Source organism: Nesterenkonia sp. NBAIMH1 (assembly GCF_007922635.1).
Lineage (GTDB): Bacteria > Actinomycetota > Actinomycetes > Actinomycetales > Micrococcaceae > Nesterenkonia > Nesterenkonia pannonica.
This window is the reverse complement of record NZ_CP042335.1, coordinates 1,702,929-1,758,442: the sequence shown is the minus strand read 5'-3', so window position 1 is coordinate 1,758,442 and position 55,514 is coordinate 1,702,929. Positions and strand designations below refer to the sequence as shown.

The 55,514-nt window shown below is 65.5% G+C and carries 62 protein-coding genes (2 of these 62 cut by a window edge); 11 read left to right on the top strand and 51 right to left on the bottom strand.

The genetic code is table 11. The features are described 5' to 3' along the window. Both coaA and FS388_RS08370 read left to right on the top strand, forming a co-directional pair. Positions 1-259, top strand: partial view of a type I pantothenate kinase gene (gene coaA / locus FS388_RS08375; RefSeq protein ID WP_246836356.1) — the end only. Its footprint begins 725 nt before the window's first position; 259 of the gene's 984 nt are visible here — the last part of the coding sequence; the start codon falls outside the window, past its left edge; it ends in the stop codon at positions 257-259. A 5-nt stretch (positions 260-264) separates the two neighbouring features. Continuing rightward, positions 265-1,125, top strand: a complete 861-nt coding sequence (locus FS388_RS08370) for a D-alanyl-D-alanine carboxypeptidase family protein (protein WP_146341008.1) — start codon at positions 265-267, stop codon at positions 1,123-1,125. A 19-nt stretch (positions 1,126-1,144) separates the two neighbouring features. Here the strand turns inward: FS388_RS08370 and FS388_RS08365 are convergent, their stop codons facing one another. After that, positions 1,145-2,440, bottom strand: coding sequence for a CapA family protein (locus tag FS388_RS08365; protein WP_146341007.1), 1,296 nt, complete (start codon positions 2,438-2,440; stop codon positions 1,145-1,147). Between the two features lie 48 nt (positions 2,441-2,488). On the opposite strand from FS388_RS08365, the gene mscL reads away from it, so the two are divergent. Next, the gene (gene mscL / locus FS388_RS08360) at positions 2,489-3,025 is read left to right on the top strand and encodes a large conductance mechanosensitive channel protein MscL (protein ID WP_146341006.1); all 537 of its coding nucleotides are present in this window, start codon (positions 2,489-2,491) and stop codon (positions 3,023-3,025) included. Between the two features lie 2 nt (positions 3,026-3,027). After that, positions 3,028-3,831 (top strand): aspartate dehydrogenase, encoded by an 804-nt coding sequence (locus tag FS388_RS08355; RefSeq protein ID WP_146341005.1) that lies wholly within the window; start codon positions 3,028-3,030, stop codon positions 3,829-3,831. Positions 3,832-3,871: 40 nt separating this feature from the next. On the opposite strand, the gene glmM is transcribed toward FS388_RS08355, so the two are convergent. From glmM to rplM, 3 genes are all read right to left on the bottom strand, one after another. Next, on the bottom strand, positions 3,872-5,224 hold the full coding sequence (glmM, locus tag FS388_RS08350) for a phosphoglucosamine mutase (protein WP_146341004.1): 1,353 nt from the start codon (positions 5,222-5,224) through the stop codon (positions 3,872-3,874). 81 nt (positions 5,225-5,305) lie between these two features. Then, the gene (gene rpsI / locus FS388_RS08345; RefSeq protein ID WP_146341003.1) at positions 5,306-5,806 is read right to left on the bottom strand and encodes a 30S ribosomal protein S9; all 501 of its coding nucleotides are present in this window, start codon (positions 5,804-5,806) and stop codon (positions 5,306-5,308) included. 36 nt (positions 5,807-5,842) lie between these two features. Next, positions 5,843-6,286, bottom strand: coding sequence for a 50S ribosomal protein L13 (rplM, locus tag FS388_RS08340; protein WP_146341935.1), 444 nt, complete (start codon positions 6,284-6,286; stop codon positions 5,843-5,845). Between the two features lie 429 nt (positions 6,287-6,715). Between rplM and FS388_RS08335 the strand changes: the two genes are divergently transcribed. Genes FS388_RS08335 through FS388_RS08325 form a run of 3 tightly spaced genes read left to right on the top strand, consistent with a single transcriptional unit; the run spans position 6,716 to position 10,555 of the window. Next, positions 6,716-7,522, top strand: a complete 807-nt coding sequence (locus FS388_RS08335; RefSeq protein ID WP_146341002.1) for a DeoR/GlpR family DNA-binding transcription regulator — start codon at positions 6,716-6,718, stop codon at positions 7,520-7,522. Continuing rightward, positions 7,519-8,514, top strand: coding sequence for a 1-phosphofructokinase family hexose kinase (locus FS388_RS08330; protein ID WP_146341001.1), 996 nt, complete (start codon positions 7,519-7,521; stop codon positions 8,512-8,514). The genes FS388_RS08335 and FS388_RS08330 overlap by 4 nt, the downstream gene beginning before the upstream one ends. Positions 8,515-8,524: 10 nt before the next feature. After that, positions 8,525-10,555, top strand: coding sequence for a fructose-specific PTS transporter subunit EIIC (locus tag FS388_RS08325; RefSeq protein WP_146341000.1), 2,031 nt, complete (start codon positions 8,525-8,527; stop codon positions 10,553-10,555). 73 nt (positions 10,556-10,628) lie between these two features. Here the strand turns inward: FS388_RS08325 and FS388_RS08320 are convergent, their stop codons facing one another. Genes FS388_RS08320 through FS388_RS08300 form a run of 5 tightly spaced genes read right to left on the bottom strand, consistent with a single transcriptional unit; the run spans position 10,629 to position 16,202 of the window. Beyond that, positions 10,629-11,777 carry a mannitol-1-phosphate 5-dehydrogenase gene (locus tag FS388_RS08320; protein ID WP_146340999.1) on the bottom strand — a complete coding sequence of 383 codons (1,149 nt, stop codon included), beginning with the start codon at positions 11,775-11,777 and terminating at the stop codon, positions 10,629-10,631. A gap of 31 nt (positions 11,778-11,808) precedes the next feature. Further along, positions 11,809-13,845 (bottom strand): PTS mannitol transporter subunit IICBA, encoded by a 2,037-nt coding sequence (locus tag FS388_RS08315; RefSeq protein WP_146340998.1) that lies wholly within the window; start codon positions 13,843-13,845, stop codon positions 11,809-11,811. A 34-nt stretch (positions 13,846-13,879) separates the two neighbouring features. Beyond that, entirely contained in the window at positions 13,880-15,568 is a 1,689-nt protein-coding gene (gene ptsP, locus FS388_RS08310) for a phosphoenolpyruvate--protein phosphotransferase (protein ID WP_146340997.1), read from the bottom strand. A gap of 2 nt (positions 15,569-15,570) precedes the next feature. Then, a complete protein-coding gene (locus FS388_RS08305) occupies positions 15,571-15,840 on the bottom strand; it encodes an HPr family phosphocarrier protein (RefSeq protein WP_146340996.1) in 270 nt (89 codons plus the stop codon). A gap of 29 nt (positions 15,841-15,869) precedes the next feature. Beyond that, a complete protein-coding gene (locus FS388_RS08300; protein ID WP_168198660.1) occupies positions 15,870-16,202 on the bottom strand; it encodes a PTS sugar transporter subunit IIB in 333 nt (110 codons plus the stop codon). A 154-nt stretch (positions 16,203-16,356) separates the two neighbouring features. Between FS388_RS08300 and FS388_RS13270 the strand changes: the two genes are divergently transcribed. Both FS388_RS13270 and FS388_RS08295 read left to right on the top strand, forming a co-directional pair. Next, on the top strand, positions 16,357-16,956 hold the full coding sequence (locus tag FS388_RS13270; protein ID WP_246836156.1) for an HTH domain-containing protein: 600 nt from the start codon (positions 16,357-16,359) through the stop codon (positions 16,954-16,956). A 29-nt stretch (positions 16,957-16,985) separates the two neighbouring features. Continuing rightward, positions 16,986-18,326: a transcription antiterminator gene (locus FS388_RS08295; protein WP_246836155.1), complete on the top strand. Its 1,341-nt coding sequence runs from the start codon at positions 16,986-16,988 to the stop codon at positions 18,324-18,326. On the opposite strand, the gene FS388_RS08290 is transcribed toward FS388_RS08295, so the two are convergent. The 39 genes from FS388_RS08290 to FS388_RS08100 all read right to left on the bottom strand — a co-directional run bounded on the left by FS388_RS08290 (position 18,311) and on the right by FS388_RS08100 (position 51,658). After that, positions 18,311-19,756 (bottom strand): sugar porter family MFS transporter, encoded by a 1,446-nt coding sequence (locus tag FS388_RS08290; protein WP_146340994.1) that lies wholly within the window; start codon positions 19,754-19,756, stop codon positions 18,311-18,313. The genes FS388_RS08295 and FS388_RS08290 overlap by 16 nt on opposite strands. A gap of 131 nt (positions 19,757-19,887) precedes the next feature. Next, on the bottom strand, positions 19,888-20,727 hold the full coding sequence (gene truA, locus FS388_RS08285) for a tRNA pseudouridine(38-40) synthase TruA (protein WP_146340993.1): 840 nt from the start codon (positions 20,725-20,727) through the stop codon (positions 19,888-19,890). Positions 20,728-20,795: 68 nt separating this feature from the next. Continuing rightward, positions 20,796-21,380, bottom strand: coding sequence for a 50S ribosomal protein L17 (gene rplQ / locus FS388_RS08280; protein WP_146340992.1), 585 nt, complete (start codon positions 21,378-21,380; stop codon positions 20,796-20,798). Positions 21,381-21,438: 58 nt separating this feature from the next. Then, complete coding sequence (locus FS388_RS08275) at positions 21,439-22,455, bottom strand: DNA-directed RNA polymerase subunit alpha (protein ID WP_146340991.1); 1,017 nt, start codon at positions 22,453-22,455, stop codon at positions 21,439-21,441. 119 nt (positions 22,456-22,574) lie between these two features. Then, positions 22,575-22,976 carry a 30S ribosomal protein S11 gene (gene rpsK / locus FS388_RS08270; RefSeq protein WP_146340990.1) on the bottom strand — a complete coding sequence of 134 codons (402 nt, stop codon included), beginning with the start codon at positions 22,974-22,976 and terminating at the stop codon, positions 22,575-22,577. A gap of 15 nt (positions 22,977-22,991) precedes the next feature. After that, positions 22,992-23,360, bottom strand: coding sequence for a 30S ribosomal protein S13 (rpsM, locus tag FS388_RS08265; RefSeq protein WP_146340989.1), 369 nt, complete (start codon positions 23,358-23,360; stop codon positions 22,992-22,994). A 183-nt stretch (positions 23,361-23,543) separates the two neighbouring features. After that, complete coding sequence (gene rpmJ / locus FS388_RS08260; RefSeq protein ID WP_146340988.1) at positions 23,544-23,657, bottom strand: 50S ribosomal protein L36; 114 nt, start codon at positions 23,655-23,657, stop codon at positions 23,544-23,546. Between the two features lie 20 nt (positions 23,658-23,677). Continuing rightward, the gene (gene infA, locus FS388_RS08255) at positions 23,678-23,899 is read right to left on the bottom strand and encodes a translation initiation factor IF-1 (RefSeq protein ID WP_146340987.1); all 222 of its coding nucleotides are present in this window, start codon (positions 23,897-23,899) and stop codon (positions 23,678-23,680) included. Between the two features lie 182 nt (positions 23,900-24,081). After that, positions 24,082-24,921, bottom strand: coding sequence for a type I methionyl aminopeptidase (gene map / locus FS388_RS08250; RefSeq protein WP_146340986.1), 840 nt, complete (start codon positions 24,919-24,921; stop codon positions 24,082-24,084). 2 nt (positions 24,922-24,923) lie between these two features. Further along, positions 24,924-25,487, bottom strand: a complete 564-nt coding sequence (locus tag FS388_RS08245) for an adenylate kinase (protein ID WP_146340985.1) — start codon at positions 25,485-25,487, stop codon at positions 24,924-24,926. Beyond that, positions 25,484-26,794, bottom strand: a complete 1,311-nt coding sequence (secY, locus tag FS388_RS08240; protein WP_146340984.1) for a preprotein translocase subunit SecY — start codon at positions 26,792-26,794, stop codon at positions 25,484-25,486. The genes FS388_RS08245 and secY overlap by 4 nt, the downstream gene beginning before the upstream one ends. Positions 26,795-26,904: 110 nt before the next feature. Then, positions 26,905-27,399, bottom strand: a complete 495-nt coding sequence (rplO, locus tag FS388_RS08235; RefSeq protein ID WP_146340983.1) for a 50S ribosomal protein L15 — start codon at positions 27,397-27,399, stop codon at positions 26,905-26,907. Next, positions 27,399-27,629: a 50S ribosomal protein L30 gene (rpmD, locus tag FS388_RS08230; protein ID WP_146340982.1), complete on the bottom strand. Its 231-nt coding sequence runs from the start codon at positions 27,627-27,629 to the stop codon at positions 27,399-27,401. The genes rplO and rpmD overlap by 1 nt, the downstream gene beginning before the upstream one ends. 2 nt (positions 27,630-27,631) lie before the next feature. Continuing rightward, a complete protein-coding gene (rpsE, locus tag FS388_RS08225; RefSeq protein WP_146340981.1) occupies positions 27,632-28,375 on the bottom strand; it encodes a 30S ribosomal protein S5 in 744 nt (247 codons plus the stop codon). Further along, positions 28,372-28,743, bottom strand: coding sequence for a 50S ribosomal protein L18 (gene rplR, locus FS388_RS08220; RefSeq protein WP_146340980.1), 372 nt, complete (start codon positions 28,741-28,743; stop codon positions 28,372-28,374). The genes rpsE and rplR overlap by 4 nt, the downstream gene beginning before the upstream one ends. A gap of 2 nt (positions 28,744-28,745) precedes the next feature. Then, positions 28,746-29,282 carry a 50S ribosomal protein L6 gene (gene rplF / locus FS388_RS08215; protein ID WP_146340979.1) on the bottom strand — a complete coding sequence of 179 codons (537 nt, stop codon included), beginning with the start codon at positions 29,280-29,282 and terminating at the stop codon, positions 28,746-28,748. Positions 29,283-29,302: 20 nt separating this feature from the next. After that, positions 29,303-29,701, bottom strand: a complete 399-nt coding sequence (rpsH, locus tag FS388_RS08210) for a 30S ribosomal protein S8 (protein ID WP_146340978.1) — start codon at positions 29,699-29,701, stop codon at positions 29,303-29,305. Positions 29,702-29,792: 91 nt separating this feature from the next. After that, positions 29,793-30,365 carry a 50S ribosomal protein L5 gene (rplE, locus tag FS388_RS08205; RefSeq protein ID WP_146340977.1) on the bottom strand — a complete coding sequence of 191 codons (573 nt, stop codon included), beginning with the start codon at positions 30,363-30,365 and terminating at the stop codon, positions 29,793-29,795. Further along, positions 30,362-30,691 (bottom strand): 50S ribosomal protein L24, encoded by a 330-nt coding sequence (gene rplX, locus FS388_RS08200; protein WP_146340976.1) that lies wholly within the window; start codon positions 30,689-30,691, stop codon positions 30,362-30,364. The genes rplE and rplX overlap by 4 nt, the downstream gene beginning before the upstream one ends. Before the next feature lie 3 nt (positions 30,692-30,694). Continuing rightward, entirely contained in the window at positions 30,695-31,066 is a 372-nt protein-coding gene (gene rplN, locus FS388_RS08195) for a 50S ribosomal protein L14 (protein ID WP_146340975.1), read from the bottom strand. Between the two features lie 297 nt (positions 31,067-31,363). Further along, complete coding sequence (rpsQ, locus tag FS388_RS08190; RefSeq protein ID WP_146340974.1) at positions 31,364-31,678, bottom strand: 30S ribosomal protein S17; 315 nt, start codon at positions 31,676-31,678, stop codon at positions 31,364-31,366. A gap of 2 nt (positions 31,679-31,680) precedes the next feature. Next, on the bottom strand, positions 31,681-31,935 hold the full coding sequence (rpmC, locus tag FS388_RS08185) for a 50S ribosomal protein L29 (protein WP_146340973.1): 255 nt from the start codon (positions 31,933-31,935) through the stop codon (positions 31,681-31,683). 1 nt (position 31,936) lies between these two features. Further along, positions 31,937-32,353 (bottom strand): 50S ribosomal protein L16, encoded by a 417-nt coding sequence (gene rplP, locus FS388_RS08180; RefSeq protein ID WP_146340972.1) that lies wholly within the window; start codon positions 32,351-32,353, stop codon positions 31,937-31,939. After that, positions 32,353-33,144 (bottom strand): 30S ribosomal protein S3, encoded by a 792-nt coding sequence (gene rpsC, locus FS388_RS08175; RefSeq protein WP_146340971.1) that lies wholly within the window; start codon positions 33,142-33,144, stop codon positions 32,353-32,355. Before rpsC ends, rplP begins: the two co-directional genes overlap by 1 nt. Further along, positions 33,144-33,509: a 50S ribosomal protein L22 gene (rplV, locus tag FS388_RS08170; RefSeq protein ID WP_146340970.1), complete on the bottom strand. Its 366-nt coding sequence runs from the start codon at positions 33,507-33,509 to the stop codon at positions 33,144-33,146. Before rplV ends, rpsC begins: the two co-directional genes overlap by 1 nt. Before the next feature lie 32 nt (positions 33,510-33,541). Further along, on the bottom strand, positions 33,542-33,823 hold the full coding sequence (gene rpsS / locus FS388_RS08165) for a 30S ribosomal protein S19 (protein ID WP_146340969.1): 282 nt from the start codon (positions 33,821-33,823) through the stop codon (positions 33,542-33,544). Positions 33,824-33,835: 12 nt separating this feature from the next. Continuing rightward, on the bottom strand, positions 33,836-34,672 hold the full coding sequence (gene rplB, locus FS388_RS08160; protein ID WP_146340968.1) for a 50S ribosomal protein L2: 837 nt from the start codon (positions 34,670-34,672) through the stop codon (positions 33,836-33,838). Positions 34,673-34,707: 35 nt separating this feature from the next. Then, positions 34,708-35,016 (bottom strand): 50S ribosomal protein L23, encoded by a 309-nt coding sequence (gene rplW / locus FS388_RS08155; protein WP_146340967.1) that lies wholly within the window; start codon positions 35,014-35,016, stop codon positions 34,708-34,710. Further along, on the bottom strand, positions 35,013-35,636 hold the full coding sequence (rplD, locus tag FS388_RS08150) for a 50S ribosomal protein L4 (RefSeq protein WP_146340966.1): 624 nt from the start codon (positions 35,634-35,636) through the stop codon (positions 35,013-35,015). Before rplD ends, rplW begins: the two co-directional genes overlap by 4 nt. A gap of 5 nt (positions 35,637-35,641) precedes the next feature. After that, positions 35,642-36,304 (bottom strand): 50S ribosomal protein L3, encoded by a 663-nt coding sequence (gene rplC, locus FS388_RS08145; protein ID WP_146340965.1) that lies wholly within the window; start codon positions 36,302-36,304, stop codon positions 35,642-35,644. 18 nt (positions 36,305-36,322) lie between these two features. After that, the gene (gene rpsJ / locus FS388_RS08140) at positions 36,323-36,631 is read right to left on the bottom strand and encodes a 30S ribosomal protein S10 (RefSeq protein ID WP_022871716.1); all 309 of its coding nucleotides are present in this window, start codon (positions 36,629-36,631) and stop codon (positions 36,323-36,325) included. A gap of 528 nt (positions 36,632-37,159) precedes the next feature. Continuing rightward, positions 37,160-38,350, bottom strand: a complete 1,191-nt coding sequence (tuf, locus tag FS388_RS08135; protein WP_146340964.1) for an elongation factor Tu — start codon at positions 38,348-38,350, stop codon at positions 37,160-37,162. Between the two features lie 132 nt (positions 38,351-38,482). Next, complete coding sequence (gene fusA, locus FS388_RS08130) at positions 38,483-40,600, bottom strand: elongation factor G (protein WP_146340963.1); 2,118 nt, start codon at positions 40,598-40,600, stop codon at positions 38,483-38,485. 39 nt (positions 40,601-40,639) lie between these two features. Beyond that, on the bottom strand, positions 40,640-41,110 hold the full coding sequence (gene rpsG, locus FS388_RS08125) for a 30S ribosomal protein S7 (protein ID WP_146340962.1): 471 nt from the start codon (positions 41,108-41,110) through the stop codon (positions 40,640-40,642). Then, on the bottom strand, positions 41,110-41,484 hold the full coding sequence (gene rpsL, locus FS388_RS08120; protein ID WP_146340961.1) for a 30S ribosomal protein S12: 375 nt from the start codon (positions 41,482-41,484) through the stop codon (positions 41,110-41,112). Before rpsL ends, rpsG begins: the two co-directional genes overlap by 1 nt. A 322-nt stretch (positions 41,485-41,806) precedes the next feature. Continuing rightward, the gene (gene rpoC, locus FS388_RS08115) at positions 41,807-45,784 is read right to left on the bottom strand and encodes a DNA-directed RNA polymerase subunit beta' (RefSeq protein ID WP_146340960.1); all 3,978 of its coding nucleotides are present in this window, start codon (positions 45,782-45,784) and stop codon (positions 41,807-41,809) included. A 64-nt stretch (positions 45,785-45,848) separates the two neighbouring features. After that, the gene (locus tag FS388_RS08110; RefSeq protein WP_146340959.1) at positions 45,849-49,373 is read right to left on the bottom strand and encodes a DNA-directed RNA polymerase subunit beta; all 3,525 of its coding nucleotides are present in this window, start codon (positions 49,371-49,373) and stop codon (positions 45,849-45,851) included. Positions 49,374-49,655: 282 nt separating this feature from the next. Then, positions 49,656-50,309: a response regulator transcription factor gene (locus FS388_RS08105; protein ID WP_146340958.1), complete on the bottom strand. Its 654-nt coding sequence runs from the start codon at positions 50,307-50,309 to the stop codon at positions 49,656-49,658. Continuing rightward, positions 50,306-51,658 carry an ATP-binding protein gene (locus FS388_RS08100; RefSeq protein ID WP_168198659.1) on the bottom strand — a complete coding sequence of 451 codons (1,353 nt, stop codon included), beginning with the start codon at positions 51,656-51,658 and terminating at the stop codon, positions 50,306-50,308. The genes FS388_RS08105 and FS388_RS08100 overlap by 4 nt, the downstream gene beginning before the upstream one ends. 137 nt (positions 51,659-51,795) lie before the next feature. On the opposite strand from FS388_RS08100, the gene FS388_RS08095 reads away from it, so the two are divergent. Together FS388_RS08095 and FS388_RS08090 are read left to right on the top strand one after the other, a co-directional pair. Then, entirely contained in the window at positions 51,796-53,160 is a 1,365-nt protein-coding gene (locus FS388_RS08095) for a PspC domain-containing protein (protein ID WP_146340956.1), read from the top strand. Between the two features lie 2 nt (positions 53,161-53,162). Further along, on the top strand, positions 53,163-53,570 hold the full coding sequence (locus tag FS388_RS08090) for a hypothetical protein (protein ID WP_146340955.1): 408 nt from the start codon (positions 53,163-53,165) through the stop codon (positions 53,568-53,570). A gap of 81 nt (positions 53,571-53,651) precedes the next feature. On the opposite strand, the gene rplL is transcribed toward FS388_RS08090, so the two are convergent. The 3 genes from rplL to rplA form a co-directional block, all read right to left on the bottom strand. After that, positions 53,652-54,038, bottom strand: a complete 387-nt coding sequence (rplL, locus tag FS388_RS08085) for a 50S ribosomal protein L7/L12 (RefSeq protein WP_146340954.1) — start codon at positions 54,036-54,038, stop codon at positions 53,652-53,654. Between the two features lie 67 nt (positions 54,039-54,105). Next, on the bottom strand, positions 54,106-54,627 hold the full coding sequence (gene rplJ / locus FS388_RS08080; protein ID WP_146340953.1) for a 50S ribosomal protein L10: 522 nt from the start codon (positions 54,625-54,627) through the stop codon (positions 54,106-54,108). Between the two features lie 359 nt (positions 54,628-54,986). After that, a protein-coding gene (gene rplA, locus FS388_RS08075) for a 50S ribosomal protein L1 (protein WP_146340952.1) crosses the window boundary here: on the bottom strand, positions 54,987-55,514 show its 3' portion. It continues 180 nt past the right edge of the window; only the last 528 of its 708 coding nucleotides appear in the window; the start codon falls outside the window, past its right edge; its stop codon occupies positions 54,987-54,989.

Below are 55,514 nucleotides of genomic sequence, written 5' to 3'. Positions count from 1 at the left end.
CGCCGACCACATCAAGAAGTGGTACGTGGACCGGTTCATGCGATGGCGCGACTCCGCGTTCGCCAAGCCCGGCGCCTACTTCCATCGCTACGCCTCGCTGAGCGACAGTGCGGCGACCGATTGGGCCACCGACATCTGGAACCGGATCAACGGTCCCAACCTGCGCGAGAACATTGCTCCGACCCGTTCCCGGGCCAAGCTGGTGATGGTCAAAGGTGAGGACCACGCCGTATCCCGGGTGCTGCTGCGGAAGATCTGAGCCTCGTGTGCACTGACCGTCCCACCCCGTTCATCACCCGTCGCGCGCTGCTTGCCCTCAGCGGGGCCGCAGCGCTCAGCGCCTGCGCGCCGAACGCAGACGAGTCAGCCAGCCCGAGCACGCCGACGGAGACCGTCCCTGTGCCCGAACCCACCAGGAGCGCACAGAGCTCACCGCCCTCACCGGAGCCCACGGAGGAGGACGACGAGGCGGCCGAGGAAGAGGAGGACCAGCGCACCTCTGACCCCAGCTGGGACCCTGACTCCACGTATGTGCTGGTGAACAAGCGCAATCCGCTCGAGCCCCCCGACCATGTTCCCGCAGACCTTCGCGAGGTCGACGTGCTTCAGCACTACCCCGGCCAGCGGATGCGCGACGAGGCCGCAGGTGCGCTGGAGGAGCTGTTCGCCGCGGCAGAGGAGGCCGGGCACAGGCTGGCCGTCACCACCGCCTACCGGGACTACGATCACCAGTTCGCCCTCTACGACAGCTGGTACAGGGAGCACGGGCAGGAATGGACCGATGCCGTGTCTGCTCGGCCGGGATACTCCGAGCACCAGACCGGCCTGGCCGTCGACATCCTGACGGAGGACTCGCATCCCGACGAGCTGCTCGAGTCGTTCGGCGGCATGCCGGAAGGCCGATGGGCGGCCGAGAACGCCCATGAGTTCGGCTTCCTCATCCGCTATCCCGAGGGGGCGGAGGACATCACCGGATACCGCTATGAGCCGTGGCACCTGCGCTACGTGGGCACCGAGACGGCCGCCTCGGTCTTCGAGGAGGACGTCACGCTCGAGGAATACTGGGATCAGCCTCCCGCACCCGACTACGAGTACGACTACGGCGAGGACCCGGCCGCGCCCTGACCCCCGGGGGCGCAGAGCGTCACCGTGCGGAGCGCCGGTGGACCTCGGGGCTTTCCCCGGCAGCCTCGGGTGCTTCGCTGATGAGCTGCTCCTCCCCCACGACCTCGAGGACCCGCTCCCAGCGCGACTCCAGAGCGTCCTGGGGAATGTCATGGCTGTGCTCACCGTCCATCAGCTCAGCCAGGGGATAGATGCCCCGAAAGACCTCGTCGTCGCGGCTGGCGCCCTCACGGTCGACGGTGACGGGGGACCAGCTCATCCCTGTGATGCGGGCACCCTCCTCATCCGCCTGCGCCTCCGCAAAAGCCATGACGCCCACTGCAGTCTCGGGGATGCAGCACTCCTCGTCCTGATTGGCGAAGAAGTTCCCCAGAGACCATGTCACCCACATGCCCTCGTCCTCAGGCCCTCCCTGGAGCTCCTCCATCGGCTGAGGGGTATGAGTGTGGTTGCCGAAGACCAGGTCGATCTGGCCGCCGTCAGCCAGCTGCGCCGCGTAGTCCCGCTGCTGATCGTTGGGCGAGTGCGCGTACTCCTCGCCCCAGTGCACGGATGCGATGACGAGGTCCGCGCCGTCTGAGCGGGCCTGCTCGGCCAGGGCGCTCAGCTCATCCGGGCTGCCGTCGGAGACCGCCCAGGGTGCGTCCTGAGGCGGATAGAACGGATCGTTGTGGATCTGAGTGTTCGCCACGTGAGCCACCACGATCTCCCGCCCGCCGCGCTCCAGGGTGTAGAGCTGGGGCTCGGCAGCCTCCTCCTCGGTGCGGGCAGTGCCGGCGTGGCCCAGCCCCGCCGAATCGAGGGTCACCAGAGTGTGCTCCAGCCCTTCCATTCCCATATCGAGGGAGTGGTTGGTAGCCGTGGCGCAGCCGTCGAAGCCGACCTCCGCCAGGGATTCGGCGAGGCCTTCGGGCGCACCGAAAACGGGGTATCCCACGGGCTCTGTGCCCGGAGGCGCGATCGGCACCTCGAGACCGCACAGTGCCAGATCAGCCCCTTCGATCCAGTGCTGGACCCCGCTGAGCTGCTCGACGAAGTCGTGTCCGCCGTCCTCCTGCGCTGCGGCGGCGATGACCGCGTCGTGCGGCAGCACATCTCCGGAGGAGAAGATGGTGAAGGTCTCGGGGTCGCCCTCGTTCGGCTGCTCATCGGCGCCCGGCGCTTCGTCGGGCTCGTCCGTCGCCCCCTCGAGCGATTCGGAGGGGCCGCCCGGTTCGCTCCCCTCGTCCGGACCCTGGGAATCCTGCGCCTGGCATGCCGTCGCCGCACCGGCGATCAGCGTCATCAGCAGCGCAGCGCGAATACTTCTCCTCATGGGACCGCAAGTCTAGGGGCTCGGCCGACGGGAATTTAGGATGGCGGCATGCTCAAGGGATTCTTCGACTTCATCAAGCAGGGCAATGTGGTGGACCTCGCGGTGGCGGTGGTCCTGGGAACAGCATTCGGCGCTGTGGTGAACGCGTTCGTGGAGAGCGTCCTGATGCCTTTCATCGCCCAGCTCATCGGAGGTTCGGAGCCTGAGTTCGACCAGCTGTGGGCCTACACCATCCCCGGCCTCCAAGGCCCGGATATGGAGTTCGGCGTCCTTGTCACCACCGTGGTGAACTTCCTGCTCATCGCTGCAGCCGTCTACTTCGTCATTGTGATGCCGATGAACCGGATGATCGCAGCGCGCGCCGCACAGAGCACTCCTGAGCCCGAGGAGGAGAACGTCGTCCTGCTCAAGGAGATTCGGGACCATCTCAAGGCCCAGACCGAGGTCATGAACCCGGCGTTCGTCCAGCAGCTCGTGGAGGCTGAGCGTCGGGCCGAGCGCGAGAGTCAGATCGACGAGCAGCAGTCCCTGGCGCAGGGAGGGCTTCTGGGCCGCGCGAAGAAGCTTGTTCGAGGAAAGGCCTGACCATGGACGCACCTTCGCGCATTGCTGTGCTCGGCGTCGGGGCGATGGGACGGGCGGTGATCGGTGCTCTTCGCCAGCGCGTCCCCGAGGCAGAGCTGCTGTTCTACGAACGTGAGCACCGTGTGGATGCCCTGGCTCAGGACCTGGGCATCTCAGGCTTCGGCAGCATGACAGAGCTGCTGCGGAGGGAGCCGCATCTCGTCGTGGAATGCGCGGGCCACAGCGCAGTCTCCGATCTGGTGCCCGAGGTGCTGGATGCGGGGATCGACGTGGTGGTGGCCTCGGTGGGGGCGTTGGGCGATCGGGGCCTGCGTGAGTCGCTGGAGCACCGTGCGTCCTCGGCGGGCGCGCTGCTCCAGCTGGTGCCGGGAGCGGTGGGCGGCTTGGATGCCCTGCGGGGCGCGATGCTCGCCGGGGTGGACTCGGTGATCTACGAGGGGCGCAAACCGCCGGGGGCATGGAAGGGGTCAGCCGCGGAACGCGTGTGCAGCCTCGAGAGCCTCACCGAGGAGGTGACGTTCTTCCGCGGATCGGCAGCTGAGGCTGCGTCCGAGTATCCCAAGAATGCGAACGTGACCGCTGCCGTGGCGCTGGCTGGCGTGGGGTTCGAGTCGACCGAAGTGCAGCTGACGGCCGACCCTGAGGCCGAGGAGAATTCCCATACCCTCAGCGTCGAGGGCAGGTTCGGACGCTTTGTCATCACCCTGGCCAACGGCCCGCTCCCGGAGAACCCTCGAACGTCGTGGCTTGCTGCGCTCAGCGTCGTGGAAGCGGTCGTGAATCGGACACGGCCGATGCGCTTCTGATGGGCGCCGTCCGTCATGCCTCCGTCCCAGCCGCGGCTGGTCAGAGGGTGAGTTCTTCTTTGACGATGTCGGCCAGGGTCTGGCATTCGGCCTCAGCGATCTCGGGGTGGGCGGCTTCGACCATGACCCGAACCACCGGCTCAGTGCCTGAGGGGCGCAGCAGCACACGCCCATGCTCACCCAAGCGTTGCTGAGCAGCGGCCACCGCGTCCTGGACCGGGCCATGAGTCTTCGCCCGGGCACGATCCACCCCTTTGACGTTCAGCAGCACCTGCGGCAGACGTGTCATCGCCTCCCCCGCCAGCTCCTTCAGACTCTTACCCGTGGCAGCGACCCGGGCCGCCAGCTGCAGACCCGTGAGCACCCCATCACCAGTGGTCGCATAATCAGCGAAGATCAGATGCCCCGACTGCTCACCGCCCAATGAGTACCCGCCGGCGCGCATGCCCTCGAGCACGTAGCGGTCCCCCACGGCGGTCTCGACCACACTGATCCCCGCCTCAGCCAGACCCAGCTTCAGCCCCAGATTGCTCATCACCGTGACCACCAGGGTGTCATCAACCAGGCCCCCAGCCTCCTTCAGCCCCCGAGCCAGAACCCCCATGATCTGATCACCATCGATGACATCGCCGCAGTGATCCACCGCCAGGCACCGATCCGCGTCCCCATCATGGGCCACCCCCAAATCCGCGCCATGGGCCAGCACCGCCTGCTGCAGGTTCTGCAGATGCGTGGACCCATAGCCAGCATTGATGTTCAGTCCATCCGGGTCAGCGCCGATGACGATCACCTCAGCCCCCGCAGCGGCGAAGGCCTCCGGAGAGCACCCGGACGCGGCACCATGGGCACAGTCCAGCACCACCTTGACCCCCTGCAGCGAGATCCCGCCCAGGGAGGCCAGCAGGTGGACCACATACCGGTCCTCAGCATCAGCGAAGCGCTGAACCCTGCCCACATCAGCGCCCACCGGGGCAGGAGCATCCACACCCATCTGAGCCTCGATCGCGTCCTCCAACGCATCATCAAGCTTATGGCCGCCCGCGCCGAGGAACTTGATCCCGTTATCCGCCGCCGGGTTGTGCGACGCGCTGATCATCACCCCGAAATCAGCGTCGATATCCCCGACCAGGAACGCCGCAGCAGGAGTCGGCAGCACCCCCGCATCAAAGACATCCACCCCCGTGGAGGCCAGACCCGCCTGCACCGCAGCCGAGAGGAACTCCCCCGAAACCCGAGGATCACGAGCCACCACCCCCACCGGACGGCGCCCATCACCACGGCCCTCACCACCGAGGACCACCGCAGCCGACTGAGACAAACGCAAAGCCAGATCCGCGGTCAGCAGCTCATTAGCCACCCCGCGAACCCCATCGGTTCCAAAGAGTCTTGTCATATCGATGATGAGTCTAATAGGCCGAGCACCAGAAAACCCCCGCAGGCAGAGCCGGCGGGGGTTTTCTTCAGAGCGCTGGGGTCAGCGCTTCGAGTACTGCGGTGCCTTGCGGGCCTTCTTGAGGCCGGCCTTCTTGCGCTCCACGGCACGGGCGTCCCGTGTGAGGAAGCCGGCCTTCTTCAGGGCAGGGCGATTGTGGTCGCGGTCGATGCCGTTGAGGGCACGGGAAATGCCCAGGCGCAGCGCACCGGCCTGGCCGGAGGGGCCGCCTCCGTCGATCAGGGCGACCACGTCGTAGGCGCTGCTCAGGCCCAGCAGTGTGAAGGGGTCATTCACTTCCTGCTGGTGCAGCTTGTTGGGGAAGTAGTCCTCCAGGCTGCGGCCGTTGATGGACCATTTGCCTGAGCCGGGGACGATGCGGACGCGTGCGCGAGCCTGTTTGCGGCGACCGATAGCGGCGCCGGAGACGGTCAGGGGTGCTCGCTCGGCGGCGGGCTCTGAGGTCTCTGTCTGCGTCGACTCCGAGGTGAAGCTTGAGAGCTCCTCGGTTTCGGTGGTGAGCTCTTCAGTGTTCTGAGCCACGTTTCTCCTAAAATTCTAAGTTTCTGGTGGCCAGGACTACTGAGCGACCTGGGTGATTTCAAATGGCTTGGGCTGCTGTGCAGTGTGCGGGTGCTCACTGCCTGCATAGACGCGCAGCTTCTTCAGCTGTGCGCTGCCGAGCTTGTTGTGGGGAAGCATGCCTTTGACGGCAATCTCCACGGCCCGGGTGGGGAAGCGATCGATCATTTCCTGGAAGGTCATCGACCGAATGCCGCCGGGGAAGCCGGAGTGGCGCCAGTAGCGCTTCTTGGCCGCCTTGTCGCCGGTGACGGCGACCTTGTCAGCGTTGATGATGATGACGAAGTCGCCCATGTCCTGGTGCGGCGCGAAAGTCGGCTTGTGCTTGCCGCGCAGCAGGCCGGCGGCGTGAGTGGCCAGCCGTCCCAGGACGACGTCGGTGGCGTCGATGACGTGCCACTGAGGGTCCGCGTCGCCTTGCTTGGGGGTGTACGTACGCACGATGTTCATGCCTTTACGGTCGGTTGTTCTACGGTCAGGCTCCCGCTTCCGCCCGTGTGTGAGATACACAGCAGGGCAGGCGCCTGTTCACTCTTCAGGTCCGGGGCGCCGAAGCGCCCCTGATGTGTCGGTGCAGTTCCGGCTTTCCAGGTGAGGGCTGGAATTATGCCGGGCCCGTAGGTCCCCGTCCCGTCTCGCGGAGGCTGGATGGCCATGCAACTGAGCCGCCTCGACACGAATCCAGGCAGGGTGGACACGCACAACAACTCTCTACTGTACCGGATCCCCGCCCGGCCTGCACCCCGCGGGGCGGCCCAAGTGGGCACATGCAGACGACCCCGTTGCAAACAAAGATTTACGCAGATATTGTGTGGCATAACGCACATTAATATGGCGCACATCACATCTGCTGCTTCTGAAGGAGACCGTATGCCGCTGCTCGCCGCCGAGCGCCACAGCCGCGTTCGCACGCTTCTGCTCCAGGACGGAAGCGTCAGCGTCCAGCAGCTGGCCGACACCTTCGCCGTGACGAGAGAGACGATCCGCCGCGACCTCGACCAGCTGGAGCAGGAGGGAGCGCTGCGTCGTATTCATGGAGGCGCCGTGCCTGCGGCCTCCGCATCCCGCACCGAAGAGCCGCTCCAGGCCCGGCAGGGCCGGCACGCCGAGCAGAAGCGCCGCATCGCCCGTGCGGCAATGTCCTATCTTCCCCCGTCGGACGGAGGCTCCATGCTCATCGATGCCGGCACCACCACCGAGGCCCTGGCGGCCCTTCTGACAGATCCGCTGGAGAAGAGCGCATCGGACTCCGAGCAGCGTCGCTGCCTGATCACCAACGCCGTCCCGATCGCACTCATGCTCAGCTCATCCGCGGACGTCGACGTCGAGATGCTCGGCGGCAGCGTGCGCGGCATCACCGGAGCCGCAGTCGGTGTGCAGACCACTGCGGCCCTGCGCAGGCGGCGTGCCGACGTCGTCTTCCTCGGCACCAACGGCGTGGACGCCGGATTCGGCCTCAGCACGCCCGACACCCAGGAAGCCGCGGTGAAGACTGAGCTGCTCGCCGCTGGGCGTCAGCGCGTGGTGCTCGCCGACTCCTCGAAGCTCGGCCGGAGCTCCCTGGTGCAGTTCGCGCAGCTGGACGACATCGATGTGCTGATCACCGACGCCCCTCCGCCGGCCCTTCTCGCTGAGGCGCTCAGCGAGGCAGAAGTGTCTGTGGTGGTGGCCCCGTGATCCTCACCGTCACTCCTAATCCCAGCCTGGACAGGACAGTGGAGCTGCCCGCCCCTCTGGCCGTCGGACAGGTCCAGCGCGCCGCCGCGCAGCACTCCGAACCCGGGGGCAAGGGCGTCAACATCACTCGTGCCCTTGCCGCAGCCGGCGAGTCTTCCCTCGCGCTGCTGCCCGGGGATCCCGGCGATCCCGTTCTTCTTGCCCTCGAAGAGCTCGAAGTTCGCCACGAGGCGCTGCCCATCGGCGCGGCTCTGCGCACCAACATCACCATCACCGACCCGGCCGGCACCACCACCAAGATCAACGAACCCGGCCCCGCGCTCGTCCAGGATCAGGTGGAGGCGCTGGCCCAGGCGGTGATCCGGCGTGCAGGGACCGCCTCCTGGACAGCCCTGGCAGGCTCACTGCCGCCAGGCGTGCCCGAGACCTTCTATGCAGATGTCATCTCCCGGCTCCGCAGCGCAGCCGGCGAGGCACCGCACGCCATCGCCGTCGACGCCTCGGGCCCCGCGCTGGCGCACGCCGCCGCCGCCGGCCCGGACCTCATCAAGCCCAACGCTGAGGAGCTCCTCGAGCTCCACCGCGCCCTGATCGGCCCCGAAGCCACACCCGCCGTGCACGCGTCCGAGCTGGAGGGTGACCGAGGCTTGGCCGTCGAGCTGGTTCGCCGCCTCCAGACGCGCGGCGTCCGGTCTGCGCTGGTGACCCTCGGTCCGCACGGCGCCGTCCTCATCCCGGAAGAGGGTTCGAGTGCCCCGGTCCTCGCCGCATCAGGCCCTCCGCTGGTGGTGCGCAGCACCGTCGGAGCCGGCGACGCCTCCCTGGCCGGATACCTGCTGGCCGCCCATCGGGGCGGGACGGCAGAGGAGCGCCTCCTGCGCGCCGCCGCGCAGGGCCGGGCGGCCGCCTCCCTTCCCGGGTCCACGATGCCTCGCCCCCATGACCTCAGAATCCTCGACATCGTCGTCGAACACATCACTCCCACGAAGTAAGGAAATCGCCATGTCCATCACTGCCTCTGACCTGGTCAGCCTGGATGAGCTCACGGAGGACGAGCCGCGCGCCGTAATCCGAGCCCTTGCCGAACGGCTCGCTGCGGCCGGCCGCGCCGAAAGCGCCGATGCGGTCTTCGACGCCGCCTGGGCACGGGAGGAGCAGTCCTCCACGGGAATGCCCGGCGGCTTTGCCATACCCCACTGCCGGACAGCTGCGGTCAGCGAGCCCACGGTAGCCTTCGCCCGCCTGCCGCAGCCTGTCGCGTTCGATCCGGACGAGCCGTCGGACCTCGTCTTCTTCATCACCGTCCCTGAGAGCGCGGGCCAGGAGCACCTGAAGATCCTCTCGACTCTCGCCACGTCGCTGATGGACGACGCCTTCGTCGCCTCGCTGCGCTCAGCGCAGAGTCCCGACCACGCGGTCGAGCTGCTCGATTCGGCTCTGGGAGGCCGCACCCGCCAGCAGGCAGAGCAGCCGGCACCAGCTCCTGCCCATTCCGCCGGCGCTTCGCAGAGCGTGGTTGCTGTGACGGCATGCCCCACCGGGATTGCCCACACGTACATGGCCGCCGATGCGCTCAAGCAGGCCGCCGAACGGCTCGGCATCGCGCTGCAGGTGGAGACGCAGGGCTCCTCGGGCTCCACTCCCCTGGAGCGCAGCGCCATCGCCGAAGCCTCGGCCGTGATCTTCGCAGCCGACGTCGACATCCGCGACAAGCAGCGGTTCGCAGGCAAGCCGGTGGTGGCCGCTCGCGTGCGGCGCGGCATCAACGAACCGGAGTCGCTGCTGCGCGAAGCCCTTGCTGCCGCCGACGACCCGCAGGCCCAGACGGTCGACACGGACGACGCCGCCGCCCCGCACGCCGCGGACGAGAAGCCGGAGAGCTTCGGGCGAAAGACTCAGCGCGTCCTCATGACCGGCGTGAGCTACATGATCCCCTTCGTCGCCGCCGGCGGACTGCTCATTGCTCTGGGATTCCTGCTGGGCGGATACAACATCACCGACACGGCAGAGGACATTGCCTTCGGCAGCACCCTCTGGAACCTCCCCTCTGAGGCTGAGCTGCCTGATCCCTTCCACGGCTTCGGCGCCCTGGGCGGGTACCTGGGAGCCGTGTTCTTCGTCATCGGAGGGGCCGCCATGAACTTCCTGGTGCCTGCACTGGCCGGCTACATCGCCTACGGCATGGCCGACAGGCCAGGCATCGCACCCGGCTTCACCGCCGGCGCAGTCGCGCTGAGCATGGACGCCGGCTTCATCGGCGGCATCGTCGGCGGTGTGCTCGCCGGCGCGGTCGCCGCAGGGTTCCGGCAGCTGGACGTTCCCCGCTGGCTTGCCGGCCTCATGCCCGTCGTGATCATCCCGCTGCTGGCCACCATTGTGGCCGCAGGTTCCATGGTTCTCTTCCTCGGCGGCCCCATTGCGGAGCTGACCGGGGCACTCGAGGCGTGGTTGGAAGGCATGACCGGCTCCGCCGCCGTCGTGCTGGGACTGATCCTCGGGCTGATGATGTGTGTGGATCTCGGAGGGCCGGTCAACAAGGTGGCCTACTCCTTCGCCGTCGCCGGCCTGTCGGGGGCGGTCGCCGCCGGTGCCGATGCTCCGCTGATGATTATGGCGACTGTGATGGCTGCCGGAATGGTGCCGCCGCTGGGCATGGCCCTCGCGACGTTCCTGGACCGCAGACTGTTCACTCGAGCGGAGCAGGAGAACGGCAAGACGGCCGTGCTCCTGGGCGCCGCGTTCATCTCCGAGGGCGCTATCCCCTTCGCCGCAGCGGACCCGCTGCGCGTGCTTCCTGCCTCGATGCTGGGCGGAGCGACCACCGGTGCACTGACGATGGCCTTCGGAGTCACCTCGTTCGCTCCCCACGGCGGTGTCTTCGTGCCCTTCGCCGTGGAGAGCTTCCCGCTGTTCCTCATTGCCGTGGTCTGCGGCGCCGCGGTCACCGCACTCAGTGTGATCGCCCTGAAGAGGTGGGCCCGCCGCGCACCGGCCGAGGCTGAGACGCCGGAGATGCAGCTGGCTGCAGCCTGATCTCCCGGCGAAGGACACGTGGCGCCCCCCTCTGACAGAGAGCGGGGCGCCGCGTGTCTTGGGCGGACCGAGCTCAGACGCGGGAGGCGACGACGTCCCGGAGCCGGTCGAACAGGGGGTGCAGGGGGTCCAGCCCGGTGATTTCTGCGGTGACGGCCTCCGCGGAGACATCTCCTGCGCGCATGCGCTCCAGCAGCTGGTGCAGCTGCGCCGCTTCCTCATCTCCGGTGAATTCCAGGGCAGCCCCCACGGCGTTCAGCAGGCCGTCCACACTGAGGCCGCGTTCGGCGGCCTCCCCAGCAGGGCCGATGAGGCGCTCGTGGCGCGACAGTTTGCGGAGCGGCTGGCGGCCGACGCGATCGACGGTGTCCGGCAGTGCAGAATTGCGGAAGCGCTCCAGAATGGTGGTCCGGTATTCGGTCATCTCCTCGGCGGTGAAGCCGTGCTTGGCGCTCAGCAGCGCGGAGGTCTCCTCCAGAGCCGCAGCGACCCCTGAGGCGACGTCCGTGTCCGCGAGGGCCTCCGCGATCATGCTGTGGCCTGCCCGTCGGCCCAGGTACGCGGCCGTCGCGTGCCCGGTGTTGACCGTAAAGAGCTTCCGCTCGATGTATGGGCCCAGATCCTCCACGAAATGCGCGCCCGGGATGGTGGGCAGCCGGTCGCCGAAGGGTGCACTTTCGATGGCCCATTCGTAGAACGGCTCGACGGTGACGTCGATGCCTCCGTCGGCGGGCTGTCCGGGGACGATGCGATCCACTGCTGTGTTCGCGAAGACTGCCTTCGCGCCCAGCCCGTCCCATTCGTCGCCGGCGAGCTCCACGAGGTGTCCGCGGAGCGTGTCGGTGCCGCCGATCGCGTTCTCGCAGGCCATGACCTGCAGCGGGTCGGCATCGGCCGCACGCACCCGCAGTCCGGCGAGAATGTGCGGCGCAATGAACTTCAGGATGCTTGGGCCCACTGCGGTGGTGACGACGTCCGCCTCGGCGATCTCAGCGGCCACCGCGTCGGGGTCCTCCGCGGAGCTGATGGCCCGGAAGCCGGTGACCGTCCTGTCCTGGCCGCCGACGCCGACCTCACGCACCGTGTAGGAGTCGGAGTCGGCCAAGGTCTCGACCAGAGCGGCCGCGACGTCGGAGAAGACAACCTCGTAGCCGCCCTCGTGGAGCAGGAGCCCCACGAATCCTCGGCCGATGTTGCCGGCGCCGAAATGAACTGCCTTCATGCTGCGGTCCTCTCCTCGGGGTGCGGGGGCATCACTGGTTGACGGCCTGCAGCATCCGGAAGATCTCCTCTTCAGTGGCTGCCGCCTTCAGCGCCTGAACCTGTGACTCATCGGAGAAGAGCTCTGCGATCCGGGAGAGGATCTGCAGGTGCTCGTCACCCACCCCGGCGATGCCGATGACGAAGGTGACGTGGTCTCCGAACCAGTCCACACCGCCGTCATACCGGGTGACGGACAGGGCGGATGCTTTGACCGCATCCTTGGCATCGTTGGTTCCGTGCGGAATGGCAAGCTCGTTGCCCATGAAGGTGGAGACGGTGGCTTCGCGGTCGCGCATATCCTGCAGGTAGTCGCCGGTCACCGCGCCTGCGGAGACGAGGATCTCGCTGGCCTGCTCGAGGGCCTGCTCCTGAGTTGCCGAGCCGGAGACGATGGTGACGCGTGCCGGTGTCAGGACTGCTGACTCGGTCACCACGCCGCCGTCACCCTCCTCAGCGGCTCCGGGTGCTGCCGCTCCTGCAGTGGTGGTTGCTTCGCCCTCGCGGCTGCTCCTCACCAGCTCCACCACTTCGTCGTACTCAGGAGCGTTCATGAAGTTGTCTACGGACACGTGGATGGCCTCGGGCTCCTGGCCTCGGGCACGGTCGGTCAGCTGCTGCTGGGTGATGACGAGGTCGGCATCGCCCGGAAGGTTCGCCACCGCCTTATTGGAGACGGACACACCGACGATGCCGGCCTCTTTGATCTTCTTTCGGAGGACGGAAGCACCCATCGCGGAGGAGCCCATACCGGCGTCGCAGGCGAAGTAGATGGTCTGTATCTTCGCGGAGGCAGCCGCGGGGACACTTCCTGAGCCGGCGGCGAGGCCGCTCAGGTGCTCAGACTTCTTGCCCTTAGCCGTCTCCGTTCTGGCGATGGCAGAGGTGAACTCATCGTCTCCTTCGAGGTCCCGCCGACGGCTTGCCAGCAGAATCATTGCAGCAACTGCAAACGACACGGAAGCGGAGAGCACTACGGAAAGAACGACGCCGATATGACTGCCCTGCGCCGTCATCCCGAGGACAGCAAAGATGGACCCTGGCGCCGCAGGGCCGACAAGACCCGTGTCGAACAGCACATTTGTGCCCACTCCTGTCGCTCCGCCAGCAACCACCGCCAGCAGAAGAGCAGGCTTCATCAGCACGTAGGGGAAGTAGACCTCGTGGATGCCGCCGAAGAAGTGAATGATGAGCGCGCCGGGGGCAGTTGCCCGCGCCGCACCGACCCCGAAGACAGTGAACGCCAGGAGCACACCGAGACCCGGACCCGGGTTTGCTTCCAGCAGGAAGAGAACCGAGCTGCCCTCACGTGCCGCCTCGGCGCTGCCTAAGGGCGTCAGCACACCATGGTTGATCGCGTTGTTCAGGAAGAAGACTTTGGCGGGCTCGATGACCAACGAGGCCACCGGAAGAAGGCCGTTGTCGATCAGCCAGCTCACCATGGATTCCAGCACGCTCATCAGGCCGTTGATGACAGGTGCCAGGAGGTAGAACCCGGCGATTGCCATGCCGAATCCCGTGATGCCGGCCGAGAACATGTTGACCAACATCTCGAAGCCGGCCCTGACCTTGCCTTCCCAGAGCCTGTCGAGCTGCTTCATCACCCAGGCGGCAAGCGGCCCCATGATCATGGCGCCGATAAACATGTGGATCTCATCCAAGGGGTCCTGACCAGCAGCCAACTCTTCGTTGAGCAGGTGTATGAGCCAATCCGAGCCAGCGATGACGCCGAAGGTAGCAACAGCGCCGACGACCGCCCCTCGCATGTCGTACACCATCTTCCCGCCCTGGACGGCAATCAGAATCGGGAGCAGGTAATGGATCATCGGCCCGACGATGGATGCAAGAGCCTCGTTCGGCGTCCATCCCACGTCGATGAAGAAGGCAGTCACCAAACCCCAGGCGATGAGTGCCGGAATGATAGGCATGATCATCCCGGACATGAAGGAGCCGACCTTCTGGACGCCGACCCGGAGCGCGCCGGGCTGCTTCTGGGTCTCTTGCTCTGCGGCAGCTGACGTCGTCGACATCGCGTGCCCCTCTCGTGTTGTTCTGCGTGTGCGGTTATTGAGCGTGCTGTGTGGCCAGCGCCTCGCGTGCGGCCTCGCGGGCCGCAGCGGCGCTGGTGGCGCCCAGCGCAGCCGCAGCGGCTGCGCGGGCGGAGTCAGCAGTGTGCTGGGACAGTTCGTAGCGCACCTCGGCCAGAGCCGCAGGCGCCATGGAGAGAGTGGTGGCGCCCAGTCCCACCAGGACGACGGCGAGCAGCGGGTCCGCGGCGGCCTCGCCGCAGACGCCCACGGGCTTTGAGGTGACCTGCCCGGCCGCGCCGACCTCACGGATCAGACGCAGCACAGCCGGGTGCCACGGGTCCTGCAGGGACGCCACAGACCCCAGGAGACGGTCCGCAGCCATGGCGTACTGGGTGAGGTCATTGGTGCCGATGGAGGCGAAGCCCGTGCGCTGCAGAATCGGCTCAGCCAGCAGGGCTGAGGAGGGCACCTCCACCATCACGCCGGAGGTCTTCAGGCCGTGGGCGGACGCCAGCTCGGTGAACTGCTCCGCCTCCTCCACGGTGGAGACCATCGGTGCCATCACCCAGACGTCGGCCTCAGCGGCTGCCTCAGCACGAGCGAGGGCAGTCAGCTGATCCTCCAGGATCTCCTGCTTCGCCAGCAGGGCACGAATGCCGCGCAGGCCGAGAGCCGGGTTCTCCTCCTCGTCGTTGGTGAGGAACGGCAGGGGCTTATCGGCGCCGGCGTCGAGCACGCGGACGACCACCTTCTTGCCGGGGAACGCCTTCAGCAGCTCGGTGTACGCCGCAGTCTGGTCCTCGACGGAGGGCGCCCGATCGGAGGAGAGGAAGAGGAACTCGGTGCGGAACAGGCCCACGCCTTCGGCTCCCAGCTCCACAGCGTGCTGTGCGCCGTCGGGGCTTCCGAGGTTGGCCAGCAGCGGCACCGGTGTGCCGTCGGCGAGCGCTCCGGGAGTGACGGGCGCGGCCTGCACCGCAGAGCGCTGTTCGATGCGGCGCTCCGCCTCGGCCAGCTGCTCGGGGCCGGGGTCCGCGATGACCTGTGAGGAGGCGGCGTCGACGATGACCTCCTGCCCCTCCGCGAGAGCCGCGGCGCCGCGCGCGCCGACCACGGCGGTGATGCCGGCGCTGCGAGCGAGGATGGCGGTGTGAGATGTGGGGCCGCCCTCCACTGTGACGAGCGCAAGGACCTTGTCCAGATCCAGCAGCGCAGTGTCGGCGGGCGCAAGGTCTCGGGCCACCAGCACGAAGGGGTGCCCGGGATCCGGGATCCCCGGTGCGGGAAGCCCGCGCAGGTGGGCGATGACCCGCTGTGAGACGTCGTTGAGATCCGCTGCTCGCTCCCCCAGGTAGCCGCCGAGGCCCTTGAGCATCTCGGCGAACTCCTCGAACGCGCTGTGGACGGCCCACTCGGCGCGGTACCCCTCGGCCGCCTTGGCCTCCACGGCCTCGGCGAGGGACGGGTCCTGGGCCATCATGGCCTGGGCTTCGAGGACCTCCTGCGCCTCTCCTCCGGCCTGCTCGCCGCGGGCGGCCAAGTCGGCGGCGACGACCCTGATGGCCTCAGCGACTCTGGCCGTCTCCTCCTCGGGGGCGAGAGAGGACCTCTCGGCCACAGGGGCGGCCGGCGGAGGGGACATGCGTGCCACCGGGCCTCGGGCGATGCCCTGCCCGATGCCCGTGCCGATCAGAAGTCCGGCGCTGGATCCCGCGGGGGTCATGATCAGGCCTCGTCGTGGTCGGTGACGAGCAGCTGCTCGAGGGTGTCCAGTGCCTCTTCGGCACCCTCGCCCTCAGCGGTGAGGACCACCTCGTCGCCCTTCTCCACTCCGAGGGAGAGGACGGTGAGAATGCTCGCCGCGTTGACGGTCTTCTCACCTTTGGTGATGGTCACAGGGATGCCGGTCTCCTGCGCTGCGGAGACGAACATCTTCGCCGGCCGGGCGTGGAGGCCGTTGGAGGAGGCGACGGTGACGGTGCGCGATGCGGACATCTGAAGGGCCTTTCGTAGGAGGTGGGATCTCATCTGGGCCGAGCGGAGGGATCGTCCGCCCCGCTGATGAGCTCACGCAGCACGGACAGGGCCGCACTGCCGTCGAGGTCTGAGCCGATGCTGTCCGGCAGCACGCCCACAGGCACGCTCCGAGGCTCGGAGAGACCGCGGACATCCTCTGCGAGGTCTGCCAGATGCGGTCCGAGGAGCACGGCGTCGGCGAGCTCCAGCTCGAACAGCAGTGAAGACTGGGCTCCTGGCTTCGCCGTGTGCGCCAGCCCTTCGTGCTCCAGGGCACGATTGAGGCGCTGCGCGATGAACGTGCTGGACGCGCCTGCGCCGCACACCACCAGGATCTTCATTGATCTGCCTTCTGCTGCTCGTCCTGCTCGCTTCGTCCATTGCTCTGAGCCTCCATTCTCCCGTGATGCAGCACACATCTCTATAGGGTGACGGGGCATGCTTTTTTCCGCCCATGCGGAAAGTCCGCTGAAACGTCTGTGGGAAGATGCAGGCGTGAGCACCCGCCGGCAGGATCAGCTGATCTCTCTGCTTCTGAAGGAGGAGGGATGGCTCACCGCCGCATACCTCGCCGACGCGCTCGGGGTCACTCCGCGCAGCGTCCGCAGCTACATCTCCCAGATCAACTCACGCGCCTCCGCAGCGCACATCTCCTCCGAGACGGTCCCGGAGGATGAGCCTGCGGCTCCCGCGGTGGAATCCGGGCCCGACGGCTACCGAGCTGACGCCCCCACCCTCAGCCGCCTGCGTCCTGAACGGTCTGAGGCGTCGCCCGACGCTCGGGCTCGCGCCCTCATCAGCGCACTGCTGGATGCGCCCTCCGGCGTCGACCTGACGCGCACCGCTGCGCGCCTGCATCTGAGCGAAGCGACCATCGAGGCAGACCTGCAGCGAGTACGCGCTCTGGTGCTCGGCCGGGATCTGCGCCTGGAGCGGGTAGGACCCCGCGCCGTCCTCTCCGGGAGCGAGGCGGCCCAGCGGCGGCTGATCTCGTCACTGGTCCATGAAGAGATGGACCAGGAAGGCTTCGATGTGAGCTCGATGCGGCGAGCGGCAGCGCTGCGGAGCATCGACGCCACTGCCTTGGGCCGCTGAGCCGCGCCCTCGGTGCGCGGCTCAGAGACATGGGCTACTACGTCAACGAGTTCGCCTGCGCCGACGCAGCCCTCCACGCGGCGATCGCCTCAGACCGCGCGGCCCAGGGACGCCCGCTCGAGCCGTCAGCACCAGCAGATGCGGAGCCCGGGGACTCCTTCGAGGGGCGAGAAGACATGAGCCGGGTGGTGGACCTCCTGCGTGACCTGTGCTCTGAGCATCTCTCGAGCGACCTCGGCCCCAGCGACCTCGAACATCTGGCCTCGCTGACGCTGACGCGCGTCGTGGCGCCGGCAGGATCGGAGACGGTCCGCGCAGATCCGCACGTGGAGGAGGTCGTCTCCGCCGCGGTGGGCCGCGTGTCCCGCTGCTACATGGTCGACCTCGAAGATCCGGCATTCACCCGGCGGCTCTCCCTGCACGTGCAGAATCTGCGGCTGCGGGCGCAGCAGCAGGCCTGGTCCCGGAATCCGATGACCCAGTCTCTGAAGGCTTCGTACCCCATGGTCTTCGAGATTGCCGTCGCCCTCGCGTCGGACATCTCAGAGAGTCTCGACTTTCACCTGCCTGATGACGAGATCGGCTACCTCGCCATGCATGTGGGAGGACGGCTGGAGGCTGAGCGCCGTGCCGAGACGACGATCACCGCAACGATCGTCAGCCCCGGATACTACGACCTGAACGAGCTGCTCCGATCCAGAATCGACGAGACGCTGGGCTCCTCCGTCGATGTGGTCAGTGTGGAGACTGGCATCGATCCGGACTGGAGCTCCTTCGACACGGACCTCATCCTGAGCACCGTCCCGCCTCCGTCGCCGAATGAGAGAACTGTCACGCTGGCGCCGTTCCTCACGCAGAACGATGTGGAGCGGGTGGCGGCGGCGGTGGCCCGTGTTCGGCGCACGCGGCGTCTGGCCGAGCTGCGCACCAAGCTGCGGCGGTATTTCAGCCCCGACGCGTTCTTCCGACCGTTGGAGGCCTCCACCGAGGAGGAGGCCATCCGAATGCTCGGCGAGCCTCTGGTGGAGCGCGGCATCATCGACGCCTCCTACGTCGATGCCTCCGTTGCTCGCGAACAGATGTCCTCAACAGCGTTCACCGACTCATTCGCCGTTCCTCATGCCATGGATATGACCTCCACGAGGACGGCGATCTCCTTCGGGATCGCGGAGGGCGGGCTGCCGTGGGGCGGCCAGCGGATTCAGGCCGTGGCCCTGGTGGCATTCAGCGAAGCCGAGCGGGATGCGTTTCAGACCATCTTCGAGCAGCTGGTGGAGGTCTTCGGAGACAGGAAGTCCCTGCAGCGCATCCTTCAGCGCGGCAGGGACTTCCCCGGGTTCGTCGACGCTCTGGCTCAGGCCTTGGAGTAGGCGCCCTCGCGCATGTCTTCGATCTCCCGGTTCTTGGTCTCGGGGACGAACTTCAGCACGAAGAACAGCGAGACGAGCGCACTGATCGCGTAGAAGCCGTAGGCGAAGACCAGCGAGAGCTCGGCCATGGAGGGGAAGAGCGAGGACACCAGGAAGTTGGAGCCCCAGTTGAAGGCGGACGCCACACCGAGCGCCACCGCTCGCACTCGGTTGGGGAACATCTCGCCCAGCATCAGCCACATGAACGGGCCCCACGTCGCACCGAAGCCTACGACGAAGACATTCGCCGAGATCAGCGCGATGATATTCCACGGCTCGGGCAGCATGACGCCGCCGTCCTCACCCGCGTCTCCGACGACCTCTGCGAAGGAGAAGGAGATGGCCATCATGCCCAAGCCGACGGCCATGACGGCGGAGCCGATGGCCAGCGGAATGCGGCGGCCCACCTTGTCGACGATGAGGATGCCGATGATCGTGGCAAGGATGTTGAGGCTGGTGGTGATCACCTGCACCAGCATCGCCTGGTCCTCTTCGATGCCCACGGCCTGCCAGAGCGTCGTGGAGTAGTAGAAGATGACATTGATGCCGACGAACTGCTGGAAGACTGCCAGCCCGATGCCGACCCAGACAATGGGCATCAGCTTACCGCCGACGAAGAGGTCCTTGAGCTTCTGGCGAGCTTCGAGGTTGATCGTCTCGCGGATTTCGGTGATCTTGTTGGCCACGTAGCTCTGCCCTCGGATGCCGACGACGTCCTCCAGGACCTTCGCAGCCTCCTTGTCGCGGCCGCGAGAGACCAAGTACCGAGGCGACTCCGGAACGGAGAGGGCAAGAAGCCCGTAGATGAGGGCGGGGGCAGCCTCCGACAGGAACATCCATCGCCACGCATCCAGTCCGAACCAGAGCTCGCTCGAGGCCCCTCCGGCAGCCTCGGCGAAGATCCAGTTGGAGAAGGCGGCCATGAAGATGCCGGTCACGATGGCCAGCTGGAAGAGCGAGCCGAGTCGGCCGCGCCAGTTGGCGGGTGAGACTTCGGCGATGTAGGCCGGGGCGATGACGGACGCCATGCCGACGCCGATGCCGCCGACCACGCGCCACAGAATGAGGTCGTAGACGCTGAAGACCAGGGCGGTTCCGATCGCTGAGACGAAGAACAGCGAGGCGGCGATGAGCATCGCCTTCTGGCGTCCCACACGGTCGGAGATCGTCCCTCCGGCGAAGGCGCCGAGCACACAGCCGAGCAGCGCGCTGGAGACGCTGAAGCCCTGCATGAACGGGTTGAGGTCGAACTCCTCAGCGATCGGCCCTACGGCGCCGTTGATGACAGCGGTGTCGAATCCGAAGAGGAAGCCGCCGAATGCAGCGACTAAGACAACCCATGCGACGGCGCCGCCGAGCGACGCCTCAGGGCCATCTGTGTTGGTGGTCATCGTTGACTCATTTCCGTCGTGTCGGGCAAAACCGCGTCGATTCTGCCCACATATATCGCGCTATGCAACATATTTGCCTGCAGGCTCATCGGCCCAGGTCCTCGCATTCCCCGCACGTGGTGATGCAGGTCTCACGAGGCCTCTCGCAGGGCCCGCGTCTGACGAGCCCGTGCCCTCAGGTGAGCGTCCTGGGGATACTGAACCGAGTCGAGCACGAGCCCGTGAGGCGGGGCGAGGCGCACGTCCTGATCCCAGGACGCCCGGCCCAGCCTGGCTGTCAGCCACCCAGGCTCTCGTCGACCCTCCCCCACCTCGATGCAGGCGCCGACGAGTGCCCGGACCATGTGGTGGCAGAAGGCATCGGCTGTGATGCGCAGGCTCAGCACCCCGTCCTCTCCCCTTCGGATCCTAAATTCCTGAAGCTCCCGAACTGTGGTGCTGCGGTCCCTCGGCTTGCAGAAGCTGCCGAAGTTGTGGAGTCCCAGGACGCTCATCGCCTCGAGGTCCATCAGAGTCTCATCGAGTGCGCTGCGCACCCAGGCCGTGCTCCGGCGGCTGAGGGGGTCCCATCGGATCTGCTGGTCTGCCATGCGGTAGGAGTAGGTGCGGCTGAGAGCGGAGAAGCGCGCGTCGAAGTCTGCCGGCGCCTCACGCACCGCATGGAGCACCAGTGCCCCATCCTCACGGCCCAGAACCCCCGACAGTCGTCGGTGCATAGCGTCGACGGGGCTGATGTCCCGTCCGCGGCCGAGCGCCTCGAACTCCTCCTCGCTCAGATCCAGGTGCACCACCTGTCCGCGGGCGTGCACCCCGGCGTCCGTCCGTCCTGCGACGGTCACTGGGACTGGCCGTCGGACGACGGTGGCAAGCGCCTCCCGCAGTGCTCCTTCGACGGTGGGAAGGCCGGGTTGGGCGGCCCACCCGTGGTACGCGTTGCCGTCGTAGGCGAGGTCCAGGCGCAGTCGGGGCATACTGAGAACGATACAGAAATGCCCCCGGCCCTAAGGGCTCGGGGGCATTTCTGATGAGGGACGGGGACTTACTTGTCCTCCTCCGGAGTCTCCTCGGCGGCAGCCTCAGCTGCTGCTTCGTCAGACTCGGTGTCGGCGGGCGCCTCAGCAGCGGCGGCGTCGGACGCCTCCGTCTGGACTGCCTCGTCAGCAGCCTGCTCCTGCGGAGCCTCTTCCTCAGCGGGAGCAGCGGACGCCGCAGCGGCCTCTGCGTCGCGGACGACCTGCTGCTTGGGGCTCACGGGCTCCATCACAAGCTCGATGACAGCCATGGGGGCGTTGTCGCCCTTGCGGTTGCCGATCTTGGTGATGCGGGTGTAGCCGCCTTCGCGCTCAGCCATCGCCGGCGCAATGACGGTGAACAGCTCGTGCACGATGCCCTGGTTGGTGGCGTTCTTCGCGCTGATCTGGCCGACCACCTTGCGGCGTGCAGCAAGGTCGCCCTTCTTGGCGAGGGTGATCAGACGCTCAGCGTACGGGCGCAGGCGCTTGGCCTTGGTCACCGTCGTGGTGATCGAGCGATTCTCGAACAGCTGGGCCGAGAGGTTGGCCAGCATGATCTTCTCGTGCGCTGGGCCTCCGCCCAGACGAGGTCCCTTAGTGGGGGTTGGCATTGTCCTACTCCTTGGTTACACGCTCACCCTGCGAGGCGAGCCGAATCTGTGCGGAGCCTCAGTTGGAGAACTGAGGATCCTCGTCGTCGTACTCTTCCTCTTCAGCGGCGAAACGCGCGGCCGTGGGATCGAAGCCCTCAGGCGAGTCCTTCAGCTGGAGGTTGTACTCCACGAGCTTCTCCTTGACCTCATCGATGGACTTCGCACCGAAGTTGCGGATGTCCATGAGGTCGGCCTCGGAGCGTGCCGTGAGCTCACCGATGGTGTGGATGCCCTCACGCTTGAGGCAGTTGTAGGAGCGCACGGTGAGCTCCAGGTCCTCAATCGGCAGAGCCATATCCGCAGCCAGGGCAGCGTCGGTGGGCGAAGGCCCGATCTCGATGCCCTCAGCCGAGAAGTTCAGCTCCTTGGCCAGGCCGAACAGCTCCACGAGTGTGGAGCCGGCCGAGGCCAGCGCGTCGCGCGGGTCCATCGACGGCTTGGTCTCGACGTCGATCGTCAGCTTGTCGAAGTCGGTGCGCTGCTCCACACGGGTGGCTTCGACCTTGTAGCTGACCTTCACGACGGGCGAGTAGATGGAGTCCACGGGGATCCGGCCGATCTCTGAGTCCTCGAGCTTGTTCATCGCAGCGGAGACGTAGCCGCGTCCACGCTCGATGGTCAGCTCCAGGTCCAGCTTGCCGTGCTCGTTGAGCGTCAGCAGCTGGAGATCTGGGTTGTGGAACTCCACTCCTGCCGGGGGGGTGATGTCTGCCGCGGTGACCGCACCAGGTCCCTCTTTGCGCAGGTAGGCGACGACCGGCTCGTCGTGCTCCGAGGACACCGAGAGCTTCTTCACGTTGAGGACCATCTCGGTGACGTCCTCCTTCGCGCCCGAGATCGTGCTGAACTCGTGCAGCACGCCGTCGATCCGGACGCTGGTGACTGCGGCGCCCGGAATGGAGGAGAGGAGGGTCCTGCGCAGCGAGTTGCCGAGGGTGTAGCCGAAGCCGGGCTCGAGGGGCTCGATGGTGAAGCGGGCGCGGGTTTCGTTGACGACTTCTTCTGTCAGCGTGGGGCGCTGTGCAATGAGCACTTGCGGTTCCTTATCCGCGTGCGTCCGCTATTTGACGCACACTGTTTTCGTCGGGGGAACTTCATGTATTGCGCACGACGTCGCTGGGCGCGTCGATGCTGTGGCGGAGCGAAGAAGCGTCAGACGCGACGGCGCTTCGGGGGGCGGCAGCCGTTGTGGGCCGAAGGCGTGACGTCGGAGATCGATCCGACCTCGAGGCCTGCAGCCTGAAGCGACCGGATCGCAGTCTCGCGACCGGATCCCGGGCCCTTGACGAAGACGTCAACCTTCTTCATTCCGTGCTCCTGCGCCCGCTTGGCAGCCTGCTCGGCGGCCATCTGCGCGGCGAAGGGCGTGGACTTGCGTGAGCCTTTGAAGCCCACCTCGCCCGACGAGGCCCAGGAGACCACAGCACCGGTGGAGTCGGTGATGGAGACGATGGTGTTGTTGAAGGTCGACTTGATGTGAGCCTGACCCTGGGTGATGTTCTTTGATGCGCGGCGGCGCGGCTTGCGCGCGGCGGCTCGAGTCTTGGGGGGCATGATTCTCCTGCTGAACTACTTCTTCTTGCCTGCGACGGTCTTCTTCGCGCCCTTGCGGGTACGCGCGTTGGTCTTTGTCTTCTGACCACGGACGGGCAGGCCGCGACGGTGGCGAATGCCCGCGTAGGAGCCGATCTCAACCTTGCGGCGGATGTCTGCTGAGACCTCACGGCGCAGATCGCCTTCGACGGTGAAGTTGGCTTCGATGTAGTCGCGCAGCTGGACGAGCTGGTCGTCCGTCAGGTCCTTCACGCGAGAGTTGGGGTCAATGCCGGTGGCCTCGAGAGCCTCGGCGGCGCGGGTTCGGCCCACGCCGTAGATGTAGGTGAGTCCGATCACCGAGCGCTTCGCATCGGGGATGTCGACTCCTGCCAGACGTGCCATCTGGTCAGTCCTCCTTAGTTCGTCCGAAGGTCTTCAGCAGCGCTCCCCGCAGGGGCCCTGGGGCCCGGCCTCGGAGGTGAGGCTCTCATCGGGTCTCCGGCCTTCGGCAACCGGAGGTGTGCTCGCCAGCTCATTCGCGAGCCGCACTGCTGTTCTGTGTATTGAGCTGTGGTGCGCTGGGCCTCAGCCCTGGCGCTGCTTGTGGCGTGCGTTCTTGCAGATCACGCGGACCACGCCCTTGCGGCGGATCAGCTTGCATTCGGAGCAGATCGGCTTGACGCTCGGCTTCACCTTCATGGCTATACCTCTGTCTTGGTTTACTTGTAGCGGTAGACGATGCGGCCGCGGTTGAGGTCATAGGGACTCATCTCTACGACGACCCTGTCCTCAGGGAGGATACGGATGTAGTGCTGGCGCATCTTGCCCGAGATGGTCGCAAGCACCACGTGCTCGTTCTCCAGTCTCACTCGGAACATGGCATTGGGCAGAGCCTCAACGACTGAGCCCTCTACTTCGATGACGCCTTCTTTTTTCCCCATACGCTCCACACACCGGTCGCGATCCTTCTCCGCACGGTCTGCCGGCCACGCTGGCCCGACAGGCGATTGGAGAGAAGAATCTGGATTTCTGCTTCAGAGCCTCTGGGCGCGAATGACCGCAGAGACAACCAACAGACGATCGTACCGGAGTCAAGGCCGGCGCGCCAGTTCGGGAGCGCGCGTCAGCGGAGGGCTGCTGGAGAGACCCCGTGGGGAGCCAGATCTGCGGCTCCGCCGTCGGGTGCGGTAAGGACCCATACGCCGTCCTCGTGACGGCACACGGAGTGCTCCCACTGGCTTGAGCGGGAGCGGTCGGTCGTCACCACGGTCCAGTCGTCGTCCAGCACCTTTGTGTCGATGCTTCCGCGGACCAGCATGGGCTCAATGGCGACGGCCATCCCCGGCTTGATCCGGGTGCCCTTCATGCCGGTGGAATAGTTGAACACGTCGGGCTCCATATGCATGGCCGAGCCGATTCCGTGTCCTACGTAGTCCTCCAGGATGCCCAGGTCGGAGCCGCCGTTGGACCTGACGTAGTCTTCGACGGCCTCCCCCACTTCGCCGACGTGCTTTGCCTCTGCGAAGGCGGCGATGCCGGCCCACAGAGCCCCGCGGGTAATGCTGGAGAGGCGTTCGTCCTCGGGGTCTGCTGTTCCGTGGGCGGCGGAGCCGAGGATGACGGTGCGGGCGGAGTCCGAATGCCAGCCTTCGACGATGCAGCCGCCGTCCACCTTGAGAACGTCTCCCTGCTCGAGCCGACGATCACCGGGGATCCCGTGAACCACCTCTTCGTTGACGGAGGTGCAGATCCAGCCTGGGAAGCCGTGGTAGTTCAAGAAGTTCGGCTTGGCTCCGTGGGACGTGACCACGTCGGCGAAGATGCGGTTGAGCTCTCCGGTGGTGACCCCCGGCGCGGCGTGCTCGATCGTGGCATCCAGCGCCTCGCAGAGGATGGTGCCTGCAGCATCCATATGCCGGAGCTGCTCCGGCGTCTTGAGCTCTACGCGCGACCGGTTGAACATGCTCAGGGGAGCTCTTTCATGATGCGCGCGTTGACCTCGTCGACGGCTCCGAGGCCGTCGACCTGCCTCAGCACGCCTCGTGTGGAGTACTCCGCGATCATCGGCGCAGTCTCCGATTCGAAGACCTCAAGGCGGTGCCGAATGACGTCCTCGGTGTCGTCCCGGCGGCCTTCCATCTCTGCGCGCTTGGACAGTCGGGAGACGAGCTCCTCCTTGTCCGCCACCAGCTCTAGGACCACGTCGAGACGGGCTCCGAGGCGGGCGAGGATCCCGTCGAACGCTTCGACCTGAGTGAGGTTGCGGGGGTAGCCGTCCAGCAGGAAGCCATCAGCCGCGTCCTCCCACGCAAGCCTGTCTTCGACCAGCCGGTTGGTCAGCGAGTCGGGCACGAGATTCCCGGCCTCGACATAGCGCTGCGCCTCCTGGCCCAGCGCAGTGCCTCCCTTGATGTTCTCGCGGAAGATGTCGCCTGTGGAGATGGCGACGATGCCGAGCTCCTCAGAGATCTTCTTGGACTGAGTCCCCTTGCCGGCACCGGGTGGTCCGACGATCAGCATGCGTGTCATCGCAGAAGCCCTTCGTAGTTGTGCTGCTCAAGCTGTGCATTGATCTGCTTCACGGTGTTCAGACCGACGCCGACCATAATCAGAATGGACGTGCCGCCGAACGGGAAGTTCTGGTCGGCCCCGATCAGCACGAATGCGATCAGCGGGATCAGAGCGATGAACCCGAGATAGAGCGCGCCGGGGAACGTGATTCGGCTGATGACGTATGCGAGGTACGACTCGGTGGCTTTGCCGGCGCGCACGCCGGGGATGAAGCCGCCGTACTTGCGCATGTTCTCGGCCACCTCGTTGGGGTTGAACGTGATCGACACGTAGAAGTATGTGAAGCCGACGGTGGCCAAGAAGAATGCGGCCATGTACAGCGGGTGGTCACCGCTTCCGAAGTACTGAGCCACCAGCTCGTACACGGGGCCGACGTCTTCGCCCGCCGCCGGCTGGTTGAACTGCATCCACACGCTGGGGAGCATCAGCACCGAGGAGGAGAAGATCACGGGGATGACGCCCGCCATGTTGACCTTGATGGGGATGTAGGTGGACGAGCCTCCGACGGTCCGGCGCCCCATCTGCTTCTTTGCGTACTGGACGGGAACTCGGCGCTGGGACTGCTCGACGAAGACGATGGCTGCCACCAGGAGAAGTCCGATCACACAGACGACGGTGAACACTCGCCAGCCCTGAACTGCCCAGATCTCCTGCATTGAGCCGGGGAAGCCGGCTGCGATGGCCACAAAGATGAGGATGGACATGCCGTTGCCGACACCTCGCTCGGTGATCTGCTCGCCGAGCCACATAATCAGCGCGACGCCCGTGACGAGCGTGAGGATCATCAGCAGGATGATGAACATGGACTGGTCGGGCATGATCCATTCGCCTTCGCACCCCAGGAGGCTTCCGGTGCGGGCCATGGTCACGAGGACGGTCGCGTTCATCAGTGCGAGGGCGAGAGTGAGGTATCGCGTGTACTGAGTCAGCTTGGCCTGCCCCTGGGCACCCTCACGCTGGAGGGACTCGAAGCGCGGTATGACCACGCGGAGCAGCTGCACGATGATGGCTGCCGTGATGTACGGCATGACTCCCAGCGCGAAGACGGAGAGCTGGAGCATGGCCCCGCCCGAGAACATGTTCACGAAGTTGTACAGGCCGCCCTCGGCGTTGCCCAGCGCGAGGCACCGCTGCACCCCGGCGTAGTCAACCCCGGGGGCCGGGATGAATGCGCCGATGCGGTAGATCACGATGATCCCGAGCGTAAACAGGATCTTCGTGCGCAGGTCGGGCGATTGGAACACCCTGGCTATTGCGCTGAACAAGCGTCCTCCTCTAATGGTCAGGCGACCACACAGTCTGCCATCCTAACGCGAACGGCCCCCTGCGGCCTCTGCTGAGGCCCCAGGGGGCTCGTCTCACGTCAAGTCGATCTTCACTCGGGCTTCGGAGAGCCCTTCACCGCGAGGGTCTCGACGGACCCTCCAGCTGCGGTGATCTTCTGCTCGGCGGACGCAGAGAAGGCGTGGGCCTTCACTGTGAGAGCCGATGAGATCTCTCCGGAGCCGAGAACCTTCACCGGCTGGCCCTTGCGTGCAAGGCCTTTGCTGATGAGGTCGGCGGCGGTGACGCTGCCGCCCTCGGGGAAAGCTTCTGCAAGCTTGCCCACGTTGACCGGGGAGTACTCCACGCGGAAGGGGTTCTTGAACCCGCGCAGCTTCGGGAGGCGCATGTGCAGCGGGAGCTGCCCACCCTCGAAGCCGGGGCGTACTTGATACCGGGCCTTGGTGCCCTTAGTGCCTCGACCAGCAGTCTTGCCCTTCGATGCTTCACCGCGGCCGACGCGCGTGCGCGCCTTCCGGGATCCGGGGGCTGGCTTCAGGTCGTGCAGCTTGAGCACATCGCCCTCTGCAGGGGTGTTCTCTGCCATTAGTTGGTCTCCTCAACCTTGACGAGGTGCTTGACCGCGTTGAGCATGCCCACGGTGGCCGGGTCGGCCTGTCGAACCACGGTGTGGTGGATCCGCTTCAGGCCGAGGGACCGGACGGTCTCGCGGTGGGCCGGCTTGGCACCGATGGTGGACTTGATCTGAGTGACCTTCAGCTGCGCATCGGAGGGTTTGAAGTCCGGTGCTGTGCTGTGCTGGACCTTCTGTGCCATCTCTATGCACCTGCCTTCTGCGCGCGGGCCTCGCGGTCCGCCTGCATGGTCTTGACCATCCGCGCAGGAGCAACTTCGTCGAGGGACTTGCCGCGGCGCGCTGCCACTGCCTCAGGCTCTTCGAGCTGCTTCAGAGCGTCAATGGTTCCGTGGACGATGTTGATCGCGTTCACCGAGCCCATGGACTTGGTCAGAACGTCGTGGATGCCGGCGCACTCGAGCACTGCACGAACCGGACCGCCTGCAATCACACCGGTACCGGCGGAAGCAGGACGGAGCAGCACGACGCCCGCAGCGTCCTCACCCTTGACCAGGTGAGGAATGGTCGAGCCGACGCGCGGCACGCGGAAGAAGCTCTTCTTGGCCTCCTCAACGCCCTTCTGGATGGCTGCGGGGACCTCTTTCGCCTTCCCGTAGCCGACGCCGACCATGCCTTCGCCGTCTCCGACAACGACAAGTGCAGTGAAGCTGAAGCGACGACCGCCCTTGACCACTTTGGAGACTCGGTTGATGGTGACGACGCGCTCGAGGAACTTGTCCCGGTCGTCGTCACGGCCGCCGCGTCCTCCGCGACCTCCGTCACGTCCACCGCCGCGTCCGCCCCGACCGCCGTCGCGGCCGCCTGAACGTTCGCCTCGGCTCTGGTTCTGGGTGTTCTCGGACTGGGGCTGCTGCTGGGCAGCGGCCTCCGTGGTCTCGTTGGCCTCAGTCACCTGTGCGTCCTTCTCGTTGGTGTTCTCGCTCACAGCTCCAGCCCACCTTCCCGTGCACCGTCAGCAACTGCTGCGACACGTCCGTGGTACTTGTTGCCGCCGCGGTCGAAGACCACGGCTTCGATGCCGGCAGCCTTGGCTCGCTCAGCGATCAGCTCACCAACGCGCTTGGCCTTGGCGGTCTTGTCGCCGTCGAAGCTCCGAAGGTCCGCCTCCATGGTGTTGGCGGAGACCACGGTGTGGGACTCCACGTCGTTGACGACCTGGGCGACCATGTGGCGCGAGGAGCGGTTGACCACCAGGCGCGGACGCTCGGCGGTGCCGGATACCTTCTTGCGCAGGCGCAGGTGGCGCCGGCCGCGGGCAGCGGACTTTGACTTGCCCTTGATACCGATAGCCATGATTACTTACCTGCCTTTCCGGCCTTGCGGCGAAGCTGCTCGCCCTCGTAGCGCACGCCCTTGCCCTTGTACGGGTCAGGGCGGCGCAGCTTGCGGATGTTTGCGGCGACCTCGCCGACCTGCTGCTTGTCGATGCCTGTGACGGCCAGCTTGTTGGCACCCTCGACCGTGAAGGTGATCCCCTCGGGGGCCTTGATCGGGACGGGGTGGGAGTAGCCCAGGGCAAACTCAAGGTCGCTGCCCTTGGCCTGCACCCGGTAGCCGGTGCCGACGATCTCAAGCTTCTTGGTGAAGCTGTCGGTCACACCGATGATCATGTTGTTGATCAGGGTGCGGGTGAGGCCGTGCAGCGAGCGGGCCTCGCGGGAGTCGTCGGGACGGCTCACCGTGACGGTGCTGTCCTCGATCTCCACGATGATGCCCTGAGCGAGCGTGCGGGAGAGCTCTCCCTTGGGTCCTTTGACTGCGACCTCGCGGCCGTTCATCGTGACCTCGACGCCTGATGGAATGGTGATCGGAAGTCGACCAATACGTGACATTTCTGGTGCGCTCCTTCCGGTTACCAGACGTAGGCGAGGACTTCTCCGCCCACGCCCTTCTTGCCGGCCTGCCGGTCAGTCAGAAGACCGGAGGATGTGGACAGGATCGCGATGCCCAGGCCGCCCAGCACGTGCGGGAGGTTGGTGGACTTCGCGTAGACCCGGAGGCCGGGCTTCGAGATCCGGCGCAGGCCGGCAATCGAACGCTCACGGTTCGGACCGAACTTCAGGTCGATTACAAGGGTCTTGCCGACTTCGGCCTCGTCCTCGCGCCAGTCGGTGATGTAGCCCTCAGCCTTCAGAATGTCGGCGATCCGCACCTTCAGCTTGGAGCTGGGCATGGACACCTGATCGTGGAAGGCCGAGTTGGCGTTGCGCAGACGCGTCAGCATGTCTGCGACAGGATCGGTCATCGTCATATTGGGCTTGTGCCCTTCCTCGCCGCGGTTTCTCCCTCTCCGGAGTCGAGCTCTAGTGAGGGGACCTACGACGTCGTTCTTCGTAAGGTAGTCAGTCCTGCTTGAAGGGGAAGCCGAGTGCGCGAAGCAGTGCGCGGCCTTCCTCGTCAGTCGCTGCAGTGGTCACCAGTGTGATGTCCATACCGCGAGGACGGTCGATCTTGTCCTGGTCGATCTCGTGGAAGACCGACTGGTCATTCAGACCGAAGGTGTAGTTGCCGTTGCCGTCGAACTGCTTGGGGCTCAGGCCGCGGAAGTCGCGGATGCGCGGCAGCGCGAATGTCACCAGACGGTCGACGAACTCCCACATGCGGTCTCCGCGGAGAGTCGTGTGAGTACCGATGGGCTGGCCCTCGCGCAGCTTGAACTGCGCGATGGACTTGCGTGCCCGCGTGACCTTGGGCTTCTGACCGGTGATGCTGGTCAGGTCGGTCACGGCGCCGTCGATGAGCTTGGAGTCGCGAGCAGCCTCGCCGACACCCATGTTCACGACCACCTTGACCAGGCCGGGAACCTGCATCACGTTGGAGTACTTGAACTCCTCCTGGAGGGATCCGCGAATCTCATCGCGGTACTTGCCCTTCAGGCGAGGGACGATGGCGGACTCGTTGACGGTCTCAGTCATGACAGCTCCTTCCCGGAGGCCTTGGCGTAGCGGACCTTCGTGGTCTCGCCGTCCGCGTCTTCCATGCGGAACCCGACGCGGGTCGGCTTGCCGGTCTCAGGGTCGACCACAGCCACGTTCGAGACGTGGATGGCCGCCTCGGACTCGACGATGCCCCCCTCAGTGCTGCCGAACTGGCCGGCGCGGAGGTGCCGCTTCATGCGGTTGACCCCTTCGACGACCACGCGGTCGCGCTTGGGAAGAACCTCGAGCACCTTGCCCTGCTTGCCCTTGTCCTTGCCGGCGAGCACCTGGACGAGGTCGTCCTTCTTGATCTTTGCTGCCATGGTCTACAGCACCTCCGGAGCCAGGGAGACGATCTTCATGAACTTGTTGTCGCGAAGCTCACGACCAACGGGACCGAAGATACGGGTTCCGCGTGGGTCCTGACTGTCACCCTTGAGAATGACGGCGGCGTTCTCGTCGAAGGAGATGTACGAGCCGTCATTGCGACGGGTCTTCTTCTTCGACCGGACGACGACCGCTTTGATGACGTCGCCCTTCTTGACGTTTCCGCCTGGAATGGCGTCTTTTACGGTGGCGACGAATGTGTCGCCAATACCTGCATAGCGGCGTCCTGAACCGCCGAGCACGCGAATGACAAGGATTTCCTTGGCACCGGTGTTGTCAGCGATCTTGAGCCGCGATTCCTGCTGAATCACGTGGTTTCTCCTGCCGTCCTACTGGTCCTCACGCGAGCGCGAGCCTGGTGGAACATATAGAAATACGGGCGTTCTCTCCCGCCGCTTTCCCAGTGAGCCAGAACGACGTGAGTCGATCTTTGGATCTGGAGAGTGAGCTCCAGGTCCTGTCACTGGCCGAGGCGGCGCTGGGAGACGTGCGCTGTCCGCGGCGGAATCGAATTGAAACCAACGCACACGGGCGCACAACTTCATTATCATACAGAAAAAGGGACCAAACCCCAAAACGCGGGGCTGGTCCCTTTTTCTTGGATGCTGCTACTTCGCCTTTTCGACGACCTTCACCAGGCGCCACCGCTTGGTGGCGGAGAGGGGGCGAGTTTCGGAGATCTGGACAGTGTCCCCGATCCCAGCCTCGCCGTTCTCGTCGTGGGCTTTGAACTTGGTGTGCCGCTTCATCACTTTCCCGTAGAGGGAGTGCTTCTTGCGGTCCTCGACCTCAACGACGATCGTCTTCTCCATCTTGTCGGAGACGACGACACCGCGAAGGTTCTTGCGGTAGTTGCGCTCGGAGGCTGCATCGCTCTGCGCCTTGTTGGCGGGCGCTGCGGCCGTAGTGTTCTGCTTGCTCATGCTCAGTCCTCAGTCTCCTTCTCGGCCTCAGCTGCACCTTCACGGATACCAAGCTCACGCTCGCGCAGCACCGTGTAGATGCGCGCAATGTCTCGCTTGACGGCCTTGAGGCGAGCCGAGTTCTCCAGCTGCCCGGTGGCGTGCTGGAAACGGAGGTTGAACAGCTCCTCCTTAGCACCACGAAGGTGCTCGGCAAGCTCTGAAGCCTCCATGTTGGCAAGCTTCTCCACGGTCAGGTCCTTAGATCCGACTGCCATTTCACTCACCACTCTCTCGGCTGATGACGCGTGCCTTCATAGGCAGCTTGTGGATTGCCAGACGGAGGGCCTCCTTGGCCACCTCTTCGCTGACACCGGAAAGCTCGAACATGACGCGTCCGGGCTTGACGTTGGCGACCCACCACTCGGGCGAACCCTTGCCGGAGCCCATGCGGACTTCGGCAGGCTTCTTGGTGAGGGGGTGATCCGGATAGATGTTGATCCAGACCTTTCCGCCACGCTTGATGTAACGGGTCATAGCGATACGGGCCGACTCGATCTGACGGTTCGTCACGTAGGCCGGGGCCATCGCCTGGATGCCGTACTCGCCGAAGGCCAGCTCAGTGCCGCCCTTGGCCATGCCGCTGCGCTTAGGCTTGTGCGGCTTGCGGAACTTGACGCGCTTTGGCATCAGCATCAGTTCTGCCCTCCTTCTGCGGCAGGTGCTGCGGAGGCCTCGTCGCGACGTCCGCCGCCACGACGACGGCGCTCACCGCCGCGCTCGTTGCGGCCGCCGCGGGCACCGCCGCGGCCGGACGGCTGCGAGGCCTGCTGCGCAGCGAGTTCCTTGGCGGTGAGGTCACCCTTGTAGACCCAGACCTTCACACCGATGCGGCCGAAGGTCGTCTTCGCCTCGTGCTTGCCGAAGTCGATGTTCGCCCGGAGTGTGTGCAGAGGAACGCGGCCCTCGCGATAGAACTCGGAGCGAGACATCTCAGCACCGCCGAGCCGTCCGGCACACTGGATCCGGATGCCCTTTGCGCCGGAGCGCATTGCGGACTGGATCGCCTTCTTCATGGCGCGGCGGAAGGCCACACGGGCAGCAAGCTGCTCGGCGACGCCCTGGGCGACGAGCTGAGCATCTGTTTCGGGGTTCTTCACCTCGAGGATGTTCAGCTGGATCTGCTTGTTCGTGAGCTTCTCGAGCTGACCGCGGATGCGGTCCGCCTCGGCGCCGCGGCGACCGATGACGATGCCCGGCCGAGCGGTGTGGATGTCCACACGAACCCGGTCGCGAGTGCGCTCAATCTCCACGCGGGAGATGCCTGCTCGTTCGACGCTCTTCTCGAGCAGCTCCCGAATCTGAGCATCTTCCTTGACGTAGTCCTTGTACCGCTGACCCGCTTTGTTGGAGTCGGCGTACCAGCGAGTGACGTGGTCAGTGGTGATGCCCAGACGGAAACCATTGGGGTTGATCTTCTGTCCCACTACTGATCCCCACCTTTCTCTTCTGTGCCGACCACGATGGTCACGTGGCTGGTGCGCTTGTTGATGCGGAAGGCGCGTCCCTGGGCACGGGGGCGGAACCGCTTCATGGTCGGCCCCTCGTCCACGCGCGCCTCAGTGATGACGTAGTCGTCTTCGTTGAACGCCGTGCCCGCACGGTCAGCGTGCTGACGTGCGTTGGCCAGCGCTGACGCAACCACCTTGTACACCGGCTCAGAAGCCCCCTGGGGGGCGAACTGAAGAATCGCCAGCGCCTCGTTGGCCTGCTTGCCGCGGACAAGGTCGACGACGCGCCGGGCCTTCATAGGCGTCACACGCAGGTAGCGCGCAATTGCCTTGGCTTCCATTGCTCTCCTTCTTTCCTGAAGTGCAGCCCCGCTCAGCGGCGCTTGCCCTTCTTGTCGTCTTTCACATGTCCGCGGAACGTGCGGGTCAGAGCGAACTCGCCGAGCTTGTGCCCGACCATCGACTCCGTGATGAACACCGGAATGTGCTTACGCCCATCGTGCACGGCAATGGTGTGGCCGAGCATGTCCGGGATGATCATGGAACGGCGGGACCAGGTCTTGATGACATTCTTGGTGCCCTTTTCGTTCTCAGCCTGAACCTTGAGGAACAGGTGCTGATCAACGAAGGGGCCCTTCTTCAAGCTGCGTGGCATGTTTCCAGGCTCCTATCGCTTGTTCTTAGTACGACGGCGACGCACGATGAGCTTGTCGCTTTCCTTGTTGGGACGACGAGTGCGACCCTCGGGCTTGCCGTTGGGGTTGACAGGGTGACGACCGCCGGAGGTCTTGCCCTCGCCACCGCCGTGCGGGTGGTCGACGGGGTTCATGACCACACCGCGGACGGTCGGGCGAATGCCCTTCCAGCGGTTGCGGCCGGCCTTGCCCCAGTTGATGTTCGACTGCTCGGCGTTGCCGACCTGGCCGACCGTGGCGCGGCAGCGAACATCCACGTTCCGCACTTCGCCCGAGGGCAGGCGCAGCTGCGCGTACTTGCCCTCACGAGCGACGAGCTGAATGGCCACACCTGCTGACCGTCCCAGCTTTGCTCCGCCTCCGGGGCGGAGCTCCACCGAGTGGATCACGGTGCCCAGTGGGATGTTCCGCAGGGGCAGGTTGTTGCCGGGCTTGATGTCAGCGTTGGGGCCGGACTCAATAGCATCGCCCTGGTTCAGCTTGGCCGGGGCGAGGATGTACCGCTTGGTGCCGTCTGCGAAGTGCAGCAGCGCGATGCGTGCGGTCCGGTTGGGGTCGTACTCGATGTGAGCGACCTTGGCGGGAACGCCGTCCTTGTCGGACCGACGGAAGTCGATCACGCGGTACTGGCGCTTGTGTCCACCGCCCTTGTGACGCGTGGTGATCTTGCCCTGACCATTGCGGCCGCCCGTCTTGGTCAGCGGCCGAAGCAGGGACTTCTCCGGGGTGTCCCGGGTGATCTCTGCGAAGTCGGCCACTGACGCGCCGCGCTGGCCCGGTGTGGTCGGCTTGAGGTTACGAATTGCCATGTGCTCTTCCTTCGATCAAGTGGTGCCGGCAGCCATCAGGCTGCGGCTCCTCCGAAGATGTCGATTGCATATCCCTCTTTGAGGGTGATGATCGCGCGCTTGGTGTCGTTGCGCTTGCCCCAGCCGAAGCGGGTGCGGCGGCGCTTGCCCTCGCGATTGATCGTGTTGACCCTGTCGACCTTGACGCTGAAGATCTTCTCAACGGCGTATTTGATCTCGGTCTTGTTCGATCCGGGAGCCACCAGGAAGGTGTACTTGCCCTCGTCGATGTTGTTGTAGGACTTCTCGGAGATCACCGGCGCGAGGATGACATCGCGGGGATCCTTATTGATGGTGGCGCTCACTTGGCCTCCTCCTTGTCCTTCTGTCCGCCTTCAGCGTGGGAGAGGAAGGCGTCGTAGCCGGCCTGAGTGAACACGACCTCGTCGGAGACGACGACGTCGTAGGTGTTCAGCTGGTCCGCGTAGAGGGTGTGCACCTCGGGCAGATTGCGCAGGCTGAGTGCGGCGTTGTCCTCCCCGCGGCCGATGACCACGAGCCAGTTCCGGGCACTTCCGACTGCCTGAAGCGCATCTTTGCCGGCCTTCGTCGAAGGCCCGTCAGCAGCGATGGCGTCGATGACGTGGACGCGGCCGTTGCGCGCCCGGTCAGACAGCGCACCGCGCAGGGCCGCTGCCTTCATCTTCTTAGGAGTCCGCTGTGCATAGGAGCGAGGGGTCGGTCCGTGAGCGACGCCGCCTCCGATCATGTGCGGGGCGATCATTGAGCCCTGACGGGCACGGCCGGTCCCCTTCTGGCGGAAGGGCTTGGCGGTGGTCGCAGAGACCTCTGAACGTGTCTTGACCTTGCTCGTGCCCTGGCGGGCCGCCGCCTGCTGGGCCACCACAACCTGGTGGATCAGCGCGGGCTTGGTCTCAGTGTCGAAGATCTCGCCCGGGAGATCGACAGCAACTTTCTTAGCCATGTGGATCAGGCTCCCTTCACGGCCGTGCGGACGAGGATGGTGCCGCCGCGAGCGCCGGGCACGGCGCCTTTGAGCAGCAGCAGGCCCTTCTCGGCGTCCACGGCGTGGACGGTGAGGTTGTGGGTGGTGTGGCGGGCGTTGCCCATTTTCCCGGCCATCCGCAGACCCTTGAACACGCGGCCGGGGGTTGCGGCCATACCGATGGCGCCCGGCTTGCGGTGGTTCTTGTGCTGACCGTGCGATGCCCCGACGCCGGCGAAGCCGTGACGCTTCATAACGCCGGCGAAGCCTTTGCCCTTGGTCTTGCCGATGACGTCGACCTTCTGGCCGGCCTCAAAGGCTTCGACGCTCAGGTCCTGGCCGAGCTCGTAGTCGGATGCGTCGGCGGTGCGGATCTCGACGACGTGACGCCGCGGCGTCACCCCGGCCTTGGCGAAGTGGCCCGCAAGGGGCTTCGTCACCTGACGGGGGTCGATGGCTCCGAAGCCGATCTGTACGGCGCTGTAGCCGTCCGTCTCAGCGGTTCGGACCTGTGTGATGACGTTGGAGTCAGCCTTGATGACAGTCACGGGTACGAGGTTGTTGTTCTCGTCCCAGACCTGGGTCATGCCGAGCTTGGTGCCCAGCAGACCTTTGACGGGCAGCTCAACGCGAGAAATGTTGCTCATTGTTCAGGCACCTCCCTCTTAGAGCTTGATCTCGATGTTGACATCGGCGGGCAGGTCGAGACGCATCAGCGAGTCCACGGCCTTGGGCGTGGGGTCGACGATGTCGATGAGTCGCTTGTGAGTGCGCATCTCGAAGTGCTCGCGTGAGTCCTTGTACTTGTGAGGTGAACGAATAACGGCGTAGACGTTCTTCTCAGTCGGCAGCGGCACGGGGCCGACGACCGTGGCGCCTGCGCGCGTGACTGTGTCGACGATCTTGCGAGCGGAGGTGTCGATCACCTCGTGGTCGTACGACTTCAGCCGGATGCGGATTTTCTGTCCCGCCATGGCGTTGAGCCTCTCTGTGGTCCTTGCAATACGTCCTCGATGCGGCCGGGCGCGGCTGCAGATACGATGCGGACTCCAGCGCCAGAGAGGCGGTCGCAGAGCAACCGTCAAAGAGCTGTCAACACCTTCTGCAGTTTTTGCCTGGCCTGACAGGGCGAATCCGCTGATTCAGCGGGATGCTCTCCCTGAAGGCTTCCGGCCCCCGCGGTCGGGCGTGTCGCTTACGATGCACTTCTCAGTGCACAGCAACACCCGCGGTAGCGGCCGGGTGGATTGTCGAACTGTTCTGCTGCACTGCTGGGCACACAAGCACCCGGCGGTGAGCAACTTGTCTATAGTGCCACGCCCGGAGGGTGCGCCGCAACTCCGAACGCGTCAGGGTCTCTCGGTGCGCCGCACCTCGTCCGCAGCCCGGGCACGCAAGAGGCCCCCGAGCACCTGATGGCGCTCGGGGGCCTCTTGCAGCTCTCAGGTCGTTATCCGATGCTCACCGCACCGGGGCCAGCCTGAGCAGCCCGGAAGGCACAATCACTGAGTGATCTTGGTGACCTTGCCGGAGCCGACGGTGCGGCCGCCCTCACGGATGGCGAAGCCGAGGCCCTCTTCCATGGCGATGGGCTGAATGAGCTCAACCGACATCTCGGTGTTGTCACCGGGCATCACCATTTCGGTGCCCTCAGGAAGGTGGATGACGCCGGTGACGTCAGTGGTCCGGAAGTAGAACTGCGGACGGTAGTTCGTGTAGAACGGGTTGTGGCGTCCACCCTCGTCCTTGGACAGGATGTAGACGTTGGCCTCGAACTTGGTGTGCGGGGTGATGGAGCCGGGGGCTGCCACCACCTGACCGCGCTCCACATCGTCGCGCTTCAGACCGCGAAGCAGCAGACCGCAGTTCTCGCCGGCCCATGCCTCGTCGAGCTGCTTGTGGAACATCTCGATGCCGGTGACGGTGGTCTTCTGCTTGTCACGGATGCCGAGGATCTCGATCTCGGAGTTGATCTTCAGCGTGCCGCGCTCGGCGCGACCCGTCACCACGGTGCCGCGGCCGGTAATGGTGAAGACGTCCTCGATAGGCATGAGGAACGGCTTGTCCTTGTCCCGCTCCGGCTCCGGAATGAACTCGTCGACCTGGTCCATCAGGTCCTCGACGGTCTTGACCCACTCAGCGTCGCCCTCAAGAGCCTTCAGCCCTGAGGTGCGGATCACGGGTGCGTTGTCGCCGTCGTAGTCCTGGTCCGAGAGCAGCTCACGGACCTCCATCTCGACCAGGTCAAGCAGCTCCTCGTCCTCCACCATGTCGGCCTTGTTCAGGGCGACCAGCAGAGCGGGGACGCCGACCTGCTTGGCGAGCAGCACGTGCTCGCGGGTCTGCGCCATCGGGCCGTCAGTGGCGGCGACCACGAGGATCGCGCCGTCCATCTGAGCCGCACCAGTGATCATGTTCTTCACGTAGTCCGCGTGGCCGGGAGCGTCGACGTGTGCGTAGTGACGCTTCTCGGTCTGGTACTCCACGTGGGAGACGTTGATCGTGATGCCGCGCTCGCGCTCCTCAGGAGCGTTGTCGATCGAGGCGAAGTCGCGCTGGTCGTTCAGGTCCGGGTACTTGTCGCCCAGAACCTTCGAGATCGCAGCGGTCAGGGTGGTCTTGCCATGGTCGACGTGACCGATGGTGCCGATGTTGAGGTGCGGCTTGCTCCGCTCGAACTTTGCCTTGGCCACAGGTTCCTCCTATAGAACGTGTTGGTGAAGAAGACTTCTTTCAGGCACAGGGTTGTCCCATGCTGAAACTCCAGAAAGTCTACTAAATGAAGGTGTGTTTCTTGAAATTGACGTAAACCGACTAGTGAGCTATCACTCGCCGCGTGACTTTTCGATGATCTCCTCCGCCACAGCCTTGGGAACCTCGGCGTAGGACTCGAAGGTCATCGTGAAGACCGCGCGGCCCTGGGTGCGGGAGCGCAGCTCGCCGATGTAGCCGAACATCTCGGACAGCGGGACGCCGGCCTTGATGACCTTGACGCCGGCAGCGTCGTCCATGGACTGGATCTGGCCTCGGCGGGAGTTCAGGTCGCCGATGACGTCCCCCATGTACTCCTCGGGGGTACGGACTTCGACGGCCATCATGGGCTCGAGGAGCACGGGGTTCGCGCGCTTCGCACCCTCCTTGAAGACCTGTGAGCCGGCCAGCTTGAACGCCATCTCCGAGGAGTCGACGTCGTGGTACTGGCCGTCGGTGAGGCGCGCCTTGACGCCGACCATCGGGTACCCGGCAAGCACGCCGAGCTGCATCGCATCGTGGATGCCCGAGTCGACCGAAGGGATGTATTCGCGAGGGATGCGACCGCCTGTGACGGCGTTCTCGAACTCGTAGAGCTCCTCGCCCGAGGTGTCGAGCGGCTCGAAGTCCACGATCACCTTGGCGAACTGACCGGAGCCGCCGGTCTGCTTCTTGTGCGTGTACTCGACCTTCTGAACAGCCTTCTTGATGGTCTCGCGGTAGGCGACCTGCGGCTTGCCGACGTTCGCCTCAACCTTGAACTCCCGCTTCATGCGGTCGACGAGGATGTCGAGGTGCAGCTCGCCCATGCCTCCGATCTCAGTCTGGCCGGTCTCCTCGTTCTGGTTCACGGTGAACGTGGGGTCCTCGGCCGCGAGCTTCTGGATGGCCGTGGAGAGCTTCTCCTGGTCACCCTTGGACTTCGGCTCGATGGCCACCGAGATGACCGGCTCCGGGAAGCTCATGGACTCCAGAACGATCTGCTCGTTGGGGTCGCACAGAGTGTCGCCCGTGGTGGTGTCCTTGAGCCCGATCACGGCGTAGATGTGACCCGCCTGGATCTCCTCGACCGGGTTCTCCTTGTTGGCGTGCATCTGGAAGAGCTTGCCGATGCGCTCCTTCTTGCCCTTCGTCGAATTGACGATCTGGGCACCGGAGGAGAGCTTGCCGGAGTACACGCGGATGAAGGTCAGCTGGCCGAAGAACGGGTGGGCAGCGATCTTGAACGCCAGCGCCGAGAACGGCTCGTCCTTGCCCGGCTTACGGGTCAGGACGACTTCCTCGTCGCCAGGCTTGTGGCCCTCCATAGAGTCGACGTCCGCTGGTGAGGGCAGGTAGTCGACGACTGCATCGAGCATCGGCTGGACCCCACGGTTCTTGAACGCGGACCCGCAGAACACCGGGTAGGCGTCGCCTGCGATGGTCAGCTTGCGGATTCCGGTCTTGAGCTCATCGATGGTGAGCTCCTCACCGTTGAGGTACTTGTCCATGAGCTCGTCGTCTGCCTCAGCGACGCTTTCGATGAGCTCATTGCGGTAGTCCTCGGCCTGCTCCTTGAGGTCCTCAGGGATCTCGCGAGTCTCGTACTCGGCACCCATGGTGACGTCGCCCTTGGCGTCGCCGGGCCACACCAGGGCCTTCTGGTGGAGCACATCGATGACGCCGACGAAGTCGGACTCCGAGCCGATCGGCAGCTGCATCACCAGCGGCTTGGCGCCGAGGCGCTGCTTGATGGTGTCAACCGTGAAGTAGAAGTCCGCGCCCAGCTTGTCCATCTTGTTGACGAAGCAGATGCGGGGAACGTTGTACTTGTCGGCCTGGCGCCAGACGGTCTCAGACTGCGGCTCCACACCCTCTTTGCCGTCGAACACTGCGACGGCACCATCGAGCACTCGGAGCGCGCGCTCCACCTCGACGGTGAAGTCGACGTGCCCGGGGGTGTCGATGATGTTGATCTGGTTGTCCTCCCAGAAGCAGGTGACCGCGGCGGAGGTGATGGTGATGCCGCGCTCCTTCTCCTGATCCATCCAGTCCGTGGTGGACGCACCATCGTGAGTCTCACCGATCTTGTGGTTCAGACCGGTGTAGAACAGGACGCGCTCGGTGGTGGTGGTCTTACCCGCATCGATGTGTGCCATGATGCCGATGTTGCGGACCTTCTTCAGGTCAGTGAGCACCTCTTGTTGTGCCACGGTTTTTCCCCTTTTGGTGGTTGCTTCTGGAAGTAGTGCTTACCAGCGGTAGTGGGCGAAGGCCTTGTTGGCCTCTGCCATCTTATGGGTGTCCTCGCGGCGCTTGACTGCTGCCCCGAGCCCATTGGACGCGTCAAGAATCTCGTTCATGAGACGGTCGGTCATCGTCTTCTCGCGGCGGTCCTTGGCGTAGCCGACCAGCCAGCGCAGGGCCAGAGCCGTGGCGCGTCCGGGCTTGACCTCGACGGGCACCTGGTAGGTGGCGCCGCCGACGCGGCGGGAGCGAACCTCGAGCGCCGGGCGGATGTTGTCCATCGCGGTCTTGAGGGTCTCCACAGCGTTCTCGCCGTTCTTGGAGGCGACGCCGTCGAGGGCTCCGTAGACGATCCGCTCGGCGGTGGACTTCTTGCCGTCGACGAGAACCTTGTTGATCAGCTGGGTGACCAGCGGGGATCCGTGAACAGGATCCTGGACGAGGGGGCGCTTCGGCGCGGGTCCCTTACGAGGCATTACTTCTTCTCCTTCTTCGCGCCGTAGCGGCTGCGGGCCTGGCCGCGGCCCTTGACACCCTGGGTGTCGAGGGCGCCGCGGACGATCTTGTAGCGCACACCGGGAAGGTCCTTCACACGGCCGCCGCGAACGAGCACGATGGAGTGCTCCTGCAGATTGTGGCCTTCGCCGGGGATGTATGCGGTGACCTCGACGCCGCCGCCGAGACGCACACGGGCAACCTTCCGGAGTGCCGAGTTCGGCTTCTTCGGCGTGGTCGTGTACACACGTGTGCACACGCCGCGGCGCATCGGGCTGCCCTTCAGGGCAGGGGTTGGGTTCTTGGTGGGCTTGGGCTCGCGGCCCTTGCGCACCAGCTGCTGAATAGTAGGCACTAGGTGATCTCCATTGGTTCAGAGGTTTGTGGCCGTGCCGGCCGGGTCAGGTCTCTGCGGGGGAACAGCGTGGGGCTGTTGCCCTGTCTGCGTGCAGACACAAAAACATGTGGCATTCGTTGCGCACTTTCCCCGCAACCCGGACCGGGTCCTTTGCCACACAGAAACAATCGAGTCAACGATAGCAGGTTCGTGTCGGTAGACGCGAACGGCGGGGGCCGGCCCGCCGAGGCCGCGGCGCCCAGCTCCTTCGGAGCCTGAGCGTCGCGGCACTCGGTGCGTGAGCGGCCCCCGCCGATGCGGGGATCGAACGACTGCCTCGTCAGCGGAAGTCGACGTCCGTGTTGTACTCCTCAAGCGGAATCGCGTGGAACTCCGCGTCGCCCTCAGCGCCGGCGTAGTCGAAGCTGGAGCCGTACATGGACGGGCCTGTGAACAGGTTCTCCTTGGCCTCCTCTGTGGGCTCCACCTCGGTGTGCACGTACCGGTCCAGACCAGTGCCGGCCGGGATGAGCTTACCGATGATGACGTTCTCCTTGAGCCCGAGCAGCGGGTCAGACTTGCCCTCCATCGCCGCCTGGGTCAGGACCCGGGTGGTCTCCTGGAAGGACGCGGCCGACAGCCACGAATCGGTGGCCAGCGAGGCCTTCGTGATGCCCATGAGCTCGTCACGGCCGGACGCCGGCTTCCTGCTCGCCTCGAAGGCAGCCTTGTTGGCGGCCTGGAAGCGGAACCGGTCGGCCAGCTCACCGGGGAGCAGGTCCGTCTCACCGGACTCGATGACGGTGATGCGACGCAGCATCTGCCGCACGATGACTTCCACGTGCTTGTCGTGAATGTCGACGCCCTGCGACTGGTACACCTCCTGCACCTCTGCGACCAGGAACTTCTGCGCCGCCCGTGGGCCGAGCACCCGAAGGACCTGCTTGGGGTCGACGGAGCCGCGGGTGAGCTGCGTGCCCACGTCCACGTGGACCGACTGGTCCATGTTGTCGCCCAAGTCAATCAGCATGGTGGCACGGCGGAGGATCGGGTAGACCTGCTCCTCCCCGCCGTCGTCCGGGGTGAGAACCAGGCGAGCCTGCTTCTCATCCTCTTCGAAGCGCACCCGACCCGAAGACTCCGCGATGGGAGCGACACCCTTCGGCGAGCGTGCTTCGAAGAGCTCCTGGATACGGGGCAGACCCTGGGTGATGTCGTCCGCGGAGGCGACACCGCCTGAGTGGAAGGTCCTCATGGTGAGCTGCGTTCCCGGCTCGCCGATGGACTGGGCGGCGATGATGCCGACCGCCTCGCCGACGTCGACGCGTGAGCCCGACGCCATGGACCGGCCGTAGCACGCTGCGCAGGTTCCCACGGGAGCCTCGCAGGTGAGCACGGAGCGCACCTTGATCGTCTTCGTGCCTGCCTTGAACAGCTTGTCGATGAGCACATCTCCGAGCTCGGCGCCGGCCTCAGCCAGCACCTCACCGTTCTCATCCGCCACAGTCTCGGCCAGCGTGCGGGCATAGGCGGAGGTCTCCACCATGTCGTGCAGCTCGAACTCCACACCCTCAGTGTCCGTGACGTAGGTGCGGCCGGACTTGACCAGCACATCGTGGGCGCCGCCGGCATCGTGGCGGTGGCCCGTCGGCTGAGCGATGGGAACGGTGACGCCGCGCGAGGTTCCGCAGTCCTCGTCGCGAACGATGACATCCTGCGAAACGTCGACGAGACGACGCGTCAGGTAGCCCGAGTTCGCGGTCTTCAGAGCGGTGTCCGCCAGGCCCTTACGAGCGCCGTGGGTCGCGACGAAGTACTCGAGGACGGTCAGCCCTTCGCGGTACGACGACTTGATCGGCCGGGCGATGATCTCACCCTTAGGGTTCGTCACCAGGCCACGGATGCCGGCGATCTGACGAATCTGGTGCCAGTTTCCTCGGGCTCCGGAGGTCACGGTCCGGTTGATGTTGTTGAGCTTGTCCATACCGGCCATCATGGCGTCCTGGATCTCGGCTGTTGCCTTGTTCCAGATCTCCTGAAGCTCAGTGGTGCGCTCATCCCGGTCCATCAGACCCAGGCCGAAGTCCTCTTCGACCTTCGCCACCTGCGCCTCGTACTCCTCCATCATCGCGGCCTTGTCGAAGTCCGAGGTGATGTCAGAGATGGCCACAGTCACTCCCGAGCGCGTGGCCCAGTAGAAGCCGGCGTCCTTGAGGTTGTCCAGGGTCTGAGCGACCTGAACGGTGGAGTAGCGCTCGGAGAGGTCGTTGACCACGTTGCCGAGCTGCTTCTTGTCGGCGACCTTGCCCTGGTAGGGGTAGTCCGCCGGGAGGAGCTCGTTGAAGATGACCTGACCGAGAGTCGTCTCGATCAGGGCAGGCGAGCCCTCGGTCCATCCTTCGGGTGCCGGAACCTCGTCAGAGGGAACGAAGCCGTCCACCGCGATCCTCACCGATGCGTTCAGGTGCAGGTCGTGGAGGTCATAGGCCATCCACGCCTCGCCGACGCTGGAGAAGACGCGACCGGCTCCGGCCTCGTCCTCACGGACAGTCGTGAGGTGATGGAGGCCGATGATCATGTCCTGCGTAGGCAGGGCCACGGGCCGTCCGTCCGAGGGCTTCAGGATGTTGTTGGAGGAGAGCATCAGGATGCGCGCCTCTGCCTGGGCCTCGGGGCCCAGCGGCAGGTGCACTGCCATCTGGTCGCCGTCGAAGTCCGCGTTGAAGGCGGTGCAGGCCAGCGGGTGCAGCTGCAGAGCCTTGCCCTCCACGAGCTGCGGCTCGAATGCCTGAATGCCGAGGCGGTGCAGAGTGGGCGCACGGTTCAGAAGGACCGGGTGCTCGGTGATGACCTCTTCGAGAACATCCCAGACCTGGGACCGCTGGCGCTCCACCATCCGCTTGGCAGACTTGATGTTCTGAGCGTGGTTGAGATCCACCAGACGCTTCATGACGAACGGCTTGAACAGCTCGAGCGCCATCTGCTTCGGCAGACCGCACTCGTGCAGCTTCAGCTGCGGGCCGACCACGATGACCGAACGGCCTGAATAGTCGACGCGCTTGCCCAGCAGGTTCTGGCGGAACCGGCCCTGCTTGCCCTTGAGCATGTCGGAGAGCGACTTGAGCGGGCGGTTGCCCGGCCCGGTGACCGGGCGGCCGCGGCGACCGTTGTCGAACAGGGAGTCCACTGACTCCTGGAGCATGCGCTTCTCGTTGTTGATGATGATCTCGGGGGCCCCGAGGTCCAGCAGCCGCTTCAGGCGGTTGTTGCGGTTGATCACTCGCCGGTACAGGTCGTTGAGGTCGGAGGTCGCAAAGCGGCCGCCGTCGAGCTGCACCATGGGCCGGATCTCCGGCGGAATCACCGGCACGGCCTCGAGCACCATTCCGGTGGGCGCATTGCCGTTGACGAGGAAGGCGTTCAGGACCTTGAGGCGCTTGAGGGCGCGGGTCTTGCGCTGGCCCTTGCCGGTGGCGATGGTCTCCCGCAGGGACTCCGCCTCGGCCTCCATGTCGAAGGTCTCGAGGCGACGCCTGATGGCTTCGGCGCCCATGAATCCTTCGAAGTACTCGCCGTACTTGGCGCGCATCTCGCGGAACAGGGTCTCGTCGCCCTCCAGGTCGCCGACCTTGATGGCCTTGAAGCGGTCCCAGGTGTTCTGGATCTGATCGATCTCAGCATCTGCGCGCTTGCGCAGCTGGGCCATCTGCTTCTCTCTGCCCTCGCGCAGCTTCTTCTTCTCGGGTGCCTTGGCACCCTCGGCCTCGAGCTCGGCCAGGCCGTCCTCGAGCTCCTTGGCGATCGCAGCCAGGTCGGCGTCGCGCTGGGAGGCCAGGTGGTTGACCTCCTGCGTCACCTCTGCCTCAAGGTTCGGCAGATCGTTGTGGCGCTTGTCCTCGTCGACCGTGGTGATCATGTAGGCGGCGAAGTAGATGACCTTCTCGAGGTCCTTCGGCGCCAGGTCGAGCAGGTAGCCCAGCCGCGACGGCACTCCCTTGAAGTACCAGATGTGCGTCACAGGTGCGGCGAGCTCGATGTGGCCCATGCGTTCGCGGCGAACCTTCGAGCGGGTGACCTCGACGCCGCAGCGTTCGCACGTGATGCCCTTGAAGCGAACGCGCTTGTACTTGCCGCAGTAGCACTCCCAGTCCCTCGAGGGCCCGAAGATCTTCTCGCAGAAGAGTCCGTCCTTCTCGGGCTTCAGCGTGCGGTAGTTGATGGTCTCCGGCTTCTTCACCTCGCCGTGGGACCAATTCAGGATCTCATCAGTGGTGGCAAGGCCGATGCGCATGGTGCCGAATGAGGATTCAGTGGACATAGTCCGTATCTCTCTTTTCTGTCTGAAAGCTTCGTAAGACGTGCTGGCGATGCTGAAGGGGGCCTCAGACCTCTTCGACCGAGCTGGGCTCGGCGCGCGAGAGGTCGATGCCGAGCTCTTCAGCTGCGCTGAAGCCGGAGTCGTCGGAGTCCGCGTCTCGCATCTCGAAGGCCTTGCCTTCGGTGTTGAGGACTTCGACGTTCAGGCACAGGGACTGCATCTCCTTGATGAGGACCTTGAACGATTCCGGAACCCCGGGCTCGGGGATGTCTTCGCCCTTGACGATGGCCTCGTAGACCTTGACGCGGCCGTGGATGTCGTCGGACTTGATGGTCAGCAGCTCCTGCAGCGTGTACGCCGAGCCGTATGCCTCGAGAGCCCACACCTCCATCTCGCCGAATCGCTGGCCGCCGAACTGGGCCTTACCGCCCAGCGGCTGCTGGGTGATCATCGAGTACGGTCCGGTGGAGCGGGCGTGAATCTTGTCGTCCACGAGGTGGTGCAGCTTCAGGATGTACATGTAGCCGACTGCGACCGGCTCGGGGAACGGTTCGCCCGAACGGCCGTCGAAGAGCTGCGCCTTGCCCGAGGCCGCCACCATCTTCTCCCCATCACGGTTGGGGTTGATGGACTCGAGGATTCCGGTGAGCTCCTCGGGGTTGGCACCGTCGAACACCGGAGTCGCAACCTTCGTGGGGCCGGTCTCACGCGGCAGGCCAGGAAGGTCCTTGAGCCATTCGGCGTCTCCCTCGATGGTCCAGCCCTGGGAGGCGGCCCATCCGAGGTGGAGCTCCATGACCTGGCCGATGTTCATACGGCCGGGCACGCCCATGGGGTTGAGCACAACGTCGACGGGGGTGCCGTCGGGCATGAAGGGCATGTCCTCCACAGGAAGGATCCTGGAGATGACGCCCTTGTTGCCGTGCCGGCCGGCGAGCTTGTCGCCGTCGGTGATCTTGCGCTTCTGCGCCACGTACACACGGACGACCTGGTTCACTCCGGGAGGAAGCTCGTGACCCTCCTCGGCGTCGAGGATGCGCACCCCGATGACAGTTCCGGATTCGCCGTGGGGCACCTTCAGAGAGGTGTCGCGCACTTCGCGGGACTTCTCGCCGAAGATGGCGCGCAGAAGGCGCTCCTCGGGGGTCAGCTCCGTTTCGCCCTTGGGCGTCACGCGGCCGACGAGGATGTCTCCGGACTCGACCTCAGCGCCCACGTGGATGATTCCCCGCTCGTCGAGCTGGGAGAGCATCTCCTCGGAGACGTTGGGAATGTCCCGGGTGATCTCCTCGGCACCGAGCTTGGTGTCTCGGGCGTCGACTTCGTGCTCCTCGATGTGGATTGACGTGAGCACGTCGTCCTGCACGAGCCGCTGGGAGAGGATGATCGCGTCCTCGAAGTTGTGGCCCTCCCATGACATGAAGGCCACGAGCAGGTTCTTGCCCAGAGCCAGCTCGCCGGATTCAGTGGAGGGGCCGTCGGCGATGATGGAGCTGCGCTCCACCCGGTCGCCCTCAGAGACCCGCACGCGCTGGTTGTAGGCGTTGCCCTGGTTGGAGCGCTGGAACTTCATGATCGGGTAGTGGGTCTGGGTACCGTCGTCGTTGAGGACGGTGACCAGGTCCGCGGCGACCTTGGTGACCACGCCGGCCCGCTGGGCCGTGACGGAGTCGCCGGCGTCCACTGCGGCGTACTTCTCCATACCCGTGCCGACGTAGGGCGACTCCGCCTCGAGCAGCGGCACCGCCTGACGCTGCATGTTTGCTCCCATGAGCGCACGGTTCGCGTCGTCGTGCTCGAGGAACGGGATCAGAGCCGTCGCCACAGAGACCATCTGGCGCGGGGAGACATCCATGTAGTCGATGTCTGAGGGCTCGACGAGAATCGGCTCGCCCTGCTCCCCCGCTGCGGCGTCAGCGCGGCCGCGGCAGAGAACCTTGCCCTCAGTGAAGGAGCCGTCCTCCTCCAGGGGCGCGTTCGCCTGGGCGATCTGCGCCAGCAGCTCGTCGTCGGCGGTGAGGTACTCGACCTTGTCGGTAACCATCCCGTCGACGACCTTGCGGTAGGGAGTCTCGATGAATCCGAAGTTGTTGATCCGGCCGTAGGTGGCCAGGGAGCCGATCAGACCGATGTTCGGACCCTCAGGGGTCTCGATGGGGCACATGCGGCCGTAGTGCGACGGGTGGACATCGCGGACCTCCATGCCGGCTCGGTCACGGGAGAGGCCGCCTGGGCCCAGTGCCGAGAGGCGACGCTTGTGCGTCAGACCCGCGAGCGGGTTGTTCTGGTCCATGAACTGGGACAGCTGGGAGGTTCCGAAGAACTCCTTGATGCTGGCCACCACGGGGCGAATGTTGATCAGCGTCTGCGGCGTGATCGCCTCGACGTCCTGAGTCGTCATACGCTCACGGACGACGCGCTCCATCCGGGACAGCCCGGTGCGGACCTGGTTCTCGATAAGCTCGCCCACCGCACGGATGCGGCGGTTGCCGAAGTGGTCGATGTCGTCGACGGTGACGGGGAGGTCGATCTGCTCGCCGTCCCGGATGCCCTTGACCGACTGCCGGCCTGCGTGCAGAGCGCACAGGTAGTGGACCATCGCAGTGATGTCCTCTTCCGTCAGCACAGCGGCGTCCGCGTCGGAGAAGTTCTTGTCCACTCCGAGCTTGCGGTTCAGCTTGTACCGGCCGACCTTGGCCAGGTCGTAGCGTTTGCGGGTGAAGTACAGCGACTCCAGCAGGGAGCGGCCGGCCTCCACCGTCGGGGGCTCGCCCGGCCGAAGCTTGCGGTAGATGTCGAGGAGCGCCTCGTCCTGGTCCGCGAAGGTGTCCTTCTCGAGAGTGGCGCGGATGGAGTCGTAGTCGCCGAACTCCTCCAGGATGCGGGACTCGGTCCAGCCGAGGGCCTTGAGCAGAGCAGTGACCGGCTGCTTGCGCTTGCGGTCGAGGCGGACTCCGACCTGATCGCGCTTGTCGATCTCCAGCTCGAACCACGCACCGCGGGAGGGAATCACCTTGGCAGTGTAGATGTCCTTGTCGCTGGTCTTGTCGGCGGAGCGCTCGAAGTAGGCGCCGGGTGAGCGGACCAGCTGCGAGACGACAACACGCTCGGTGCCGTTGATGATGAAGGTGCCGCGGTCGGTCATCAGGGGGAAGTCGCCCATGAAGACCGTCTGCTGCTTGATCTCACCGGTGTTGTGGTTCATGAACTCGGCCTTGACGTACAGCGGGGCCGAGTAGGTGGTGTCGTGGTCCTTGCACTCCTCCACCGTCATCTTGGGGTCAGCGAACTCCGGGTCCGAGAAGGAGAGCGACATCGTCTCTTGGAAGTCCTCGATGGGGGACATCTCCTCGAAGATGTCTGCCAGGCCGGACGTGTCTGAGACGCCCTTGATGCCCTTCTCGCGAGCTTCCTCCACGCGAGCTGCCCATGAGTCGTTGCCGACGAGGCGGTCGAAGGACTCGATCTGAAGAGCGAGGAGCTCCGGAACGTCCAGGGGCTCGTGGATCTTTGCGAATGAAATGCGGCCGGCGTACTCAGCTGTACGGGCCGATGCAGCGGTATTGATTGAGGTGCTCGAGGCGACCAAGAGGGATCCTTCCGAAGACCTTCGTAGCTTCCGAATGTCAGCGTCCAATGGTCTATAGGTCCGCGCCGCCGCTCCGGGCGGCGCCATCCTAAGCTGCCCACCGCAATATGAAGGCATGACAAATGGAGACGACGCGAACTTTGAGAATACACCCGATTGGGCATGCGAGCAAGTGCGCGCAGAAAGAAGCCCGGCCAACATCACGAGCTGGGTCACACATTAGCAGTAGACCGCGCCAGCCCGCGATAGCGGCGCCCATCCGCGGCGTGTTTGCCGTCCGCATCAGACGATGCGGCGCTGCTCCGCCCACCGCGTCAGCTCATGCCGAGAGCTCAGCTGGAGCTTGCGGAGCACCTTGGAGACGTGCGTCTCAACGGTCTTGATGGAGATGAACAGCTCAGCGGCAAGCTCCCGGTAGGTGTACCCGCGTGCAATCAGGCGCATCACCTCAACCTCCCGCACCGAAAGGCGGTCCAGCTCCTCGTCGCGGACCCCATGCGCCGCACCCCCCGCCGTCCCGAACGCGTCCAGGACGAAGCCGGCCAGTCTCGGCGAGAACACGGCGTCGCCCAGCGCCACCTGCTCGAGGGCGTCGATCAGATCAGGCGTGCTGATGGTCTTGGTGACGTAGCCGCGTGCGCCCGCTCGGATGACGGAGACTACGTCGGAGGCATCATCGGAGACGCTGATGGCGAGGAAGCGCGTTTCACTGTGCACAGGACGGCACAGGCGCACGACCTCCGCCCCGCCGCCTCCCGTGCCGCCCGGCAGGTGCACATCGAGGAGCACGACCTCCGGCCGATGGGCGGTGATCAGACGCACAGCTGAGTCCACATCCGACGCCTCGCCCACGACGTCGACGGCGTCGCCCAGCTCCGCCCTCAGGCCGGCGCGAAAAATGCCGTGATCATCGACTATCACTACTCTGCGAGTCATTCGGAAGAGCCTTTCTGCGCCTCATCGGAGGGCCCATGCGGCGGCAGGTCGGCGCGCTGCGCCGCGACGGGCATGTACAGCTGAATCTCGGTTCCGCGTTCGCTCGAACGGACCGCCGCCCGCCCCCCGGCTCGGCTCATGCGGCCGATGATGGAGCCGCGAATGCCCAGCCGATCAGACTTCGCCGGATCGTGGGCCAGGGCGTCGAGGTCGAAGCCCGTGCCGCGGTCGCGCACAAACACCGCATCGCTCTCGGGCGAGGACTCGATGTAGACGCTGGCCGGTCCGGCATGGGTGAGGGCGTTGAGGATCGCCTCCCGCGCCGCGGCAACGAGCGCCGCATGGTCGGTGCCGAGGGACTCTCCGACGCTCACCACCTCGACAGGAACGGCATGCGCCTCCTCGAGCTCGGCCGCCACAGCGAGGATCTGATCTCTGAGGGTTCCCGTCGCCCGCGCATTCTGACGATAGAGCCACGAGCGCAGCTGCCTCTCCTGGCCCCTGGCGAGGCCCTCGACCGCTGACGGGTCAGCCTTCTGCTTCTGGATCATCGCCAGCGTCTGCAGGACCGAATCATGAAGGTGGGCGGCGATATCGGCGCGCTCCGCCTCCGCCGCGGCTCTGGCGCGCTCCGCCTGAGAGGTTCGGTAGAGGCGGATGACCCACGGTGCGACCACCAGCCCCATGCCTGCCAGCAGCATCGCCGCCACGATGACCCCCACCAGCAGCTCCGCCGCCGGAACGAGTCCGGATGCGATGACGAGGACGGCGGCCAGGACCAGCACCGCTCCCCCGCCCGCCTGCCAGAGAAGCCCCGCGCCCTGGTCGTCCGACGTCGAGTGAGCCCCGGTTCTGTCCAGCTGGTGCCACACGAGCAGCACGCCGAGAAGGAGCCCCGCAGGCGGGAGCACGATGCGCCAATCGAGTCCCAGGCCGAGCAGCTGCGCGGCCAGGAAGCCTGCTGTGACCAGCAGAACTCCTCCGGCGAGCACCTCCGGTGAGCCGGTCATCGATTCGAGCGCTCTGCGAACCCCGCGCCCGGACCTGGCATCCGCCGCGGCGCGGCCCGGTGCGGGCGCCGGCTCAGCAGCTGGACCTGACAGGCCGCGAGAGCCGGCCGTGGGGGCGGGCTCATTCTCTGCGGGCACAAAGATCCACAGCCACAGGTAGAGGAGGATCCCAGCGCCGCCCAGGAGTGCAAGAAGGATGAAGCCGCAGCGCACGGTGAGCACTGAGACGCCCAAGTGCCGTGCTGTGCCCAGAGCCACGCCCGCGACCGGAGCCCCCAATGCCCGTCGCAGCGCAGGACGCGGCGCCGAGCGCTGGGGGTGGCTGAGCTGCGCTGTCATACAGCCATCCTGCCACGCGTCAGGGCGCCTGCACCCGGGCTTCCCCATAGAATCCGGGGCCGTGGAGGCGCAATCAGGGTGCGAATCAGGGTCGCACCTCATATCGGCGAGCAGGCCTCATTGTCGAAGATGGGTGCATGAGCGACAAAGAACACCGCGATGCACGCCCGGTCGGAAGCGGAATCTTCGAATGGGTGCGGTCCACCGGCTGGCACAGGCCGCACAGCAGCTGGGTCGGCGGAGTTCTCGCTGCGGTCGGCGACCGGCTCGGATGGGACGCCGCACTGGTCCGCGGGCTCGGCGTCCTCGCCTTCATCGTCGCCACGGCGCCCACTGCCCTGCTCTACGGGCTCGCATGGATCCTCCTCCCCGACAGGAAGGGGCAGATACATGCTGAGCGTGCACTGCGCGGAGACTTCACCAGCGGCGCTGCAGCAGGCGGGCTGCTGGCCGTCGTCGGACTGCTGAACCTCTTCACCCCCGCCGCAGCAGGCCCCCTCCAGTTCCTGCTGAACGTCGCGGTGCTGGGTGCGGTCGCCTGGATCGCACTGGCAGCCGTTCGACGCATCTCACACCGGCAGGGTCCGGAGGCGGATCATCCAGACCGAGGCGGGTCCGCAGGGCCGCGCGAAGCTCAGGCCTCCTCCCGTGCCCGCCGGGCACCCCAGAGCGACAGGCCGGCGTGGTACCCCAAGGACGGGCCTGAGCCGACTCCCGCCGCTGGGCAGGCACACCGTGCGGACCAGACCTCGGCGAAAGCTGGGCCGCAGTCGCAGACGGTGCCCCTGACGCGCCCCTCCTATGGCGAGCCCCGCTCGGCCTCCGGGTCAGGCATCCCATATGAGGAGAAGCGGCGCCGTCGTCTCGTCACATTCGGCCTGCTTCTGCTGACGGCACCAGCTGTGGGTGCGGCCATGCTGTTCGCCTCCGTGATCGGGCTCTCCGCCGCGGCCGCGGCGCTGACTGTGCTCGCCGCCTTCGTCTCCCTCACGGCACTGCTGCACATCGGCGCCGGGCTCAGGGGCCGACGCGGACCGACAGCTCTCCTCACTGTCCTCACGGGCGCCATGCTGGTACTGGCCCTGATGCAGTCTGCGGGCAGTGCGACGCATGTGTTCGGCAGCTATGCGACGTCCTCGGAGGAGGTCAACACAGCCTTCGCGAACACCACAGTCGACCTCACAGACCCCCAGTCCTTCGCCGGAACCGATCAGGGCTACGCCCATGAGGTGGAGATCAACGGCGGGTTCGGCAACGTCGACGTCGTCGTGCCCGACGACGCTCGGGTCACCGTCACGGCCGCCCACGCCTTCTCCAACTTGGACTTCCGCACCCAGACGCTCACCCAGTCACAAGCCGGGATCGGCAGCGACGAGCAGCGCTTCGGCCCCGCCGATGAAGGTGATGACGCTGAGGCCGCTGGGGAGATCGACGTTCACATCAATCAAGCATTCGGAAACGTGACCATCTTTGACGCCACGACCTTCGCCGAGGAGAACTGAGCATGGGCAGAGACGCCGATCAGACCCGACCCGCCGCTCCCAAGGAGCAGGCCCACCCTGCCGCGGACGATGTGGATGCGATTCTGGCTGAGTCGCTTCGCGCGCAGCCGGGCGATGACTTCACATGGAAGGAGCCGGAGCGCAGGCCGCGCTGGTGGCAGCGGCAGGACGTTGAGCAGCCTCAGAGCCGGTCCGAGACGACTGCGCTCGCCCAAGCTCCCACGAGGGGCATCCGACTGGGCTCGGTCATCCTGGGCACAGCCTGCCTGATGCTGGCGCTGTGGGTCATGGCGAGCACCGCGTTCGGGCTCTCCATCGACCCGCTCGTGGTGGGGCTGGTGGTGTGCACAGTCGCTGGCCTGGTGCTGGTCGCAGCGGGCCTCAGGCCCAAGCCGGGTGCCAGGCTATAAGCCGTCGAGATGCAGAAAAGCCCCGGAGGGGACCTCCGGGGCTTTTCTGCGATTCGAGCTGCCGCTTCTCAGCGGCAGGAATCACTTGAGAGTGACAGTGGCGCCTGCGCCCTCAAGAGTCTCCTTGGCCTTCTCGGCGGCGTCCTTGTCGACGCCCTCCAGGACTGCCTTGGGCGCGCCGTCGACGAGCTCCTTGGCCTCCTTCAGACCGAGGGAGGTGAGACCGCGCACCTCCTTGATGACGCCGATCTTCTTGTCGCCGGCGCTCTCGAGCACGACGTCGAACTCGGTCTGCTCCTCTTCGGCCTCGCCAGCGTCGCCGCCGGCGGCAGGCGCGGCAGCGGCTGCGGCAGGTGCGGCAGCAGTGACGTCGAAGGTCTCTTCGAACAGCTTCACGAACTCGGAGAGCTCGATCAGGGACATTTCCTTGAACTGCTCCAGCAGCTCTTCATTGCTCATCTTAGCCATTTCAGCGGCTCCTTAACTTCTGTTGCTGATTGCGGATCTTGACGTGCAGTGGGCGCTCTGACAAGCGTCAGGCAGCCTCTTCTTCCTTCACGCGCAGCGCCTCGACCGTGCGAACGGTCTTGGACAGCGGTGCCTGGAATACGGCGGCAGCCTTGGACTGGGCACCGATGAGGGCGCCAGCCAGCTTGCCGAGCAGAACCTCACGGGATTCAAGATCCGCGAGCTTCTTGATCTCGCTCTCGTCGAGGACGGCGCCATCCATGTAGCCGCCCTTGAGGATGAGCTGAGGGTTCTCCTTGGCAAAGTCACGCAGTGCCTTAGCCACGTCGACAGCGTCGCCGTGCACAAAGGCGATCGCGGATGGGCCCTGCATCTTGCCCTCAAAGGCTTCGATGCCGAGCTCCTTGGCCGCAATCTCGGTCAGCGTGTTCTTCACCACGGCGTAGTTCGCGTTGGCCCGCACGGAGTTGCGCAGCTTCTGAAGCTTCTCCACGCTGAGCCCGCGGTACTCCGTCAGGACGGCCGCGTCTGAGCTGCTGAGCAGGTTCTTCAGCTCCTCAACCGCGGCGGCCTTCTCAGGATTCGCCATGGCACTCCTTCCAATTGCAGGGCCGGTCAGACAGTCCCAGGCGAATGGGGCATTAAAAAAGCCCCGCTGCACAGGTGCACGGGGCTTCCAAAGAGGTTCAGGGGGCATACGCCCGCTGTCCATCTGGTTCGGCTCAAGTGTCCTGCGCAGGTCGCCCGTATGGGTCTTTACAGTTCTGCTGCACTCCGAGAAGTGATTCCCGGTGACCGAAGCTCCAGAGCCAACTGGTGCTTCACAGCATGAACGACCGGCGGTCTTTGGTCAGTGGTCAACTATACGGCACAGGTTCCGCATAGTCCAAGCGCATAGGAGAGGCCCGCACCCTCAATGGGATGCGGGCCTCTCCTATGGCATGCGGATCAGGAGTCGGCGATCACCTTGGTGACGTTCGGGTCCACCGGAATGCCGGGGCCGAATGTCGTCGCCAGTGTGGCGCGCTGGATGTAGCGCCCCTTGGAGGCCGACGGCTTGAGACGAAGAATCTCCTCAAGAGCGGCCGCGTAGTTCTCAGCGAGAGCCTTTGCGTCGAAGCTCGTCTTGCCGATGATGAAGTGGAGGTTGGAGTGCTTGTCGACGCGGAAGTCGATCTTGCCTCCCTTGATCTCGCTGACGGCCTTGGCCACATCAGGGGTGACGGTGCCCGTCTTCGGGTTGGGCATCAGGTTGCGGGGGCCCAGGATCTTGCCGAGACGCCCCACCTTGCCCATCATGTCCGGCGAGGCCACGGCCGCGTCGAAGTCCGTCCAGCCGTCTGCCACCTTGGCGATGAGCTCATCGCCGCCGACGTGGTCAGCACCGGCCTCCTCTGCCTTGGCGACGTTGTCGCCCTGGGTGAAGACGACCACTCGTGCCGTCTTGCCCGTGCCGTGAGGCAGGTTCACCGTGCC

Coding starts and splice junctions, on each gene's coding strand:
- FS388_RS08365 (WP_146341007.1), bottom strand. CDS start 2,440: ATGAGGAGAAGTATTCGCGCTGCGCTGCTGATGACGCTGATCGCCGGT.
- mscL (WP_146341006.1), top strand. CDS start 2,489: ATGCTCAAGGGATTCTTCGACTTCATCAAGCAGGGCAATGTGGTGGAC.
- FS388_RS08355 (WP_146341005.1), top strand. CDS start 3,028: ATGGACGCACCTTCGCGCATTGCTGTGCTCGGCGTCGGGGCGATGGGA.
- glmM (WP_146341004.1), bottom strand. CDS start 5,224: ATGACAAGACTCTTTGGAACCGATGGGGTTCGCGGGGTGGCTAATGAG.
- FS388_RS08335 (WP_146341002.1), top strand. CDS start 6,716: ATGCCGCTGCTCGCCGCCGAGCGCCACAGCCGCGTTCGCACGCTTCTG.
- FS388_RS08325 (WP_146341000.1), top strand. CDS start 8,525: ATGTCCATCACTGCCTCTGACCTGGTCAGCCTGGATGAGCTCACGGAG.
- FS388_RS08320 (WP_146340999.1), bottom strand. CDS start 11,777: ATGAAGGCAGTTCATTTCGGCGCCGGCAACATCGGCCGAGGATTCGTG.
- FS388_RS08315 (WP_146340998.1), bottom strand. CDS start 13,845: ATGTCGACGACGTCAGCTGCCGCAGAGCAAGAGACCCAGAAGCAGCCC.
- ptsP (WP_146340997.1), bottom strand. CDS start 15,568: ATGACCCCCGCGGGATCCAGCGCCGGACTTCTGATCGGCACGGGCATC.
- FS388_RS08305 (WP_146340996.1), bottom strand. CDS start 15,840: ATGTCCGCATCGCGCACCGTCACCGTCGCCTCCTCCAACGGCCTCCAC.
- FS388_RS08300 (WP_168198660.1), bottom strand. CDS start 16,202: ATGAAGATCCTGGTGGTGTGCGGCGCAGGCGCGTCCAGCACGTTCATC.
- FS388_RS08295 (WP_246836155.1), top strand. CDS start 16,986: ATGGGCTACTACGTCAACGAGTTCGCCTGCGCCGACGCAGCCCTCCAC.
- FS388_RS08290 (WP_146340994.1), bottom strand. CDS start 19,756: ATGACCACCAACACAGATGGCCCTGAGGCGTCGCTCGGCGGCGCCGTC.
- truA (WP_146340993.1), bottom strand. CDS start 20,727: ATGCCCCGACTGCGCCTGGACCTCGCCTACGACGGCAACGCGTACCAC.
- rplQ (WP_146340992.1), bottom strand. CDS start 21,380: ATGCCAACCCCCACTAAGGGACCTCGTCTGGGCGGAGGCCCAGCGCAC.
- rpsK (WP_146340990.1), bottom strand. CDS start 22,976: ATGCCCCCCAAGACTCGAGCCGCCGCGCGCAAGCCGCGCCGCCGCGCA.
- rpsM (WP_146340989.1), bottom strand. CDS start 23,360: ATGGCACGTCTGGCAGGAGTCGACATCCCCGATGCGAAGCGCTCGGTG.
- rpmJ (WP_146340988.1), bottom strand. CDS start 23,657: ATGAAGGTGAAGCCGAGCGTCAAGCCGATCTGCTCCGAATGCAAGCTG.
- infA (WP_146340987.1), bottom strand. CDS start 23,899: ATGGGGAAAAAAGAAGGCGTCATCGAAGTAGAGGGCTCAGTCGTTGAG.
- map (WP_146340986.1), bottom strand. CDS start 24,921: ATGTTCAACCGGTCGCGCGTAGAGCTCAAGACGCCGGAGCAGCTCCGG.
- FS388_RS08245 (WP_146340985.1), bottom strand. CDS start 25,487: ATGACACGCATGCTGATCGTCGGACCACCCGGTGCCGGCAAGGGGACT.
- rplO (WP_146340983.1), bottom strand. CDS start 27,399: ATGGCAGAGAACACCCCTGCAGAGGGCGATGTGCTCAAGCTGCACGAC.
- rpmD (WP_146340982.1), bottom strand. CDS start 27,629: ATGGCACAGAAGGTCCAGCACAGCACAGCACCGGACTTCAAACCCTCC.
- rplR (WP_146340980.1), bottom strand. CDS start 28,743: ATGGCTATCGGTATCAAGGGCAAGTCAAAGTCCGCTGCCCGCGGCCGG.
- rplF (WP_146340979.1), bottom strand. CDS start 29,282: ATGTCACGTATTGGTCGACTTCCGATCACCATTCCATCAGGCGTCGAG.
- rpsH (WP_146340978.1), bottom strand. CDS start 29,701: ATGACGATGACCGATCCTGTCGCAGACATGCTGACGCGTCTGCGCAAC.
- rplE (WP_146340977.1), bottom strand. CDS start 30,365: ATGACTGAGACCGTCAACGAGTCCGCCATCGTCCCTCGCCTGAAGGGC.
- rplX (WP_146340976.1), bottom strand. CDS start 30,691: ATGGCAGCAAAGATCAAGAAGGACGACCTCGTCCAGGTGCTCGCCGGC.
- rpsQ (WP_146340974.1), bottom strand. CDS start 31,678: ATGAGCAAGCAGAACACTACGGCCGCAGCGCCCGCCAACAAGGCGCAG.
- rpmC (WP_146340973.1), bottom strand. CDS start 31,935: ATGGCAGTCGGATCTAAGGACCTGACCGTGGAGAAGCTTGCCAACATG.
- rplP (WP_146340972.1), bottom strand. CDS start 32,353: ATGCTGATGCCAAAGCGCGTCAAGTTCCGCAAGCCGCACAAGCCTAAG.
- rplV (WP_146340970.1), bottom strand. CDS start 33,509: ATGGAAGCCAAGGCAATTGCGCGCTACCTGCGTGTGACGCCTATGAAG.
- rpsS (WP_146340969.1), bottom strand. CDS start 33,823: ATGCCACGCAGCTTGAAGAAGGGCCCCTTCGTTGATCAGCACCTGTTC.
- rplB (WP_146340968.1), bottom strand. CDS start 34,672: ATGGCAATTCGTAACCTCAAGCCGACCACACCGGGCCAGCGCGGCGCG.
- rplD (WP_146340966.1), bottom strand. CDS start 35,636: ATGGCTAAGAAAGTTGCTGTCGATCTCCCGGGCGAGATCTTCGACACT.
- rplC (WP_146340965.1), bottom strand. CDS start 36,304: ATGAGCAACATTTCTCGCGTTGAGCTGCCCGTCAAAGGTCTGCTGGGC.
- rpsJ (WP_022871716.1), bottom strand. CDS start 36,631: ATGGCGGGACAGAAAATCCGCATCCGGCTGAAGTCGTACGACCACGAG.
- rpsG (WP_146340962.1), bottom strand. CDS start 41,110: ATGCCTCGTAAGGGACCCGCGCCGAAGCGCCCCCTCGTCCAGGATCCT.
- rpoC (WP_146340960.1), bottom strand. CDS start 45,784: ATGTCCACTGAATCCTCATTCGGCACCATGCGCATCGGCCTTGCCACC.
- FS388_RS08105 (WP_146340958.1), bottom strand. CDS start 50,309: ATGACTCGCAGAGTAGTGATAGTCGATGATCACGGCATTTTTCGCGCC.
- FS388_RS08100 (WP_168198659.1), bottom strand. CDS start 51,658: ATGACAGCGCAGCTCAGCCACCCCCAGCGCTCGGCGCCGCGTCCTGCG.
- FS388_RS08095 (WP_146340956.1), top strand. CDS start 51,796: ATGAGCGACAAAGAACACCGCGATGCACGCCCGGTCGGAAGCGGAATC.
- FS388_RS08090 (WP_146340955.1), top strand. CDS start 53,163: ATGGGCAGAGACGCCGATCAGACCCGACCCGCCGCTCCCAAGGAGCAG.
- rplL (WP_146340954.1), bottom strand. CDS start 54,038: ATGGCTAAGATGAGCAATGAAGAGCTGCTGGAGCAGTTCAAGGAAATG.
- rplJ (WP_146340953.1), bottom strand. CDS start 54,627: ATGGCGAATCCTGAGAAGGCCGCCGCGGTTGAGGAGCTGAAGAACCTG.